The following is a 56589-nucleotide window of genomic DNA, read 5'->3' as shown; positions in this document are numbered from 1 at the left end:
AAAACATCTTCAGCACTCAAATGAGAGCTCTCATTTTCAAGCAGCACTCTCACAGTGACTTCCCGCTGTGGAGTTAGTTTATACCGAGCATCGTGCAATGCTTCTTTAATGCGCTCAATTCTTTTTTCCACAACTGCACCTTCTAACTTTCATAATCTTATTGATAACAATTATACATAACTTCTCAGTATTTTAAAAGTTATTTATAATAATTACAAATAACCTCTGGACAGGAGCACATGGTGGACAGCAACTAGTGTTTTACCGTCTCTGAACTCGCCGTTATGCATTTTCTCTTTTAATTCTGCCAGCGGAATTTTAACGATATCTAAAAATTCGTCATCTTCCAACTGAGAATCACCAAAGGAAACTTCGTTTGCTTCATATAAATGTATCAATTCATTTGAGAATCCGGGGGAAACATAAAATTCATACAGTTTTTTAATATCGCCGGACTCCCCGCCGATTTCTTCTTTCAGTTCTTTTTTCACTGTGTCATCGGGATGCTCATCAATTTCAATTTTTCCTGCCGGCACTTCCAGCAGTACTTCTTCAGTTGAAATTCTAAACTGTTTGACGAAATACATACATTCGCTGTCCGTCGCAATAACACCGACCGCCCCTTTGTGGTAAACGACTTCTCTGTATGCTTCCTTGCCGTTCGGCAATTCCACGGCCAGTTTTTTGACGTCGATTATTTTACCATCATATATATCTTCTTTAGAACGTGTCTTCTCTATTAAATGTTCGTTAGAAATATTAATCACCGCTTTTCAATAATTATATTAAATATATCACATTAAGTTGTAAAAATAACGATTTGAAATTTTTATACAGGTGATATAATAATGGTTGTTATAAGAATGGAGGATCACAATGAAAAGTTTTTCCAAATGGCTTGCCGCCCTCTTCATGTCGGCAGCTGTGATGTTTATATCGCTCGGCTACTTTGCTTCGAGCCAGATTATGTTTTTTAAACTGAGAGACGTTGAAATTATTAAACGCCGCGAAACGCGTGCAAAACGGATGAATATGGAAGAGTACGAGCAGCTTCCTAAAGACATCGTAAACGTACCGTCAAGATTCGGCTATGATATCAGCGCCTCCTTCATTTACCCGAATGAGACAAACAAATGGATAGTTATTTGCCACGGCGTATCCGAAAACAAGCTGAGTTCAACCAAATACGTCAATTTATTTAAAGATATGGGCTTTAACTGTGTTGTTTACGATGCGCGCCGTCACGGCGACTCAGGCGGTGTCGATTCAACTTACGGCTTTTACGAGAAGTTTGACCTTGAAACAGTTATTGAATACCTCCTCGACAATTACGGTGATGATATTGAATTCGGGGTGCATGGTGAATCCATGGGTGCCGCAACCACGCTGCTGTATGCGGGCGAACTGTCGAACAAAGCAAAATTTTATATATCAGACGCATCTTTTGCGAAGTTCAGAGATCAGCTCGCGCATATCTATACTTCGTATTCCCGGGTTGCATCACCGGTAGTACTGCTGTTCACCTATGTTTTCCTGAAATTAAGAAGCAAGTTCAGCTTGTACCACGTATCACCGGTTAAAGTTGTCGATAAAATAGAACAGCCCGTTCTGTTTATTCATTCGAAACGGGATTCATTTATTCCCTACGAAGCAAGCATCGAGCTCTATAACAAGAAAAAAGGACCGAAAGAACAGTGGTATCCGGAGCGCGGCAATCACGTAGAAAGCTACAACCGCAATCCGAAACAGTACCGTCAGACGGTCGCCGATTTTATTTCACGTTACGCGGGATGGGAAGTTCAAAATAGTCATAAGCAATAACTGCGCGGCCTTCAAGCAAGGCTGCGACTTCTTTAATATCCTCATCAGTATAGCGGCTGCTTATATGCACAATCAGCAGCTCTTTGTAATTAATATCTTTAAAAATATCCAGCACCTGATTAACTTCCGAGTGGAAATAATCATGTGCTTTTTCTCTTTCATTTTTTAAAAATGTAGCTTCGTGAACAACGAGGTCAGAGTTGCGGATTAGATTCAAATACTCCTCATCACTGTTTAATCGTGTATCTCCGTGCACCGTGATTTTACGACCTCTTATGGTTTCTCCGATAAAATCCGCCGACTTATACACTGTCTTATCGACAGTGAAAGTTTCAGCCGACTTAATCTCTCCGTAAACAGGGCCTGGTTTTAAGCCGATTTCGCGGAGTTTATCCGTCTGAAGCTCTCCTATTTTGTCATCTTCTTTAAAGATGTAACCAAAAGAATCAATGCCGTGTGATAAGGGCAGCACATGAACATCAAAATTGTTCAGCCGAATATTCATATGAGCCTCTACTTCGATGATTTCAAGCGGATAATTGAGTGTGCTCTCAGAAATACGGAAAGTCGTCTCCAACCATTCACAAAGACCCGCAGGTCCATAAATTTTAAGAGGAATTCCTTCCCCGCCCTGAAAAGCTCTCGACGATAAAAATCCGGGAAGACCGAAAATATGATCGCCGTGCAGATGCGTTATAAATATATTTTTTATCTTAGATGGTTTAATATGAGTATGAAGGATGCGGTGCTGCAGAGCCTCACCGGCATCGATTAAAATATATTCATTGTATTCAAGCACGCAGTCAATGACAAAACTCTGCGTATTCCTATCTTTAGACGGCAGCCCTGCTCCCGACCCCAAAACAGTAAATTTCATTTCGACACCTCGTTAATTAATTGTTTTATTATATCATATAATCAGTTGTGTTTTTTACCCGCGGGTGGAATAATAAATAAGAGTACATTAAGTATAGGTGATGACATGGAAACGATCAGATTTGTAGAAAGATTTATCGTATATATAGAAGACCACCTCAGAGAAAATATAGATTTTGGTGAGGTTTTGGAAAATATGGGCGTGGAACAGAAATCATTTATGACGATATTTACTTCGCTCGTTGGAATGACACCATCCCAGTATCAGGAAAAACGATGTATGACGGAAATTGCCTACGAAGTTTACCAGGGGCACAGACGCCTCGTTGATATTACTAAATATTACGGTTACCGCGATATTGATTCTTTCAAAAAAATATACAGGCGCACATTCGGTATCCCAGTACACGAAACAGAACGCCATATTAAAAAGATAGACCTGCTGGATTATATTTCGTTTGAAGTGGTGCCGACGAAAAAACCGAAATATCCATCTTACAGAAGTTTTGTTGAAAGCTTTCGGCTGATTGGCATTGCTCAGTATTTTGATATTAACTCATATCAGCCCGACTATAAATACAAGTTTCTAAAAATTCTTGAGCGCGATGGACTGATTGATGAAATCTTAAGATACAACGACGGTTTTGTAAAAGGAATCTTTGTCCAGGAGCGGTTTATCGACGGAGAAATGGAAATCTTCGTCGGGACGGCAAGCTATCAGCACACCCCCTTTGACGAAACTTTTACCGAATCGATGAACTATGAAATATTTGAAACATCCGGCGACCCGGGTGCTGCCATCGATAAAGTGTACGAATATATATTCAGAAGATGGCATTTTCGTGAAGATGTTAATATGACATGTGACTTTTCACTCGAATTAATTAAACCTACTTATTCCTTTGAAGACCCCGGAACAAAAATCCAGGTGTGGCAGGCTTTAGATGAATAATTGATGAAACCCGCTGAAAATCTTATGATTTTTAGCGGGTTTTGTTGTTGTACGACTCAAGCCGGCTCCTTTATGCGGTTGATTATTGTTTATCAGCCTGAAGTGAGTGGCAGCAAGCGGTTCTCATGTATACGTATTTCCGTTTCCGTAGGTATGACGGAATCTCATATATACGTAAACCCTTAATCGTAGTCATGAACAAGCCTCATGCCTATGTATTTATTTTTGCATATACATGAGGAAGTCTCATGCATACGTATAAAGAAATACATATACATGAGGACGAAAATCCCAGATAAAAAGCCGGGACTTCTGCCCCGGCTCAAAATTATTTACTCTCATTTTTATAGTGCACTTTAACAATTTCAACAATCAGTTCCGTCATTTTGTACAATTCTTCAAGCGGCATACGTTCGCTTGTCGTGTGAATATATTCGTATCCCACTCCTAAAATTGCCGTTGGTACACCCTGGCCGTGGAAGATATTGCCGTCACTGCCTCCGCCGAGACTGATAATGTCAGTTTCTCTGCCGATATTCTCAATTGCTTCTGCTGCTGTTGTGATAACAGGGTCTTCTTTTGGTGCGTGCAGTGACGGGTACATAAGATCAACCTCGACATCAGCGCTGCCGCCGTATTCCGCTGCTGTTTCTTCAAAGGCGGTTTTGATTTTCTCGGATTCTGTTTGAAGTTTTTCATCTGATAAACTGCGCACTTCCGCTAAAATCTCTACATTGTCGGCCACGATATTCGTCGCCTGGCCGCCCTGGATAGTTCCGATGTTTGATGTCGTTTCTTCATCGATACGTCCGAGGTTCATCTTGCTGATTGCTTTGGCAGCGAGGTTAATTGCACTGATGCCTTTTTCAGGTTCGATGCCGGCATGTGCTTTCTTACCGTATATCTGCGCCTTAATTTTTGTCTGAGACGGTGCACGGTTAACAATTGTACCGACTTCGCCTGTACCGTCGACAGCGTAGCCGAACTTGCTTTTAATATTTTTAATATCCAGTGCTTTCGCTCCGACTAAGCCTGTTTCCTCGCCCACTGTAATAATGACTTCAACGTCACCGTGAGGAATATTTTCTTCTTTCAGCACGCGTACCGCTTCGATGACTGCAGAAATACCCGCTTTGTCATCAGCGCCTAAAATTGTTGTGCCGTCCGAATATACATAACCGTCTTCGATGTGCGGTTTAACACCGATGCCCGGCGTAACTGTATCCATATGCACCATAAATGCTACCGGCGAAATTTTTTCTTCGCCTTTAAGAGTAAAAATTAAGTTGCCTGCTCCGTAGCCTGTTACATCCTGTGTGTTATCCTCGAAACCTGCAAGATCGAGTTCGGTCAGAAGATTAAGCAGGTAGTCCGCTACTTTTCTTTCCTGTCCTGAGACTGAGTCTATTTGTACGATTTCTAAAAATTGTTCTGTCAGACGTTCTTTATTCATAAAATTATGCCTCCAGCAGTTGATATATTGATTTATCTTCATGTATAGTTATTGTAACAATAAATTCTTAAAGGTGATGGGCGCATGCAAAATAAAAAAGTACAAAGATATATAATCTGGTTTATGATTATTCTTATAGTAGTTTCCGGCCTCTTAATGGGTGTCAGCTACTTAACTTCATTTTAAAATCAGTGTAAAAACACCCTCAATAAATAGTTGAGGGTGTTTTATTTTCTTATGCTTCTTTACCGTGTTCTTCAAACCACGCTTGCAGTCCGGTAATAACGCTCATGATTTCATGGCCTTCAATTTCGTGGCGTTCAATCATATCAACGATTTTACCGTCTTTAAAGAACGCAAATGATGGAGATGATGGTAAATAATCAGGTGCTTTATCACGCATCTGTTCAGTTGCTTCTTTATCCTGGCCTGCAAATACTGTCAGAACCTGATCCGGAAGCTTGTCGTAATTTAACGAATGAATGGCTGCAGGACGGGCGATTCCGCCGGCACAGCCGCACACAGAGTTAACCATAACAAGTGCGGTTCCCTCTTTGTTTAAGTGTGCTTCGACGTCATCCGGAGTAAGCATTTCTGTATACCCCACGTCTGTTAATTCTTTACGCGCATTCTGAACTAAATCCTGCATGTATAAATTAAAGTCTAAATCCATTTTGAAAATCTCCTTTATACGACTCATTAAAAGTCATGTCAGTACTGTTTATTTTAGCGAGCGTATGAGTGTTTGTAAAGTTAATAAACCGAATCTGCATCCGGATCGAGATTCTCAATTTTTTCTTTCACAGCTTTAAGGAACTGCCCTGCGACTAATCCGTCGAGCACACGGTGGTCGATTGACAGGCACAAATTAACCATATGGCGCGCTGCGAGCATATCTCCGATAAACACCGGTTTTTTCACAATGGATTCCACTTGCAGAATTGCCACCTGAGGCTGATTAATAATTCCCATCGACTGAATTGAACCGAAGGCGCCTGTGTTATTCACAGTAAACGTTCCGCCAGACATATCATCGCCTGTTAATTGGTTAGAACGGGCTTTATGTGCGAGCGTGCTGATAGATTTCGCGATGCCTGTTAAGGAGCGCTCATCGGCGTTTTTAATGACCGGTACGAACAGCTTATCTTCATTCGCAACTGCGATGGATAAGTTAATATCATCGTGGACGGTAATCGTGTCGCCATCCCACGAACTGTTCAGAATCGGATAATCTTTCAGCACCTCCGACACAGCTTTTACGAAAAAGCTGAAGAAAGTTAAATTGTAACCTTCCTGCTCTTTAAAACGTGCCTTGTGTTTATTGCGCAGATTAACGAGATTCGTTGCATCCACTTCCATCATCAGCCAGGCATGCGGTATTTCCGTTTTCGACTGAACCATGCGTTTGGCAATTTCCTTCCGCACGCCGGATACTTTAATCGATTCGCCGCTTTTAACCGATGATTCTCTCTCAGGGACCGCTGGTCTTTCTTTTTCAGCTGTCGGTGGGTTTACAGCTTGTTCCTGCTGTTTAACCGGTCCTTCAGCGAGATACTTCTCGACATCTTTTTTAGTAATGCGCCCGTTAAAGCCGGTTCCCTCGAGTTCTTCGATATCGATACCGTGCTCACCGATTAAACGCATGACGACCGGCGATAATCTCCGGCCGCCTGACTGCTCTTTAACATCAGGCTTATTTGGTCTAACGGCTTCTTCTTCAGGTTTATTTTCAGCGGTTTCAGATACTTCTTCTTCTGCTGCCGGTTTTCCGTCAGCTCCCCCGTCAATATCAATTTTATAAATTGGTGCGCCGACATCGACAGTCTCACCTTCGGCCACAAGTATTTCCGTAATGACACCGTCATGCACCGACGGCACTTCAGCTGTTACTTTCGCTGTATTGACTTCGCAGACCGGGTCGTATTCACTGACTCTGTCTCCTACTTTAACCAGCCAGTTTTCTATCGTTCCCTCGGTTACGCTTTCCCCGAGTTTAGGCATTGTAATTTCCGTCATGTCTGTCACCTCTTAATACTCGCTGAGTTCGAGCATTTTATTGTAAATTTTATCAGGATTCATCATAAAATAATCTTCCATCGGCGGTGCATAAGGCATCGACGGCACATCCGGCCCCGCAAGGCGCATAATCGGCGCATCGAGATCGTAAAGACAGTTTTCACCGATAATTGCCGATACTTCACTGATCAGGCTGCCCTCGAGATTATCTTCAGTTACCAGCAGCACTTTCCCTGTCTTCGAAGCTGCTTTAATAATTGCTTCTTTATCCAGAGGATAAAGGGTGCGTAAATCAAGGATTTCCGCTTCGTATCCTTCTTTTGACAGCTGTTCTGCCGCCTGCATAGCGTAATTGACGCACAGTCCGTAAGTAATGACAGTAATATCATCACCTTCGCGTTTAACGTCCGCTTTACCGAGAGGGATCGTATAATCACCCTCAGGCACTTCGCCTTTTAAAAGCCGGTAAGCTTTTTTGTGTTCAAAGAATAAGACCGGGTCGTTGTCTTTAATAGCCGCCATCAATAAACCTTTCGCATCTGCCGGTGTTGAAGGCACGACAACTTTAAGTCCCGGTGTAGAGACGAAGATCGATTCAATCGACTGCGAATGATACAGAGCCCCATGAATACCTCCGCCGAACGGCGCGCGGATAACCATAGGCGCGTTCCAGTCGTTATCCGAACGGTAACGGACTTTAGCCGCTTCATTTAATATCTGGTTGACTGCGGGCAGAATATATTCTGCAAACTGTATTTCAGCGACAGGCCTTTTACCCATCATTGCAGCGCCGACACTCGTACCGACAATATTGCTTTCAGCAAGCGGAGTATCGAGGACGCGCATTTCTCCAAATTTCTCCTGCAGTCCTTCTGTGACTTTAAAGACGCCGCCTTTTTTACCGACATCTTCACCGAGTACAAATACATTATCATCCTGTTCCATCGCAACAAACAAGGCATCGCGAATTGCATCGAGATAAGACAATTTAGCCATTGTTTACCTCCTCATAAACGTGTTTTAAAGTGTGTTCAGGTGCTGCATAAGGGGCAGCTTCGGCGGCTTTCGTCGCCTTGTTTACAGTATCTTTAATTTCAGCTTCCACTGTTTCAAGCCATGCTTCGTCGATAACTTTCTCCTCGAGCAGATAGAGCTTAAATGACTCCAGACAGTCATCTTTTTTATTTTTCTGAAGCTCATCAGCTTCACGGTATTTATCGTCATCGTCTGATGAGTGCGGTGTTAAACGAATGGACATTGCTTCGATTAAAGATGCGCCTTCACCGTTAACTGCCCGGTCTCTCGCTTCTTTCATCACTTTGTAGACAGCGATTGGATCGTTGCCGTCGACCTGTTCCCCGTGCATGCCGTAGCCGACTGCCCGGTCCGATAATTTGTCTGCGCCATACTGGAGGTGTGCCGGTACGCTGATTGCATATTTATTGTTTTCAATCAGGCAGATAAACGGCAGTTTGTGCACACCGGCAAAGTTTAATCCTTCGTGGAAATCACCCTGTGATGTTGAACCTTCCCCAAGCGTTGCAAGAGAGACACGTTTTTCACCGTCCATTTTAAAGACGTAGCTCGCGCCGACTGCATGCGGAATCTGAGTCGTTACAGCAGATCCCTGAGTCATAATATTGCTCGCTTTCTTGCTGAAATGCCCCGGCATCTGGCGTCCCCCGCTCTGCACATCTGCACCGCGGGCAAAGGCTGACAGCATCGTTTCTTCCGGCGTCATTCCAAAATGCGTCACGAGCGCAAGATCCCTGTAATAAGGGTTGATAATATCGACTTCTTTGTCGAGTGCGAAGGCCGCACCCACCTGAGTTGCTTCCTGTCCCTGGCATGAAATGACAAAGGGCAGCTTTCCTGCGCGGTTTAAGAGCCACATCCGCTCATCAAGACGACGTGATAGCAGCATTGTTCTGTACATATCCTGTAAATCTGTTTCTGTTAAATCTGTTTCTTTATGTGATAACAAGAATTTCACCTTCCTAAACGTGAATTGCGATACCTTCGGCATCAAGTCCAATTTCTTTAATAATTTCTCCGACAGATGGATGGGCAAATACCGCGCTCGACAATTCAAGCGCCGAAGCATCCATAAATTTCGCGAGCGACAGCTGATTAATCAGTTCGGTCGCATGCGCACCTACTATGGAGGCGCCGAGAATATCTCCTTCGGGTGAGACGTTCAATTTAATGAAGCCTTCCCCGCCATCTTCGATGACTGCTTTCGCTATTGCCGAGAGCGGCAATTTATGTGTTTTAAACTCTGTATTCTTTTCTTTTAACTGCTGAGTGGTCGGACCAATCGAAGCAACTTCCGGTGATGTATAGATACATCTCGGGACATTGTCATAATTAAGCTGAAGCGGATTATTGTCCATAATATGCTCTGCTGCAATCAGAGCTTCTTCAATAGCAACATGTGCAAGCTGCTGGGAAGAAGTAACATCTCCAATCGCATAGATGTGCGATTCACTGGTCTGCTGGAATTCATTAACTTCAATCACACCGTGATCCATTTTAACTTTGGTGTTCTGAAGTCCGAGTTCCTCTGTGTTTGCTTTTCGTCCGATTGCAACGACTGCTTTATCGAATACTTCAGTGTTCCCGTCGATTACGAGACCCACGCTGTCTTTTTTAATATCGATGCCTTCAGCTTCCAGTTTAACACCGGTCTCAATAATAACTCCACTTTCAGACAGAGATTTATGAACAGCTTGTGCAACATCTTTGTCTTCTGCCGGCAGAATATGCTCCGCCGCTTCAAGCACAGTTACTTCTGAACCGAATGCATTCAAGATTGTTGCGAATTCAACACCGATAACACCGCCGCCGACAATTGCGATTTTCTTTGGAATATCTTCCATATACATCAGATCATCACTCGATAAAACTATCTCACCGTCAAACGGCATAAAAGGAAGTTCTGCAGGTTTCGAGCCGGCAGCGATAACGACGAAATCGTTAACGAGTATTTCACTTTCTTTTTCTTCATCTTCATAGCTGACACTGACAGCGCCTGCCAAGGGTGAGAATAATGACGGACCGAGCACAGTTGCTGTCCCTTCATAAATATCCACCTTGTTTTTATCAAGCAGGTATTTTATTCCGGTCTGCATTTTATTAACGACTTTGTCTTTTTGGCTAATAATATTTGCCATTTCAAATGACGGCTTATGTGGTGTAATACCGTATAGCTCTGCATTTTTCATCGTGTTAATGACTTCTGCACTTTTTAAAAAACTTTTCGTCGGAATACATCCTTTGTTTAAACATGTACCGCCGAGTCTATTTTTCTCTACAACGGCGACCTGGTGGCCGAGCTGGCTGAGTTTAATAGCAGCCACATAACCGCCTGTGCCGCCGCCGACAATCACTGTATCGTAATTTTTAGTCATGAGTTTCCTCCGCTCTGTATGTCTTCAGCAATTTTCTGTCCTGTTCTACTGTATACGCACCGTAGGCCAGTGCTTCCATCTCAAGTTCGCCCGGGTAAACTGTTATTGGTGCGAGAAATGAAATATAAGGCCTAATTAAATCCATAACATAGCTGCTGTAGCTGATGCCGCCTGTAAAAATAATCTGGTCGATTTCACCGTGCAGTACAGCGGCTTTAGCGCCGATTTCCTTGCCGATTTGAAAAGCCATAGCGTTAAGCACTTCTTCGCTGTTCTTGTCACCGCGCTCAATATCAGCTACTATATCGCGGATATCTTCAGTGTTTAAATGAGACAATAGCCCGCCCTGTTTAGAGATCAGTTTATTTATATCTAAAGGTGACAGGCCGGAGTCTTCTATATATTTAAGCAGGCCGTCGGCCGGAATACTTCCGGCGCGTGTCGGACTCATCGGCCCGTCGCCGTTCAGGCCGTTGTTGACATCGATTACTTTTCCAAGGTGATGCGCACCGACTGTTATGCCGCCGCCCATATGAATGACGATTAAATTTAAATCTTCGTAATCTCTCTTTATACTTTCAGCATACTTTCTCGCCACTGCTTTTTGGTTCAGTGCGTGGAAAATGGAAGTTCTTCTGACATTTTTAAGGCCGGTATACTGAGCTTCTACACACAGTTCATCGACGACAACCGGATCGGTAATGACAGCTTCGATTTTGTAGTTTTTGGCAAAGTCAGCTGCGAGGATGCCGCTTAAGTTTGAGGCATGGTCACCGTAGCGGCCTTCCGTTAAATCTTTAAGCATATCTTCGTTGATTAAATACGTGCCGCCTTCAACAGGATGAAGCAGACCGCCGCGTGAAGCGACAATGCTGACTTCTTCCGGCCGAACACCACATTCAGAAAAAAACATCATCAGCGTATTGTAGCGTACAGCTTTCTGTTCGTTAATACTCTGACTGATTAGCTCCTTGTCATGGGAGTAGGTCTTAACTATATGGCAATTTAAATCCCGGAAGAGCGCAACTTTAGTCGTTGTACTCCCGAGATTTAATACAAGTATAAACTTTTTCATTACTATTTTCTTCCGGAAAGGATATTTTTATCAGATTGAGTGTATACACTCTTCACATTCTGGATCGCTTTGATACGCGCTTCTGCAAGATGATCTGCCGCGTGCTGCGGTGAAATATTTTGTTCTTTTGCAATCGTAAAGATTTTATCTATCTGGTTATATACATCTTTGACTTTCGCTGTTGCGCGTTCTTTGTTGTAGCCTTCCAGTTCATCAGCAACGTTAATCACACCGCCAGAGTTTACAACGTAATCCGGTGCGTAAACAATGCCCGCATCCTCGAGTGCCTGGCCGTGTTTTTCAATGTCCAGCAGCTGGTTGTTCGCACTGCCGCAAATCGCTTTAACTTTCAGCTGTGGAATTGTATCATCGTTTAAAATTCCGCCGAGTGCACACGGTGCAAAGATATCCGCTTCGACACCGTAGATCTCATCAAGACCGACAGCTTCTGCGCCGAAATCATCGACCGCACGCTGTACTGCAGCTTCGTTGATATCCGTTACAATTAATTTTGCGCCTGCTTCATGCAGATGCGTACACAAGCTGTACGCCACATTGCCGACACCCTGAACTGCCACAGTTTTACCTGCAAGATCGTCGCTGCCGAAGGCTTCTTTAGCTGTACGTTGAGTCGCAACGAATAGTCCGAGAGCAGTAAACGGACTCGGGTTGCCGCTCGAACCGTAGGCTTCGCTGACGCCGCATACATAGTCAGTTTCCTGGTAAATGTAATCCATATCTTCAACAGTTGTACCAACATCTTCTGCTGCGATGTAGCGTCCGCCGAGATTGTTAATGTAACGTCCGAGCGATCGGAAGAATGCTTCTGACTTGTCTTTTGAAGCATCGCCGATAACAACTGCTTTGCCGCCGCCGAGGTTGAGTCCTGCTGCTGCGTTTTTGTAAGTCATGCCTTTAGCGAGACGAAGGACGTCCGTAATTGCTTCATCTTCATGTTCGTAATTCCAGAACCTGATGCCGCCGAGAGCCGGCCCAAGTGTCGTATCGTGAATACAGATAATTGCTTTAAGTCCGCTTGCTTTATCCTGGCAGAATACTAATTGTTCATAGTCGCCCTGTTCCATTTCAGTAAAAATCATATTAAACATCCTCCTGATTGTGTTCCATCATTTTAATTGCCAATTTAATTGAATTATACTTCTCTTCTTTTGAATCTGCACGCGAAGTCAGTACGAAAGGGACTTTAAGTCCGGCGATCATACCCGCCACGTGAGCACCTGCAGTCGTCACGAGTGCTTTATACAGTATGTTTCCCGCATCGATGTGCGGCATAATCAGTATATCAGCATCTCCTGCGACAGCTGAGTTGTACCCTTTAATTTCTGCAGCGGATTTTGACAGTGCAAGATCATACTGCATAGGCCCGTCGATTATTGCTTGCTTAAAATTACAGGCCCTCACTATTGTATCATTTGTGACGGTAGAAGCTATTTTTTCATTCACTTTTTCGACTGCAGAAATGAGAGCAATTTTAGGTTCTTTAATACCGAGCTTGCCTGCTGCGGTAATAGTATTTTCTATTATTTTAATTTTGGTTTCTGTATCCGGATCGATATTCATCGCCGCATCGCTGATAATTACCGGCTTGTGGTAATTCGGCAGGCTGAACAGTGCAATGTGAGATAAAAGGTCCTGCTTCAGCAGCTTTAATTCTTTATTTAATACTGCTTTTAAAATAACACTTGTTGAAATAAGGCCCTTCATCAGGACTTCTGCCCCGCCATCAGCAATAAACTGCCCGGCCTTAGCCGCTGCATCCTGATCATTTGTACTGTGATGAATCGATATATTGTGTACCGTATAATCAAAATTTAATTTTTTGAACATTTCTTTTAACTTGTGTTCATCATCAAAAAGATGCCATTTTATACCGAGTTCCCGTTCTGTGTCAATGACCAGTTCAAGCAGGTCCTCTGAGGCCGCTCTGACGAGTGCTATTGATGCTTCGGTGCCTGGCTTAATCTGTAATATTTCATCAAAATTCATGAATTCGCCTCCTCAGAATTATTATACAATATTTCGGATAAATACATTTACCAGACCCCTTTTGAAAGCCCTTACAAAAAGCATACAATTATTTTTCAAAAAAGAAAAGTGTATTAAAAAATGTTTAATAATTAAGAATATTCAAGGTCTAATTTCATACATGTTTCATAAATCGTAAATTTTACTTTCCGGGTTTTGTTGTATAATATTATTTAGAAATGATTTTAGGAGAAGATTATGCTGAAAATAGTTGCTTTATTAATACTGGTTATTCCCGGCATCATTGCGGGAATCGGAATAAAACTGATGCGGGACAGCATATTTGGTATCGTAATTGATCCGTTTACCTACACCGCCCTGCAGTTTTTTGCAGGTCTGATTATGACTGCACTTGGAATATGGTTTATCGGCGGATATCTTTTGTACCGCGAACGCAAAAATAAACGTGCCCAGGAACGTTTCATGAAACAAGCAAAAAAATCCGGTGAAGATTAACCTTCACTGGATTTTAGTAATTCTGCCGCATTAAGCCGGGCGGCTTCAGTAATTTTAGAGCCGCTGATCATGCGTGCAATTTCTTCGATTTTATCTTCGTAATTCAAATAAGCTGCGGTTGAGTGCGTACGTTCACCTTCAGTGTCTTTTTCTACATGAAGAAGATGGTCTGCAGTTGCTGCTGCCTGCGGCAGATGTGAAATCGCCAGCACCTGGCGCTGTTTGGACAGAAGTTTCATTTTCTCGACCATGCGGGCAGCCACCTGTCCGCTGACTCCCGTATCTATTTCATCAAAAATAATCAAAGAATCGCTGTCGAACTCAGAGAAGATAGTCCGGAGGGCAAGACTGACACGGGACACTTCCCCGCCTGAAGCAATTTGCTTCATAGGCTTCAGCGGTTCGCCTTTATTTGTCGCAATTAAAAACTCAACATCGGTAAAACCGAGCGGATTAAAATGAGATTCTTTTAAGCTGATTTCAAACTGAACGTTCGGCATTTCGAGTTCACTGAGTTCGCGGCGCAGCTTGCTTTCTAAGAAGTGTTTGCGCTCGTTCCTGTATGTATGAAGCTTCATTGCGGACTGCTCCATTTTCTCATACAGTTCTTTCTGTTCTTCTTCCAGCCGTGTGAACGACTGCGAAATATTTTCGAGATCATCGATATCTTCCTGCAATTCCTGCTCGAACTGAAGCAGCCCGGAATAGGTTTTTGTGAATTTGCGCTTCAGCTGATTGAACTGATTCAATCTGGACTGAATCGCATTTAAACGTTCTGCATCGTAATCGATCGAGGACAAATCATTCGACACATGTGAATTCAGCTCGGTTAAAAGGTAATATGCATCCATCAGCGTATCTTTATACGATGTATATGATTCGTCGAACTTAGTAACCGTATCGAGCGACTGATTAATATCATACAGCATGCCCTGCGGCGGATATTCGCTCACAAGCAGCGACTTAATCTGGCTGAGCGCTTCGTGAATATTTTCGTAGTTGGATAAAAACTCTAACTCATGTTCAAGTTCTTCTTCCTCATCTTCTTTCAGCTCAAGAGCTGAAATTTCAGCATGCTGCATTTTTAAAAGTTCGAGCTGCGTCAGGCGGTTGCGGTCTTTGTATTCGAGCTCTTCAATGCGTTCTTTTACCGACTGATAAGCCTCGTAGTGCTGCTGGTATTCGGTAAAAATACTTTCTTTGCCAAGGCCGATATAACGGTCGAGGTATTCAATCTGTTCATTTTTCTGCAGTACTTCAGCTTGTGACGACTGCGAATGAATCGACAGCACAAGCGCCATAATCTGTTTTAAATTATTCAGCGTGACCATCTGATTATTAATTTTAATTAAACTTTTACTGCTGGCCATCACTTCGCGTCTCACGATATACAATTCATCTTCTTCAATACCGAGTGAATTAAGCATACTGCTGAGTTTATCATTGACAGGAAAATCAAAGACGCCTTCAATGACAGCGCCGCTGTTTCCGTAGCGTATGTCATCTGCGGATGCACGGCGTCCTTCCAAATAGCTGATGGCTTCAATAATTTTAGATTTACCGGCGCCTGATTCACCTGTAAATACAGTCATTCCTCTGGAAAAATCCAATTCAATATTTTCAAGCACGGCAAAATTCTGCACACTTAATCTGAGCAGCACATTAAACACCCCAGTTAAATAAGATTAAAAATACGATCTTTAATTAATTGCTGTGATTCTTCATCACGGCAGATTAACAGACATGTATCGTCTCCGCAAATTGTGCCGACAACTTCTTCCCATTCGAGCTGATCGATAATTGCTCCGATCGACTGGGCGTTGCCTGGCAGTGTTTTTAAAACGAGGAGATTGCCTGTAAAGTCCAGTTTAACAAAACTGTCCATCAGGTAGCGTCCGAGTTTTTCAAGCGGATGGTACTGCCTGTCTTTTGGCATGCTGTATACATATTCCCCGCCTGGTGAAGGAACTTTAATCAGCTGCAGTTCTTTAATATCACGGGACACTGTTGCCTGAGTGACATTAAATTTATGTTCGATAAGCTTATCTACGAGTTCTTCCTGGGTTTCAATCCGGTTATTCGTAATGATTTCTCTGATTTTAATTTGTCTGATTGATTTATTAGACATTAAAATCCCCCCTTTATAAATAGTTATTGAATATTTATTCATTATATTATCATAAGCCGCTCTCTTTGCATAGCAAAAACAAAGACATCAGCCGTACACGACGGCTTTGATGTCTTTGTCTGTTATTGCATATTCATTTGGCTCGGCTGTCAGATAAAATAGGTATTCTCTGTTGCCTTTAGTTCCCGTAATCGGAGAACGTTCAATTGCCGACAGATTAAAACCGAGTGTTTCGCATTCTTTTTGCACACGCTGGAGGACATGATAATGCGTATCGAGATTTGTAATAATACCGCTCTCTTCCCGCTCTTCCAGATAACTTTCAAACTGCGGCTTAATTAAAGCTGCAATTTCGATATTATGGGTAAACAATGCTTTTATATGACGGAGAATCGGTACAATTGATGTGAACGAGACATCGATTGAAATGAAATCCGGGAGCGGATCGAAATTTCCGATTACAGTCTCTTTAAAATTGGTCTGCTCCATCACGGATACCCGTTCGTCAATTCTCAGCTGGTAGGCGAGCTGGTTAGTACCGACATCGACAGCATAGACGTATTTTGCCCCGTGCTTGAGTGCGCAGTCAGTAAAGCCGCCCGTCGATGAGCCGATATCGAGCATGACTTTATCTTTTAAATCCAATTCGAAAGAATCGATGGCGTGTTTTAACTTTAAGCCGCCGCGCGAAACGAACTGCTTCACATTTTTAAATCTGACATGTGCTTTGTCGGGTGCAATTTTATCTGAAGCTTTATAAACAGGTTCATTATTGTTTAATACTTTCCCTGTCATAATTAATTTTTGTATATCATCTATTGAACCGACATTAAAATGTTCGAAAATATATTCATCGATTCGCATTTTCTTCATAAGATGCCCCTGTCAGCTGTTTAGTCCGGCGTGCAATATTTTCTGCTGTAATGCCGATATCACGGAGCAGCAGATCCACATCGCCGTGTTCGATATATTCATTATCAATCCCGAGACGCTGAATTTTATTCGTGTACAGTTCATCGTTCATATAGGTGGACACCATGCTGCCGAGACCGCCTGTAAGCATTGTCTCTTCTATAACAAAGACAGGAATTCCGCTCACTCCGAGAGAATTAAGGAGAGCAGTATCCATCGGCTTAATAAAGCGTGCGTTTATCACTTTAACTTCAATGCCCTCTTTACTTAGTGAATCAGCAGCTTCCAATACAGTCTGAAGCGTCGGTCCGTACGAAATTAGTGCGGCATCACGGCCTTCACGGAGCACTTCCCAGCGCCCGATTTCAAGCGGTTCTCGGTTTTCTTTCATATCGACACCTTGGACATTGCCGCGCGGATAGCGGATGGCCATCGGGCCTTCAGTTTCAAATGATAAATCAATCATCATCTCAGCTTCTTTTTCGTCTCTCGGCATCATTAATGTGATATTCGGGAGCGGTGCAATAAAGCTGATGTCAAAGACGCCCTGATGTGTTTCGCCATCCGCACCGACAAGACCGCTTCGGTCGATACCGAGAAGCACATTGAGATTTTGTCTGTCAACGTCGTGCAGAAGCTGGTCGTAACCGCGCTGCAGGAAGGTTGAATAGATTGCAAGATACGGTTTCATGCCTGCAGCCGCTAATCCTGCTGCCATTGTCACGGCATGCTGTTCAGCAATACCGGTATCAAAGAAACGTTCCGGCAGTTCATTCTGGAATTTTGTCAGTTTGCTGCCGACAGGCATAGCCGGTGTCATGGCAACAATTGTCTCATCTTGATGGGCGCGGTCGAGTACAGTGTTCGACATAAATGCGCTCCACGATTCTGTTTTCTTCGTGCCGAGCACTTCGCCGGTATCGATTTTATACGGTCCGAGTCCGTGCCAGATACCCAGCTTGTCGTGTTCTGCTGGATGATAGCCCTTACCTTTTTTCGTAATGACGTGAATCAGAACGGGACCATCATATTCTTTGGAAGTTTTAATCGCTGCACCGAGATCTTCAAAATTATGACCATCGACAGGACCGATATATTTAATGCCGAGTTCTTCAAAGAAAATACCGTCGACAAACATATATTTTGTACTATCTTTAAAACGGTCAGCGAGATCCCGGAGCGTCGTGCCGACCTGCGGCAGACGTTCGATAAACCCTTCCGCACCATGTTTAAATTTGTTGTACTGAGTATTGGTTCTCATGCGTCCGAGCATATTGTGAAGTGCGCCGACATTTGGCGCAATGCTCATTTCGTTATCGTTTAAAATAATCGTCATATTCGTCTTGTCACTGCCGATATGGTTCAGGGCTTCAAGCGCCATACCGCCGGTCAGTGCACCGTCGCCTATTATCGGAACAACGTGATTTTTTTCACCTTTAATATCGCGTGCTTTTGCAAAACCCATCGCAGCTGAGAGCGATGTCGATGAATGGCCCGCTTCCCATACATCATGCTCGCTTTCGCGCATTTTTGGAAATCCGCATAATCCTTTATATTGTCTGAGCGTGGCGAAATCCGCACTTCTACCTGTTAAAATTTTGTGTATATATGCTTGATGCCCTACATCGAAAATCAGTTTATCCGACGGTGAATCAAAGTACTTATGAAGTGCAATTGTCAATTCAACAACACCTAAGTTTGCTCCGATGTGGCCGCCTGTTACTGCACATGACTCGATGAGAAATTCTCTTATGTCACTTGCTAGCTGTACGAGCTCTTCTTCATTTAAATTTTTCACAAATGATGGCTCGTCAATACTATATATATTCATATAGCAACCACCTTTAAATTTACTAGTAATTATTATAACACTATACTGTTCGGACCAAAAAGAAAAATGATAATTCATACTGACATATGAATTATCATTGATCTCTTTCAGCAAACATCTGAACGATTTTACGTAATCCCGCTGTCGCTATTAATCCATCCAGACTGTCTAGGATGCCGTATGCCTCTTCTTCTTTATCATTCAAGGCAGCCTTAGCGCCTTTTAACCCAAGTTCACTCACATAGGTCACTTTGCCTTTTTTCGCGTCGCTGCCCGTATTCTTACCTGTAATTTCAGGATTGCCTTCAAGATCTAAAATATCATCCTTAATCTGAAACAGGACGCCGATAACTTCGCTGAATTTTTCAAGACGCGAGGTCACCTGAGGTTCCGCACCGGCAATAATGCACGCTGCTGTCACAGGTGCTTTAATCAGCGCACCGGTTTTGTAAGCATGAATTTTTTCGAGTTCGTCAAGCGATGTTTTTCGTTTCTCCGCTTCGATATCGAGCATTTGTCCGCTGATCATGCCTGACTGGCCGCTTGCAGAAGAAATTATCTCAACGAGTTTAATTCTTACTTCTGCTGATAATGCTTTGTCTTTCGCAAGCACATTAAAACTTTCATTGAGCAGGTTGTCGCCGGCGAGTATCGCCGCCGCTTCACCGAAGACGACATGGTTTGTCGGCTTGCCGCGTCTCAGTTCATCATTATCCATGGCAGGCAGATCATCATGAATCAGCGAGTAAGTATGAATCATCTCAATCGCGGATGCTGCACTGACACCTTTAGAGACGTCTGTGTTAAGTGCCTCCAGCGCAGTAAATAACAACAGCGGACGGAGTCCTTTGCCGCCGGCTTCAACAGAATATTTACTCGCCTCGTAAATTGTTTCAGAATGCTGATATTCTTTCAGATGCAGAAGTATATGGGATTTCACTTTATCGATATAAGCTTTGTTTTTATTCTCCATCGTTATCAGTATCCTTATTGAGTTCTTCAACTTTTAACTCGGCATTTTTCAATATATTATCGCATTCCTGTGAAAGTTTAATACCTTCTTGATAAAGTTCCAGCGACTTTTCCAGGGATACTTCCTCTTCATCGAGCGATTTAACGATTGTTTCCAGTCTCGTCATTTTCATTTCAAAAGTCTGATCATTTTTAGTCATCTGTATTCACCTCAGTTACTTTCGCGCTGACTGTGCCTCGATTAAATGATGTTTCAATAACATCGCCAACTTTTAAGTTTTTTGCTTCCGTTACTATTCTATTATTAAACGTTGTATAAGAATAGCCTCTTTTTAATATTTGAACCGGACTGACTGATTCCAGCACATTAATATTTCCTGAAAGGTGTTCCATCTTCCGGCCGAGCACCGCTTTTATCCGGCGTTTCAGCTCATCTTTTGTTCTCAGAAGTTCCGCTTGCCCGTTTCTTATAAGAGGTGACGGACTGCTGTAGGACAAGGAAGACATATGCCTATCCAGCATGTGCCGGTTTTCGATTAGCGAAGAAGACATATAATTATCAAGTGACGCCGTTAAATCTCGCAGCCTTTCAGTCTCTTCTGTATATAATAAATTCGGATTTTTAAACTTGTAGTAATTCGCCAGCCCTTCCAGTTGCTTTCTGGAACGGTCAATTTTTGTCATTATCAGATTATCCGCCTGTCTGCCGAGCTCGCCTAGACGGAGATTTAAATCTCTGATATTAGGCACAGCCTGTTCAGCTGCAGCAGTAGGTGTCGGAGCCCGGAGATCACTGACATAGTCAACGAGCGTAATATCTGTCTCGTGACCGACACCTGTAATCACCGGCGTATCCATATTAAATACTGCGAGTGCGACTTCCAATTCATTAAAGGTCCACAGATCTTCAATCGATCCGCCGCCCCGGGCAAGAATTACTGTGTCCGCACCGAGTGAGTCCGCTCTTTTAAGATTTGTAAGAACACTCTCCTGGCTGCGGCCGCCCTGGACATATGTATTTAATAAAGTAACCTTAACGAGCGGATATCTGCGGGTTAAGGTGGTGATCATATCCTTAATCGCTGCGCTCGTCGATGAGGAGACGATGGCGATATGCTCCGGGAAAGCAGGAATCGCCTTTTTGTGCTCCAGATTCAAATAGCCCTTTTTCTTCAGCAGTTCTTTGTTCTGTTCCAGCTTTAAAAACAGCTGGCCGATACCGTCAATCTGCATTTCTTTAACGTAAATCTGGTATTGCCCGCGGGCTTCGTACAGAGTAATATTTCCTGCCAGAAGGACATTCTGCCCCTCTTCGGGCTTGAAATTCAGTTTTTCAGCATCGTATCTGAACATAACCGCACTGATGACGGATCTGTCATCTTTTACAGAAAAATAAATGTGGCCGTTCGTATGATGTTTCACATTCGACAGCTCACCCTTAAGAAAGACCCGTTGCAGGTACGGGTCTTTTTCAAATTTATATTTAATATATTTTGTTAAGGACTGAACTGATAAATACTTTGTACTATCCATTTTACCTAACCTTCATTCTGTACGGCAAAGTTCTTCAATACCCCGTTAACGAAACGGTGGCTGTCTTTGTCACCGTAGTTTTTGGCGATTTTCACCGCTTCATCAATGACAACTTTTACAGGTGCACCATGACTCTGCAGTTCACTGACCGCGAGACGTAATATATTTCTTTCTACTTTTGATATACGATCAATCGTATATCCTGTTAAGTAACCGCTGATTTCATCATTTACCTGATCCTGATTCTGGATATAGTAATCAATCACCGATTTAACAAATGTTTCAGTCTGATAGACTTCATAAAAACGGGCATTTCTCAGCTCAACAACGTTTTTATCTATTTGAAATAACAGCTGAAATGCTTTCTTTCTTTGTTCATGTCTCTTCATGCTTACACCTAAACCTATTCTATTAACTTATTTAATAATATTAACGATGTGCACGTTAGTTTCGTTAACTGTGACTTCGAGCATATCATTTACAGCTTGTTTAACATTTTCCTGAATACGTTCAGCTACGCTGTGAACGTTTCTGTCAGTTGATAATACTACGTAAATCGCAATGTGAATCTGACCATCTTTAGTCTCGACTTTCACACCGCGGCCTCGGAATTTCTTCCCAATCTTTTCGATATTACCACTGGCAAAATTATTTTGCAATGAGTGAACGCCTTTAGTTTCTTCAACCGCAATGCTTGCGATTACTTCAATGACTTCACTGGAGATTTCGATGCTGCCCAAATTTGTATTATGATTTTGTAAAATCATACAATCACCTCACTCTTTTATTATATCACGTGACGCGGGTAATATTAAATGGTTTGCTGAATGGATCGATAAACCGCTGACTCCGTTCGGAAAAGTCTTTAAGCTGTATTTTGTTACTTTAAATATATGTCTATTTACGGTTCTAGTCAATAAGATGCGTAATACAGAAGGTTGTATTGAATTCAGCTGCTTTTGACCATGCTGAATGGACTTCATTTCAAGTTAAAGGGGCTGCTCCCAAATAAAAATGGCCCGCTTACAAAAGCTGGCCAATAAATTTGTTATTCTAGATTATCTATTGCATATTGCGCTTGTTCTGGTGTGAATTTTTCTCCGTATTCGGAAACGAGTTGATCATAAATTGCTGAATGTGACATATCCATTAAATCTTGATAATTCTCTGCAGACTTCAATGCATTTTCATTCCAATCAAATTCAATGTTATCAATCGCATATTTTGCAGCTTCCTCAGGAAAGTCTTCTCCATATTCAGAAACAAGCTGGTCGTAAATCCCAGCTTTAGACATACTCATTATTTCAGCATAATTGTATGCACTGTTTAAAGCGGATTTCCACTCTCTTGGAACATCGTCTGACTCAGGACCAGAAGATGCAGTTTCTTCTTCTACAGTTTCATCTTTCTCATCTATTTCTGCAAGTTCACTCTCTTCAACTTTCGATTCAGCCTCTTCCAGACCAGTTTCCAAGCTTGCTATCTCTTCATTTTTATCGGAAATTTGATTTTCCAAATCCTCTACCTGATCAGTAAGTTGTTTATTTTTCTCTTCTAACTCTGTTAGGTCACTATCGTTTTGTTCTTCAGAGTTTTGCTGTTCCAGTTCGCTTATCTGCTGTTCGAGATTTTCAATCTGCTGATTCAGCTGTTCATTTTCTTCTTCTACAGCTGAGACATCGATATCAGTAGCAGAAGTTTCTTCACTTCCATCTCCTGTTCCGCACGCACTAAGTAATAATATAGAAGACAGACTGCTAATTACTAGAATTTTCCTCAAAATACTTCTCTCCCTCAAATTCAATATATTTACATTAATTATAGTAAATTTAAGTGAAGAAAGCTATTTCATTTTAGATTTTTCAGTTAATTATATACTGGATATAACTTTTCCTATTAACGGAGATGGTCAGTTAAAGATTAGAAATCTCAACTTTTTCCGATATACCTCGCCAATCGCGCTATATGTTTTTCCAGCACCTTATCAAACTGATTTGTTTCAACGACGCCGTCTTTATCTTGATATGGTATGCCGACTAGATCATCTTTATCAGTATCTGCAGCAGATGTGTGTTTATCTTCAAAATAATAATAGTTGCCGTTGTCATTTGTTTGTACAAGCATATCCGGCAGCTGCAATTTACCGCCGATTCTAATTCTGTAGGCCGCAGGAACATTTGCAGATACTTTATTTTTCTGCAGCTGATAGGATATTGCAGTGCTGCCTTTGTAATTTATCGTTATCTCTTCCCCCGCTTTATAATCTTTCGGACTTTTTATCTCTGCAGTGTCATCAAATTTTTGTTTAATCACTTCAATTACCGGTTCGTAAATCTCAGAGATTTTACCCAAATCCCTTTCAATTTCTTCAAGATAATTATCATCGTGCTGTACTTGAGAACCATCATCTCGCTCTTCAGTCTGCACTTTTTTAAGCTCATCATTAAATACTTCAAGGAAATTATTCATTTGTAAATCCTCCTCCTGTGATTTACTGATATCTACCCTAAAAAGAAAAAGATAAAAACCGTCTCCCTATTCCAAAAGGAATAAAAAGACGGTTTAATCATCTACTTCATAATATCCTGTTCTACCAAAAAGTTAGTATTATAGTCATTGCTTAAAAATGCATTGTTCAATAAGATGTTCTTGTGGAACGGAATTGTCGTATCGATGCCTGAGATCTGGAATTCATCGAGGGCACGTTTCGCTGTTGCGACTGCTTCTTCACGGTTCTTACCGTGAACAATCAGTTTAGCAATCATTGAGTCGTAATACGGAGGAATAACATATCCCGCATATGATGCAGTATCCATTCTCACTCCAAATCCGCCCGGCTGAAGGAATTCTGTTATCTTCCCTGCCGACGGCATAAAGTTTTTATACGGGTTTTCCGCATTGACTCTGAATTCAAAGGCGTGACCCTCAAATTTAATGTCTTCCTGTTTATAAGGGATTGGTTCATGCATTGCCACACGTATTTGCGATTTCACAAGGTCTACGCCGGTAATCATTTCCGTTACCGGGTGTTCAACCTGAATACGTGTATTCATTTCCATGAAGTAATATTTATGGTCGTTTAAATCATAAATAAATTCAATCGTGCCGGCACCGATATAATCGATGCTTTTCGCTGCACGGACTGCAGTTTCTCCCATTTCGCGTCTCGTCTTGTCACTGATGACCGGACTCGGCGCTTCTTCTACAAGTTTCTGCATACGGCGCTGAACTGTACAGTCACGTTCACCTAAGTGAATGACATTGCCGTGATAGTCTCCGAGGACCTGAATTTCAACATGGCGGAAGTTTTCAATATATTTTTCAATATAAAGACTCTTATTGCCGAAGGCACTTTCAGCTTCCTGCTCTGTTAATTTATAATTCTGGGTCAGCTCATCTTTGTTCCGTGCGACTCTGATTCCTTTACCGCCGCCGCCGTGGCTTGCTTTAATAATAATCGGATAGCCGATGTCTTCAGCAATTTCATAAGCATCATCCAGTGATTTCACTACACCGTCGCTGCCCGGCACTGTAGGAACATCCGCTTCAATCATCGTTTTCTTCGCGACATCTTTTACACCCATTAGAGAAATCGTTTCAGACATCGGTCCGATAAAGATCAAACTCGATGATTCACACATCTCTGCAAAATCGCTGTTTTCAGCTAAGAAACCGTAACCCGGGTGAATGGCATCGCAGCCTGTTGACTGAGCAATGGTAATAATCCCGATCATATCCAGATAGCTGTCTTTTGAAAGTTTTGGTCCGATACAGTAAGATTCTGTCGCTAGTTTCCGGTGTAAACTATCCTGATCTGCTTCAGAGTATATACTGACAGTTTCGATTCCAAGTTCGTGGCAGGCACGGATGATTCTTACCGCGATTTCACCGCGGTTTGCGATTAATACTTTTTTAATCATCGTAATTTGAATAATGGCTGATTGTACTCAACCATATCTCCGTCATCTACTAGAATTTCTGTAACTTCACCGGATACTTCTGCCTGTATTTCATTGAATAATTTCATCGCTTCCAAAATACAAACGACTGATGTGCTGCTTACTGTGTCTCCTACTTTAACGTACGCTTCAGCTTCTGGTGAAGGTGCTTTGTAGAAAGTCCCGACCATCGGTGCTCTGACAACAAGGCCTTCATCTTCAGGCTGAGCTTCTTTAGCCGGAGCCTGCGCCGCTGGTGCGCTTTGTGTCTGTACAGTCTGAGGCGCTGGTGCAGCCGCCGGTGTTAATTCTCTTTTAAGTTTAATATCCACATCTTTGTCTTTATATGAAATTTCAGTAAGCGATGCGCGCTCCATTTTTTCAATTAAAGAATCAACTTGTTCTAAATTCATTAGTTTTACTCTCCCATAAAATAATATGTCTACATTTTACATAGGTGGTCATACCAATTCAAGTACTAATTAAGAGCAGTAAATCCGACTGCTCTTAAAATGACTACGCTCTTGAAACGTAAGATCCTTCTTCAGTGTTAACAACGAGCATATCGCCCTGGTTAACAAATAAAGGCACTTGCAGAGTAACCCCTGTTTCAAGTGTTGCTGATTTAGACGCACCGCTCGCAGTGTCGCCTTTGATTCCCGGTTCTGTTTCGATAACTTCAAGCTCAACAGTTTTCGGAAGTTCTACTCCGAGTGTCTCGCCTTCATACATCATAATTGCGACCGGCATATTTTCTTTCAGGAATTTTAATTCATATTCCAGCTGGCTGCCCGGAATTTCAAGCTGTTCGTAAGTGTTGTTATCCATGAACACGTAGCTGTCGCCATCCGCATACAGATATTGCATTTTATGGTTGTCGATCTGAGCTCTGCCGACTTTTTCTCCTGCTCTGAAAGTTTTTTCCTGTGTTGCGCCTGTACGCAGGTTTTTTAATTTACTGCGGACGAAAGCCGCGCCTTTCCCAGGCTTAACGTGCTGGAAGTCTAAAACTCTCCAGATACCGCCGTCTACTTCTACTGTAAGACCAGTTTTAAAATCGTTTACTGAAATCATGATTTTCCTCCTAATAATCTGTCCGTCTTATACGATAAACAGTTTTTTACTGCTGTGTGTTAATTTTTTAAGTCCGGTTTCAGTGACAATTGTATCATCCTCGATACGCACGCCGCCAAGACCGTCTACATAAATACCCGGTTCTACAGTCACGCACATTCCAGGTTCTAAGGTCATTGTACTTTTTTGTGCGAGGCCTGGCAATTCGTGAACTTCGAGACCGAAGCCGTGACCGAGTGAGTGGCCAAAGTTTTCGCCGTAGCCGTAGCTCTTGATAACGTCTCTTGCTACTGCATCTGCCTCGCTGCCGGTCATGCCCGCTTTAATTTCTTCGAGCGACTTCAGCTGAGCCTCAAGGACGACGTTATATATTTCTTCCATTTCCGGAGAAACAGAACCGACGCCGAAAGTACGTGTAATATCGGATGCATACCCTTTATAGTAGGCACCGAAGTCCAGTGTTACCATATCGCCGGATTCAATCACTTTATCAGAAGCAACACCGTGAGGCAGTGCTCCTCTGTGCCCGCTTGCAACTATCGTATCAAAACTTGGCCCGCTTGCTCCAAGTTTGATCATGTGCGCTTCAAGCTCATTTTTAACTTCCATTTCAGTCATGCCTTCTTTGACATAAGTTAAAATATATTCGTAAGCCTGGTCTGCAATTTCACATGCTTTCTGAATTAAGTCCACTTCTTCTTCTGTTTTAATTAAGCGGATTTTTTCTACTTCGCCTGTTAACGGCACCACTTCAAAATCGTCTTTAATCTTACTGTATGTATTGTAGTTTACGTGTTCTCCTTCGAAACCAATACGTTTAATGTTTTTCGATTCCATAAATGATGCAATGAAATCAAGCAGACCTCCCTGCTGCAGTACAAATTCGAAGTCCTCGGCCTGTTCAGCACCTTGTGCTTTATACCTGAAGTCGGATATTAAGTATCTTCTCTCCGGTGTAATAACAAGTGCCCCGCTCGTGCCGGTAAAATTACTTAAATACCGTCTGTTGTAACTGCTCATTACGAGTAATGCATCAAGGTTTTCTCTCTCCAGCAACTGCTGTACTTTATCAAATTTAATCATTTCTCCGCCACCTCTCCATTATCATTTTACATGAATTTAATATCTATTTCATTTTCTTTTTATATTTTAACGCTAACATGTTAAAATAGTCTAATGAAATATAGGAGAATGTGCGATGAAACTTAGATTATCTGCAACGATACTAATATTACTGGCTGCGGGATGTTCAAACAGTTCACCGGAAGAGACTCTTATTGAACAGGAGGAGTACAAGAGTGAACTGGAGGGGCTGCTGCAGACTGAACAGGTGCGCAATCAGCAGCTGGCTCTGCATTTGGAAAACCTCGATACGCAGATTGTAAATTTCGAACGCGACCGGGATAATCCCAATGTCGAAAAATATGTGGAGACCGTCACGGAATATGCTGGCGGGATTACTGAAAATCTGAATAAAATGAACGAATATATTACTGCCTACCGGAACGGCGAGCAGCTGAATACAGGAGATGTTGTAAAAACCAGAGGCGCTGTAGCGGATACTGTCGAGAAGTATGAGGCTGCTGTCGGTGAACTGGAACTTACCGATGTGCTTGAACGTGAACACTCCAATGTTGTACTCGCCAATGAAGAAATTACTGAAGCTGTAAACCAGATTGCGGATGCACTGGCCGCTGAAGATGATGAGCTGCTTAACGAAGCCATTGAAAGGCTTCAGTCGGCGACAGAATACTTGTAGAAAGAATGAAGCCTATGACTAAACCGATATACGGCGGCCAGGCAGTGCCTGAAGGCGTCATGTTCCAGTCAAAAACCCATATGTCGACAGCCATCCGGCGGACGAATGGAGAAATCGACTATTTTGATATGCCGCGGCCAGATAAGCCCCTTTTGGCCAAACTGAAAAAAATACCGCTTCTCCGCGGGAATGTTGCGATACTCGAAGCCAGTGTATTCGGCATGAAACATATGGATTTTGCTGCGGACCGCTACGACCGGAATCCGGCGGAAGACTATAAAATAGCTGAAGAAAAAAATTCGCAAAATACAGCGAAAGTGGTGCTTTCCACTGTAATTATCGGTATACTTACCTTTTTGATCGGTAAATTTGTGCTGACTCTGGTACCGGTGTTTGTCGCGGAAGTATTTTCCGGTGTGATTACAGGAAAATTCGGACAGGTAGCCCTTGAAACACTGATTAAGCTGATTATTCTGCTTGGCTATATATATCTACTCTCGCTGACACCGATGGTTAAAAGACTGTTCCAGTACCACGGTGCTGAGCATAAAGTCATTAACTGCTTTGAAGAAGATAAGCCGCTGACAGTTGAAAACGTTCAGGCGCAGTCGAGACTGCATTACCGGTGCGGAAGCTCCTTTATACTGTTTACCGTACTGGTCGGCTTCATCGTTTACATGTTTGTTCCCGTCGACCCGCTTTACGTGAGAGTAATCAACAGAATTCTGCTGATACCCGTCGTCCTCGGACTGTCTTTTGAAGTGCTGCAGCTGACGAACAAGCTGAGAGAGGTGCCCATGCTGAAGTATCTCGGGCTACCGGGCCTGTGGCTGCAGTATTTAACGACAAAACAGCCGGAGAACGACCAGGTTGAAGTTGCAATACATTCATTCAACCATCTTTTAGGGAGTGATAAAAAGTGAAAAGAGCTTTGGTGATTATCGTTTTGATTGTTGCAGCAATCGGGCTTCTGATGAATCTTGATCTCGTGCTCGGTATGATTGTCAATTCATTAATTTTTCTTTTAGTGATAGCTGCAATTTTATACGGCATTTATTATTTCTTTATCTTAACTGAAGATCAGAGAAAATATAAAAAAGCATTACGCAAAGCAAAGCGTAAACAGCGGAGAAAATAATACACATATACAAGGAGAGGTTTTTAAGTGGAAAGCTGGATTATTGCTTTAATTATTCTGGCAGTTGTCATCATCGCATTGGTGATAAATGCATTTTTAAGTATGAGAGGCGTGAACATGCTGTCTGAGACAGAATTCAATCAGGATTTGCGCAAAGTGCAGCTGATTGATTTACGCGAGAAGGAAAAATTTGAACACGGCCATATACTCGGAGCGAGAAATATGCCGATATCGTCCTTCCAGTTAAAAAAAGGCGGTATTAGAAAAGATAAGCCGGTTTACTTATATGATCAGAACGGGCGTACTGCCTTGCGCGCGGCTCGTATGCTGAAAAAAGACGGCCATAAGGACATCAACGTTCTAAAGCAGGGAATTGCTAAATGGACAGGTAAAATTAAATCTAAAAACCGTTAAAATAACAAAAAGACGCCTGACCGGCTGCGGTCAGGCGTCTTTTTTTGGTTTTTGGCGTATTTTGAGTTATTCGTCCAAACGAACAGATTACGTCGAGATAAAGAAAAAATATCAGACAAAAAGCCTGCAGCATCAAGCTGCAGGCTTTTAAAATAATTAATCATTTAGTTTTTGTGGAATGGTGTTTTAACGAATTTTGCAGGCACATCTTTATTGCGCACTTTGATTATGAATTCTTTATCCAGTTCATAAAAATCAGTATCAACTAAAGCGAAACCGATTGAACGTTTCGTTGTCGGTGACTGCGTTCCGCTTGTTACGTACCCTACTTTGTTTCCTTCGGTGTCATAAACCTCATAGTCTGTACGCGCGATTCCTTTGCCCGTAATTTCAAAGCCCGACAGACGGCGCGGTGCACCATTTTCTTTTTGTTCTTTTAAGGCCGGCTGACCGATAAAGTCGCCCTTATCCACTTTCACAGCAAATCCGATACGTGCTTCAAGCGGTGTAATTTCAGGTGACAGATCCTGGCCGTGAAGCGGAAGTCCTGCTTCAAGACGGAGTGTATCACGGGCGCCGAGTCCGCACTCAAGAGCGCCGTTGTCTACAAATAGTTTCCACAAGTCTACTGTATCTTCCGGTTTACAGTAAAGCTCAAATCCGTCTTCTCCTGTGTATCCGCTCTGTGAAATAATTACGTCTTTGCCGTCCACCTGAGCGCCAGTTACGAAGTTGAACATTTTAAGGCCGGATAAATCAGTTTCTGTGAATTTCTGTACCAGTGCTCTTGCATTTGGTCCCTGCACTGCAAGCTGACCGTAGTCCGCTGATACGTTTTCCACAACTGCATCGTATCCTTCGATAGCTTTAAGCCATGCGAAGTCGCTTTCAGTATTGCCTGCGTTTGGAATCAGCAGGTAATCATTTTCAGCGAGCTTGTATATAACAAGGTCGTCAATGACCCCGCCTTTTTCGTTAGCGATCGTAGTGTATTGAGCTTTTACATCTGTTAACTTCGTAACGTCGTTAGTCAATGCATAGTTTAAGAATTCTTCAGCCTCGCTGCCTGTAACACGGATTTCTCCCATGTGACTGACATCGAAAATACCGACATCTTCTCTGACTGCTGTGTGTTCTTCTTTGATGCTTGAGAATTGAACGGGCATTTCCCAGCCGCCAAAATCGACCAGTTTAGCACCGTTTTCGTGGTAATACTCATTTAAAGGTGTTCTTTTTAACTCACTCATTACAATTTCCTCCTCAAATAAATAAAACAGGACAGTGAATAATCGCTGTCCTGTTGAAATAATCTTCAGGATTACGTCGCAACACTGTCCTTTTGCCTGAGAGATTCACCCCGCAGGGGCTTGCTCCTTCGGCGACGCTGAACGCGTTCTCTCCAGTATTATTCATCCGTAACTGTCTTGTGAATCCGTATTCATTATACTCATAATTTATTTAAAATGGCAAGCTGAATACTTAGGCTTTAAAATTCCCATCATCCATATAGCTTATGATTTCAGCTGCTGTATCTGCAACAGTCTTTGAAGTGCTGATTTCCCTGTCGGCAAGCGCTGAATATTTATCCAGTCTCGAATTGTAAAGTGCCCGTACTTTTTCAATATCCTGATTGCCGAGCGGACGGTTATCATCTTCCTGAATCCGGCTGTACAGATCATCGAACGGTGCGTTTAAGAAAAACACCGGCATGTCTGTCAGTTCTTTCAGCAGCGCATATGATTTTTCATAAGTAACGACTCCACCGCCTGTCGCAATAATAGCATTTTCTTTCAATATCGACTGAAGCGCCTGAAATTCGTATTCTCTGAATGCCGCTTCTCCTTCAGCCGCAAAAATGTCCGGAATCGGCTGTCCCGCAATTTTTGGAATCACATCATCAAGGTCTATTGTTTTTTTATTTAACTGTATGCCGAGTTCATGTGCGATTGTCGTTTTGCCGCACCCCATAAAACCGATTAATATCATATTATCATTCACCTAATTTATTATTTGATCAATTCTTGAAATATAAATTTCAATTAAATTCATACGGATATCCAGTACCAGCTGAAACCTATTATAGTAATGATAGTATACTCCGATTAAATATATAAGTAAAAAGTATACTGACAGGCTGAAAAATCCGTCATTTTTTGAAGATAAATGTCTCATCGGCTGCTCCTTTCAACTCCAGACTTACCGCTTCTTTTGTTTCAGCAGTAATAAATTCCTCGATATTAAACATTAAAGTAACAAACCCCTCGTCTTCGATACTTTTAATAATTCTGCCGCTGGAATATCTGTAGGTAATCTTTCCTCTGTCTGTTGTAAAGTGAACAGCTGTGCCGGCAGCTTCAATTTTCCGGGATGCCTTATATGTCTCCATAATATCCAGTGTGAAGATATCAGTGTCGTAGTAATCCTCTTGCAGCTCGAGTGTTTGAAACAAAGCTATCACCGCCGGCATGACTGCCATAATCAGTGCTGCAGTCATAAGCGACAGCAGCATTTCCATATAGGTAAAACCGTCAGCTGCATATTTTTTTGAGCCGTTCATCACATGGCACCCCCGCCTTGTTAAATAGTTCTTCAGCCTTACTGATATAATCGGCGGAGGAATCATAGCGGCTGCTTAAAGTATACAGTTCGCGGTAAAATTTCAGCTGTGCCATGCTGTCTCCGTCGAGAACGGAAATGTAGATAAGCCCGGGCAGCATAAGAACGATGACAGTAAATATTAAAAGCGCCACCATGCTGTCGTAGAGCAGAAAGCCTTCATTGTTCAATACGGAACCTCCCCTTCAATATCTGAAAAATAAATTTAACGTTTTTCTCTCCGCAGGATAAATACACTGTGCCAAAAGCACTCGTGTCCCCGCTCGGCCTGTAGGAAAACTGCTTCATGCCGAAATCTTCGAGCCGGCATGCATGCAGCTCATAATGTGAAATAACAGTGCGTGTTTTATCGCGTACTGTAATAGACTGGTTATTATATTCCATAAATACTGTATATGACTCTTGTTTTGCCAGTGCATTCATCTGGGCACCCTGGAATACATAGCTGATATTTTCGATTTCATCCGCAAGATCGTGCTGCCGGTATACAGGTAGATGCGGCACGGAAATCGATAAAATGATGCTGACAATCGTCAGGATTAGCATCATTTCCATCATCGTAAAGCCGCTACTGTCTCGTGGCTTCGCCATTAGTTATCGTAATTGTATCGCCGTTTTGGCAGCTGACCTGTTCAGCTGTTAAATAGTCAGGTACAAGATCTTGAATTGTTGCAGGTGTTCCGCCTTCGTTCAGCGTATAAGCTTCAATCTGACTCTGGACCATGCGCACCTGCGCCTCACATCCCGTGTCCTGGACGTTTCTGCTCTGGGCGGCGATGTTCGGAATAATAAGTATAATCAGCACGGAAATAACGAGCAGCACCAGCAGCATTTCGATCAGTGTAAAGCCTTCTTCCTTGTTTTTAAATTTACGGTTGATTGTTTTTCTCATAATATTTTCCTCCTATTTTATCGAACTGAGCATATTGAATATCGGTAACACGATGACTAAATATAAACAGATAATCAGAAGCCCGAGAATTAAAAATATGACGGGCTGGATTTTCTTCGTTAAGCTTTCAACTTTAATAATGATATTTTCTAAAGAGTATTCGCTGTAAATAATCAGTTCCTGTCCAACATTGCTGTTGTACTCGCCGTGATTGACAAATACCGCGAGCCGTTTATCGAGCATGTCCAGCTCTTCTACCGCCTCCCCGAGCGATGTGCCGAAAAGAAGCTGTTCTTCTATCGTTTCTGCAGCGAGGCTTAAATAACGGTTGATGGTCTGCGTTTTAAACAGCAGTATAATTTCTTTCACTTCGAGACCGTTATTTAAAAAGTAGCCGAACTCGCGCGAGAAGCGGTAGGTGACATAATATTTAAAATAAGTTTTAACAATAGGTATACCGAGCAGAAGCTTTGCTGCGAGTTTTGTATTTTTCAAATTCAGTATCAGCAGTATTACGAGGAGTATAAGAACCGCCGTCCCTAAAATACTGAAAGCCGCATACGGCAGATAATTTAATATGAGCGTGAGCATGCTGACGAGTATCGTCTTATCTGCCTGCATTGCGCTGTACAGCTCATTAAACTGCGGTATTACTGTGTAATTCAGCAGCCCGAGCATAATGATGAATACTGCAACGAGCACGAGAGGATACTGCAGTGTTTTAACCAGCTGCTGCATTGTCTGCCGGCGCGTGTTTAAATATTCCCCCGACTGTTCAAGATTTGAAATGATCTCACCGTGTATTTCAGCGAATGATACTTGCATAATAATCGATTTAGAGAAGCCGAGATATTTCAAGACGGCGCTCAGCGATGCACCGCTGTTAATCAATTCTAAGAGCTTTCTTCTATCCGGCTCTTTAATGACCTCGTACTGTTCGGTTAAAAAGGTTAATGCCTGCTGCATCGTAAAACCGTTCCTTAAAAGACCGGCGAGCTTGATTAAAAAATGAGCATCGTATTTGCCGAGTTTATTGGAAGGACCGATTGTAATGTTTATATTCTTCATCCGTCAACGCTCCTTCCCCGTGCAGCTCGATGAGCTTATCCTGGATAGTCGGATACATTACTGTCCCGCCGTTTAAATGTTTTTGTATCATCTCTTTGTCAAGATGCTCATACACGATAAACGCCCCCGCTTCAGTATGAATCAGCCGCTGGTTGACAATGAGTGAAATACTTTCTGCCATCTCTTCTTTGTAGAGACCGTAATCTTTCAGCCGGGTCAGCGTGCTGAGAGCACTTTTGCTGTGAAAAGTGCTCAGTACCAAATGTCCTGAAAGACTTGTTTTCAGCAGCTCTTCTGCGATGATTTTGTCCCTGATTTCACCGAACATAATGATGTCCGGGTCGCACCGGAGCACTCCCCGGATAAGCGGCGCATAACTCAGATTCGCTTTGTCGTTAATTTCGACCTGCACCAGTCCGCTGATATCAAATTCCACCGGATCTTCAATACTGATAATCTGTCTGGTACCGTCTTTTGCGGCATCCGTCGCGAGTCTGTACATAACTGTACTTTTTCCCGACCCTGTAGGCCCTGTAAAGAGAATCAGCCCTTGTGACAGCTTCATATGCGAAGCGAGAAATTTGTAATCTTCGTCTCTATAAAAAAGACTTTCGGAAGATTTTCCTGCACTTGTGTTCAGCAGTCTGATGACTACAATTTCTTTCATAATTGTGAGCGGAAGTGTACTGACGCGGATATTGCACTGCAAATCACCGATATAAAAACTCGTCCGGCCGCTCTGGGGAACCTTGTGCTCGTTAATATCCAGTTCCGCAATGAACTTCAAATAGTTAATCAGCCGTTTCAGCATATCGAGTTCCAGGGTGCGGACGGCTACCATCTTTCCGCGGATACGTTTTTTAACCGACCCTTCGGTTTTTTCAAACGTAATGTGAATATCGCTTGCGCCGCTGTCATATGCATCCTTAATTAATGTTTCTGCCAAGCTTTTCAAAAAAACACCTCCTACCCTATATATAGGCCAAAAGTGCGATTTCCTTTTAAAAAAGTTACTTAAACACAAAAATAGCAAAACTGGTTTACTTTTTACACAAACTTACATAGTTTTGGAATTTATTTACATCAAAATAAATGCAATTACTATTTACATTAGCCGTTGTATTATCTATAATTGAATTTAATGATATGTAAAATTATTCAGGTGGGAGGATGTAACACATGGATAAAGTATTTAAAATGATTGGGTTCTGGACAGCGATGTTTGCCATTCTGTTCTATATCGGAGATATGGTAACAATGTCATTATTCTTCGTTGCACAGACAGGACTTTTTGTCTTACTAGGCTATATGAAATTAACTGAAAGAATGTATATGTACGTATTTGCTGCCTACTTGATTCTGTTCTTTATCGGCTTTACATATTACACAACATTCTTACTGGAACCATCTTTTGGAAACCAGCATTAATTAAAAAAAGAGCAGGAACACATCGGTGTTCCTGCTCTTTCTATTTGGCTGCTGCCTTTTAACGCACGTAAGGATTATTCTCTTTTTCATCTCCGATGGTTGTCGGTACATTATGTCCTGCATAAACAGTCGTTTCCGGAGCGAGCTTGTACAGTTTTTCCCTGATAGAATGCATCAGTTCAGGTGTGCTGCCACCATAAAGATCTGTGCGCCCCACTCCTTTGTTAAATAAGACATCGCCGGAAATAACAAAATCTTCAAATTTATAGCTCAGCGATCCGGGGGAATGTCCTGGTGTATGAATCACATCGAATTTAAAGGCCCCTACAGCTGCCGGGCCTTCTTTTAGGATATTCGGGCTCACTGATGAAGTAATCTCCTCAGTAAAGCGGATTGAGCCGTTTTTAGAGGTGTCTGTCAGCCAGTCTGTTTCGATATCCGACATATAGACTTCAGCATCTGTAAATTCCTGAACTTCATCCAGTGCTCCAAAATGATCGTAGTGCGTATGAGTTAAAAGGATGCCGTCCACAGGCAGTCCGATATCTTTCAATTTACCGGTAATTACATTTGCTTCCGCCGACGGATCTACTACCAGTACGCTTTCTCCATTGCTCACAATATAACAGTTTGTTGATAAAGCCCCTAAAGGCAATCTTGTAATTTTCATTAATAATCACTCTCCAAAATGTTCTCGACAAAACTATATATTAATTATACAATATTGTTAAGTGATTGTTTAAAGAGAAAGATTAGGGGGTCAATATAATGCCTTTCTTCGATACAGGAGAATTATTTAGTATTGGTGGACTGACTATTAGAATCGGAGTTAATGCTCTCGCAATTTTAATGGGCTTAGTTGCAGTATTTGGAATTATCGGGCTTTTAAACTCGATGAAAGCTAAAAACATCCTGGCTGCCGCATTCAGTGCAATAACAGTTCTGGTCTTTGGACTTTGGACGCTTGCAACTATATTTACATTCGGCTATCCGGATCTCGGTTAATTAATGAATAACGAAAAAGAAATACTCCTTCTGGATTTCCCAGAAGGAGTATTTTAATGTTACATATGGTTTTTAGCGACTTCCAGCTGCTGTTTAACAGACTCTGTACCTGTTGATCCGTAGCTGATTCTTCTATTGACGACAACTTTAGGCGACAAGATGCCGTAGATATCTTCTTCGATTACATTGCTGGCTGCTTTAAATTCCGGCAGCGGCATATCTTTAAGATAAATCCCTTTATTAATGCATGACAGTACCAGTTTTCCGACAATTTCATGAGATTCCCTAAAAGGAATGCCTTTAGCAACTAGATAATCCGCGAGTTCCGTTGCATTGGAAAAATCTTCGGTTACAGCTTCTTCCAGCACTGCTTCGTTAATCGTCAATGTTTCAAGCATGCCATTCATAATTTTAAGGGAGCCCTTTATGGTTGTCAGTGAATCAAACAGGCCTTCCTTGTCCTCCTGCATATCCTTGTTATACGTCAGCGGCAGACCTTTTAAGAGCATCAGCATAGACATCAGATGTCCTGCAGTCCGTCCACTTTTTCCGCGGATCAGTTCGGCCATATCCGGATTTTTCTTCTGCGGCATCATCGAAGAGCCCGTCGTAAACGCATCGCTCAGCGTGACGAAATTCGCTTCATCCGTCGTCCAGAAAATCAATTCTTCGGATAATCTCGATAAATGCACCATCGAAAGCGAAATATTCGACAGCGTTTCAACGATGTAGTCCCTGTCGCTCACCGCATCCATGCTGTTGTGGTATATGCCTGAAAAACCAAGCTCGTCTTTCGTCTGGAAACGATCGATATTAAACGTTGTGCCGCTGATTGCTCCTGCACCTAATGGAGAAACGTCAATGCGTTTTAAAGCATCGTTAAAACGCGATTTGTCGCGTTCCAGCATCCAAAAGTAGGTCAGTATATGATGAGAGAATAAAATCGGCTGGGCACGCTGCAGATGAGTGTAGCCGGGCATAATGACACCGATGTGATTTTCTGCAAGTTCGATAATTGTCTGCTGCAGCAATTCAATACTCTCAATGACTGTCTTAACTTCTTTTTTAACGTATAAATGCATATCTGTCGCAACCTGATCATTCCTGCTTCTGGCTGTATGCAGTTTGCCGCCTGCTGCGCCGATTTTCTCAATCAGTTTTGCTTCGACATTCATATGAATATCTTCCTGAGATACGCTGAAGACCAGTTTATTATTGTTGTAGTCATCTAAGATGCTCATCAATCCATCTTTAATCAGGCTGTTTTCTTCTTCGGTAATAATATTTTGGGCTGCAAGCATATTAGCATGTGCAATACTGCCGTTAATATCCTCTTCAATCAGGACTTTATCAAAATGGATGGAAGCATTAAACTCTTCCACCCATGAAATTGAATCCTCCTGGAATCTGCCGCCCCAGGCTTTTTTACTCATCCACAGCAACTCCCTGTTCAAGCATCGCTTTCACTTTAGTAGGCAGTCCGAAGATTTCTATGAAGCCGACAGATGCTTCCTGATTGAAGGCGTCTTCTTTCGTATAAGTTGCCAGTTTCTCATTGTAAAGACTGTTTTCAGATTTGCGTCCTGTAACAGTGACGTTTCCTTTATATAATTCAACACGCACATCACCGTTGACCGGCTGCTGCATATCTTTCAGAGTCGCTCTCAGCGTTTCGGATAATGGTGTAAACCATAAGCCGTTGTAAACCTGCTCTGTATATTTCTGTTCAATTACCGGTTTAAAATGAGCGATATCTTTTGTTAAAGTAATCGTTTCTAAATCGTGTTTAGCAGTTAAAATTACTTTTGCCGCCGGTGTTTCGTAAATCTCTCTTGATTTAATGCCGACCAGTCTGTTTTCTACATGGTCGATTCTGCCGATGCCGTGTTTGCCCGCGACTTCGTTTAAATGCAGGATTAATTCATGCAGTTCGAACTTCTCGTTATTGATAGCGACCGGCAGTCCTTTGTCATAAGTAATTAATAATTCTTCAGCTTCGTCCGGAGCATCTTTAATATTTACAGTAAGATCGTAGGCATCTTCCGGCGGTGCTGCCCAAGGATCTTCAAGGATACCGCATTCGTTGCTTCTGCCCCACAGATTCTGGTCGACAGAATATGGAGAATCAAGATCGATAGGAATTGGAATATTATGCTCTTTCGCATATTCGATTTCCTCTTCTCTTGACCATGTCCATTCACGGACAGGTGCGAGTACTTTGATTGACGGATCGAGTGATTTAATAGCCACTTCGAAACGCACCTGGTCATTCCCTTTACCGGTACAGCCGTGTGCAACGTAATCCGCATTTGTCTCGTGTGCAATTTCCACAAGTTTCTTAGAAATTAACGGACGGCTGAGTGCAGATACGAGAGGATATTTCTCTTCGTACATCGAGTTGCCGTAAATTGTATATGCAACGAATTCTTCTGCATATTCTTTTTGTGTATTTATGATGTGACATTCGCTGGCACCCATTTTTAGTGCTTTGTCATGAACCTGTTCAAGATCTTTGCCTTCACCGACATCAAGACATACCGCTACTACATCAAAACCTTTATCGATAAACCACTGAATCGTTACGCTTGTGTCCAATCCGCCTGAATATGCTAATACTACTTTTTTCTGTGCCATATATGTCACCTCATAAGTTTTTTTAATTAATTGATAATTTAAATACTAACATCATAAAATTACATAATCAAGTATAATTATACATATAGTTAATATACTTTTTGAAAACATAAAAAAAGAGGCCGTTATTAGCCTCTTTAATGCTTTTCTATATATTAATTCGCTTCATCAATTAAAATCTGCAGTTCCTCATCTTCGACTGGTGTTTCCAGTTTGTCTATGGCTGCATTCATATTGTCATAGTCCTGATTCTTGCGGAACTCGAGTATTTTTTCTTTTGCCGCAAGTTCATTGGACGGATCCATCTCATAGCTCTGATCGACGTACTGCTGGCCTTTTTTCTCATCTCCTGCTTCTATATACAGCTTTCCGAGTAAATAGTAAGTCATATCTGTTGCCGCATCTTTGTTAATCGAATTATTAACAACTGCAAGGGCCGCGTCGTAATCGCCTTTTTCATAATAGTACAGTGCTTCGTCGTCCATAGGATGAATCGATGTCTGCCGGTTCATGCCGTAATGGCTGAACATGGTGAATAAAATCAGCACTGCCGCAGCAATAATCGTATATTTTAATTTAACCCGGCGGAAATTAAATATTACCCCGAGGAGTACGCCTGTAATCAGACCGCCGATATGTGCATAATGATTAACATTTGCTACAAACATCGATAAGACTGAAACTGCTGCGAATACTGCGATAATCTGGATAAGCAGTTTTGCTTTGATTTTTCTCGTAATTAATAAATGTACAATGATTAAACCGAGCAGACCGTAAACCGCCCCGCTCGCTCCGAGGGAAATACCTTCTGTAATAAAAACGAGAGAAAAAAGACTCGAAATCGTACCTGCTGCAAGATAAGTTATCAGCAGATGCCACGGTGTATATATTCCTTCAACGAATTTGCCGAGTATGTACAGAGCAAAAATATTAAAAAGAAAATGACTGACTCCGACGTGCAAGAAGGTGCTCGTAACCAGCCGGTAATATTCACCGGATGCAACTTCGTAATGGCTGACTGCGAGAAGATTGGTCAATTCATAAGTATTAAACAGATGAACAAATATCAGATTAATTAACAGGACAATGGTATTTAATGTTACGAACAAGAGCGTCATCGGTGTAAATTTAATCATATACTTTTCAAAAGGATGGCGCGACATTAATCTTCGTTTATAAAATGCATCATCTTTCGGTTTTTTATATTTCATATCAATTTTATAAAATGGATTTGATATAATTTTCTCGAGATTACTGACTGTTCTGTGATTAACTCTCAATGTTTTCGACTTAAACTTGCGCGTGAATTTTTTTTCAGTTAAATGGTACAGATTGATTGTCTTAACAGCAAAACCTGCGATTGCTGAAAGATTATCCGCGGAGTTGAAGATGTTATCAGTAATCGACTCCAGTTCACGATCGGACAAATCCATATCCAAAAGGCAGAGCAGTGTTTTCTTTTTGCGGTCTTTCAGCCAGATCATGTCTGTATCCTGATCATAGTGAAGAAAATCATAATTCGTATATTTCGCAACTTCAAATGCTGCCTGCCATTTATTCTTCATGTTCTCTCACTGCTTTTACACTCAATATCTCTTTGTCGGTAATCAGCGTATCGACAGGCAGGTCATGTTCCATGACGATAGTCTCTCCCAGCTGTTCGCTGAAGATTAAAGAAGCCGTACTGCCTTTAAAACTCGTCAGGAAACGGTCGTAAAAGCCGCCGCCGTAACCGATCCGATACCCATCCGTGCTGAATATCAGTCCCGGCACAATCAGCAGGTCCACATCGTTGTTGACCGGTGCTTCGGGATTTGGAATCGGAATATTTTTCTCATCAAGCGTGACTTCTTCTTTTGACGTCAGGCGGTGGAAAGTCATCGATTTGTCATCGTAATGACATTGCGGGGAGTATACCTCAATACCTGAGTTAAGCAGTTCATCAATTAATTTCCAGGTGTCGTATTCTATTTTCATCGGCAGGACTATCCCCACACTTTTAAAAGCATGCTTTTGAATAAAATCTGTAGCGTGCGCTGTAATGCTATCTTCAGCTTTTGATTTGGCGTCTTTGTCCATAGATTTTAAAGTGCTGATCATATTTTGGCGCAACTCTTTTTTAGACATATTAATAACCCCTCACTATTTATTTCTTGCTTACAGTTATTCTATATGAATATAGAAAAAACCTCCAGAATTACTGGAGACTGTTCTTATTCGCTCTTGTATTTTTCATATGGGTCGCCGGTGTGAATATAGTAAATGTGTTCCGCAATACTTTTAATGTGATCGCCGATACGTTCAAGATATTTTGCGGTCAGCTGTATCTGACCTGTTAAAAAAGCATCGGATTCTTCGAAAATATCCGAAGTGGTAATCTGAACGAATACCGCATCGATATCCTGGTCTCTTAAAATAATTTCATCGAGCAGATCAAGATCCGATTTTTTAAAGGCGGTGTAAACGTCTTCCAGCATTAATGACGCCAGACGCTCCATTGTTTTAAAACGGAGCAGCGTCCGTTCATTTGTAATTTTAATGCGCTTCCGGACTTCTGCCACATTACTTATATTATCCCCTATCCGTTCGAGATTATCAGCAATTTTAATGCAGGAAATAATCGTTCTTAAGTCCGTGGCAACAGGCTGCTGGGTAGTAATTAAATTAATCGCATGAGCATTTACGTCAGCTTCCATTTTATTAATCTCAGCATCATTGTGGACGACTTTCCGCGCATCTTCGATATCATCTGCAAGAAGTACTTCCACAGTTCCCGCAAGTCTTTTGTGACATTCTTCCCCAAGTTTTATACATTCGCCAATCAGTGCGTCCAGTTCTTCCTGGAATTTTTCACGATAGACAGTCATTTTTAGCCGAATCTGCCTGAAACGTAATCTTCTGTACGTTTATCAGAAGGATTCTCAAAAATCACATTCGTATCATCTGATTCAACGACGTAGCCCTGGTAGAAGAAAGAAGTTCTGTCGGATACCCGTGCAGCCTGCTGCATGTTATGCGTCACGATAATGATACTGTAATCTTTTTTAAGTTCCTGCATTAAATCCTCAATTTTAGTTGTTGAAATCGGATCGAGGGCACTTGTCGGCTCATCCATTAAAATAACCTCAGGCTCCACTGCAAGTGCACGTGCGATACAGATACGCTGCTGCTGTCCGCCTGATAAGCCGTATGCATTGTCATTAAGACGGTCTTTGACTTCGTCCCAGATCGATGCGCTGCGCAATGATTTCTCTACTACTTCATCGAGAACGGATTTCTTTTTAATGCCGTGAACACGCGGACCGTAAGCCACATTATCATAAATTGATTTAGGGAAAGGGTTCGGTTTTTGGAAAACCATGCCGACCCGTGTTCTTAATTCTTCCACGGACATGCCGCTCGTGAAAATATCATCCCCCCGGAACTGGATATCACCTTCTGTACGGACAATCGGCACCAGTTCCGTCATACGGTTTAAAGATTTAACAAAAGTCGATTTACCGCAGCCTGACGGTCCGATGATAGCATTGATGTCGTTTTCGTGGAAAGTTAAATTAATATCCTGAAGTGCATGGTTGTCACCGTACCAGAGATTAAAGTTGTTAGACTGAAAAACAATTTCTTTATCTTCCTGAATGATTGTTTGTCTTTTTGCGTCCGCTGCCTGAGTACCGATGTTTACTTTAGTTTTAACACTGTTTAATTCTGCCATTTATAAAACTCCTCTTAAAAATTAATATCTTTTCGAAAACTTATTGCGGATAAAGATTGCGACTGAGTTCATCAGCAGGAGGATGACCAGAAGAACGATAATTCCTGCTGCTGCGATGTACTGGAATTCTTCATTCGGCATTTTAACCCAGCTGTAAATCTGCATCGGCATTGCCTGGAATGAATCGAATATGCTGTTAGGCGTTACGAGCAGCGTCGTCGGAACCCCAATAACTACGAGGGGTGCTGTTTCCCCGATAGCACGTGAAATAGCTAAAATAATACCCGTGATAATACCGGGGATTGCCGCCGGCAAGATGATTCTTGAGACTGTCTGCCATTTAGTGGCACCCATGCCGATTGAAGCTTCCCGGACTGAGGCAGGCACTGCGCGTATTGCTTCCTGTGATGCAACAACAATCACGGGCAGTATCATTAAAGCGAGCGTCAGACCTGCCGCAAGGACAGAGTTGCCTAAGGCAAGTGCTCTCACGAACATTGCAAGACCGAGGAGACCGAAGACGACTGAAGGTACTCCTGCGAGATTTGATATATTTATTTTTATGAAATCTGTAAATTTATTTTTTGGTGCATATTCTTCTAAATATAAAGCTGTACCGACTGATAAAATGATAGCAACCGGTGTGGTCACGAGCATCAGCCAGAGTGAACCGACTATAGCACCGAAGAAACCTGCATTCTCAGCTCTGCTGGAGTTAAAGCTCGTTAAGAAATCCATATTCAGCCGGTCCCAGCCATCCATCAGCGTGTCTGTAATCAGCATAATCAGAACTGCGAGTCCGAACATCGTACACAGGAAGAATAGCCATTTAAAAATTTGGTTTTTAGATTGTCTGCCGGAACGTTTTCCTGCAATAATATCTTTATCTATCAACGTCATTATTAGTACTCCTCCTTAAATTTCTTCGTAAACCACGATGCAATAACGTTCATTAAGAGAGTCATAACGAACAGCGTCATACCGACCGCAAACAGGCTGTAATATAAGTTAGTGCCGAAAGCGGAATCTCCGGAAGTGATCTGAACGATAAACCCTGTCATCGTCTGCAGGGGCTCTGTGACATCAAAACTTGCATTCGGTGTTGAACCGGCCGCAATGGAAACGATCATTGTTTCACCAATCGCGCGTGAAATTGCCAGTACAAATGAAGCGACAATTCCGGAAAAGGCTGCCGGAATAACTACCCGGACTGCTGTTTCGAAGCGCGTTGCTCCCATGCCGAGCGAACCTTCTCTCATCGCTCTTGGCACTGAACTCATAGCATCTTCACTTAAACTTGCGATCATCGGGATAATCATAATACCGACTACGATCCCGGCAGAAACTGCATTGTATAAACCAAAACCGCTATATATACCCTGGAGGATAGGGTTGACAAAATTAATTGCAAAGAAACCGTAAACTACTGTCGGAATACCTGCAAGCACTTCTAAAATAGGTTTAATAATACGTCTGACTCTTTCAGTTGCGTATTCACTCAAGTAGACAGCAGCGCCAAGGCCGATCGGCACAGCGAAAATAACTGCAATGACTACAATTTTAAGCGTACCCATAATGAGTGCCCATATTCCCCACTCCCCGTCACCGACGTAAGGCTGCCATGTAGCTGAAGTCAGGAATTCAGTAATAGGCACCCGGGAGAAAAACTCAAATGACTCTGAAAGTAACGTGTACAGAATACCAATAGTAGCGAGAATGGAGATTGAAGTTATTAATAGTAAAATGACTGGAATCATTCTCTCAAACACACTGGATTTATTTCTTGTATTTTTAATGATTTGTTCTCTAATATTTTTACTGCTCATCATAAGCCTCTCTTTACTTTAAAAATGGACGGGATAAAAGCCTCCCCGTCCATCTGTTATAAGATTTTATCTTCTTATTGTTCCAGGTTTGGAAGTTTAGAAAGTTCCTCTTCAAGCGCTTCGTCTTCAAGTGGTACATATCCAACTTCTTCTGCAGCAGACTGTGAGTTCTTAAGTGTGTATTCCAGGAATGTGTGGAATGTCTCGTTGTCTTCCATTGCAGCATTGTCAGCATAAACGTAAAGCGGACGGGATAATGGGTAAGAGAAATCCATTACGTTTTCGAATGAAGGCTCAACAGCTTCTTCGCTGTCAGGACCTGTAATCGAAACCGGTTTTAATGAATCCTGGTTTTCCTGGTAGAAGCTGTAACCGAAGAATCCGATTGCATTCTGATCTCCTACGACAGATGAAACAACCTGGTTGGTATCCTGGATCAGCTGACCCTGAACACCTTCTTCATCCATTACTTCTTCGTTAAAGAAGTCGTGTGTACCGTGTGACTGGTCCGGTCCATATGCAGTAATCGGCTCTTCAGGGAAGTCTTCGCGAACGTCAGACCAATTCTCAGCTTCTCCTGAGTAAATCATTTTGAGTTCGTCGAATGTTAAATCTTCTACAAAGTCGTTAGCCGGGTTAACTGCAACAGTCAAACCGTCAGTAGCTACTAGGAATTCTGTCCATTCAATGCCGCCGTCTTCAAGAGCATCGATTTCTTCTTGCTGGATACCACGTGATGCGTTAGCAAATTGTGCAGTGCCTTCGATCAGTGCACTGAAACCTGAACCGGTACCGTTACCGCCGAGTTCAACAGCAACACCGTGGTCAGCGTTAAAGTCTTCAACTAAAAGATTAAGTATAGGGAATACCGTAGATGAACCTTCACCGGCAATCTGGTCGTCATCTTCGTTTACATTACCTGTAACGTCTGCAGATGACCCCGATTCTGAACTTGCATCTTCAGTATTTTCTTCGTCTGTGCTTTCTTCAGTACCTTCTTCGGTTGAAGCATCTTCGCTGCCAGTATCTTCTTCTGATCCTGAATCAGAACAAGCCGCCAGAATGAACATTAAGCTCATTAACAGCGCAGCAAGAAATAAATTCTTCTTCATAGCTAAAATTCCTCCAGTTAATTGTCTAGTAATTTATCTTACATACTTATTCTAGCGGACCATTGTAAATGTAAAATTAATGAATTGTTAAGTTTATGTAAATATGAAAAAAAGACCTTAATCCGGGGATTAAGGTCTTAAAAATAATCAATATTGTCCATATTCCAGCTGCGAATAAAAGTCAGAAGCATCATAATTATACAGCGATTCTTCCGCTTGTCCGTAATAAATTTCATAATATTTCTGTATAACATCCTGGCCCATGAACTGAGCCGGGAAAAACGGCACTGTACTCGGCATAGTCGGGAAGATGATGGAGAATGCCATATCCGGATTATCATAAGGCGCATATCCAAGATAAGTCTGATTTAAAACAGGATCTCCGTCTCTGAAACTCTCGGCTGTACCTGTTTTCCCAGCAGCTTTCGGTTCAAGTTCATGGTAGGCGTCCCACCCCGTTCCGTACATATCTCTCGCCTGATCGTGCGTGTTAAACACATCGTAGAAGCCCGCCTGGATTTGAGACAGTTCACTATCTGAAATCGGAATGGTATTCAGAACGTTAGTGCCGTATGAATTTAATACGGGTCCTTTGTCATTGGCATCACTTCCGCGGATCTCTTTTGCGAGATGCTGCTGCACGCGTTTGCCGTCTGCTGCAAATGTCGACATATACTGTGACAGCTGCAGAGCTGAATACGTGTCATACTGGCCGATACTTAAGTACAGATAGTTCATCGGGTTCGTCAGCTGCGGTGCCAGACCCCGAGCTTCGTTCGGCAGGTCAATGCCTGTCGACACACCGAGACCGAACTGGTTCAGTCCGTTCCTGAGCGCGTAACCGGCTGCGGTTACATCGGTCGGCAGCGGCATGTTCGCACTGTACTCCTCGCCCATAATCGCGAGAGCGATTTTAAACATGTAAGTGTTCGATGAAACCATAAGCGCCCGCTGGTCATCGACCGGCACCTGATCATTCCGGTTAAAGAAGGAACTTACAGTATCTGTGCCGGAAAATGTCATCGGCTCGTCAATCAGTGTTTCTCCGACTTCGAGAACATCCTCCTGGTAGCCTGTAGCAACAGTGGCCCCCTTGACGGATGAACCGGGCACGTATGTTGCAGTCAGCGTACCGTAATCGTAATCAACGATATCGCCGTCTTCATTAATATGTTTTCCGACCATGGCGAGAATATCTCCATTATTCGGATCCTGGACGACCAGCTGTACGGTATCGATATATTCTGGAATAATAGTATAGTCGATATCACCGCTGTTTTCGTCCCTCGCAACAATTTCTTCAGCCAGTTCCCTGATTCCTGTTAAATGATGTTCTGCGATTTTTTCAAGTTCGAGCTGCAGCTCAATATCTATAGTCAGATACAAGTCGTCTCCGGCTTTCCCTTCTTTAATCGTTTCCTCACCGGTCACTCTGCCGGACTTATCCGTCGTATATTTCACCTGCGGTTTTTTACCGCGGAGAACGTCTTCGTACTGGAACTCAAGATAGGATTTTCCTACTCTGTCGTTGCGCGAGTAACCGAGCGCCTGGTAATATTCAACGAGTTCTCTCGGCAGTCCTTCATCGTTCGTCGATACTTCACCGAGCACTGTACGAAGTGCCGAATCGTAAGGATAGTCGCGCTGCCAGTCGAGGCCGGTCGAAATCCCTGTCAGCTGATCCAAGTCTTCATTAACTTTGGCGAACTCTTCTTCAGTAACATCTTCACTCTTAATAATTACAGGATTAAGTTCACTTGCTGATACCATTTCTACATATACAGCAATAATATTTAAATCTTCGTCACTTAACACCGAATCTGCAAATTCTTCATCGATAATGTTATAAGCATCTTCATTAAAATCATTCTGGGAAATCCCGCCGTTTTCAAGCAGTGTAACCTGCTCAGGCATTATTGCCGACAGCTCTTTCGGATAATTGTTAATAATGTAATCCTGTTTATCGCGCAGCGATAAACTTTCAGTATCCATATCTATATATGTACTGAGTGTTTCTGCAACGTCCATTATTTCGAAATTTGACATATTTCTGTGTCTGGTAAAATAAACAGCCTTCTCGGCAGTATTGCCGACAAGAAGATTGCCGTTCCGATCGTAAATCTCCCCGCGCGGCACACTCTGATTAATTTCTACATACTGCGCATTTTCAACCTGTTCCTGATATGTATCACCGAGAACAATCTGCAGGTAGCCAAGACGTATAATAAGAATTAAAAATAATATAAAAATTATCAGCATAATAATATTTATACGCGACTTCAGCACCTGTTTATTTATAGCATCCAAGCTTTTAATTTTTGCCCGTTTCAACCTGCATCAAACCCTTTTATAAAGTCCACATCATTTTAACATATTTTAGTGCCGGTATACTAAAATAAAAAAAGACGGGGATACATCCCCGTCTTTCAATGCTGTATTATTTAGCAGCCTGATATAATTCGTTAACTTTGTCCCAGTTTACTACATTCCAAATCGCACTTAAATATTCAGGGCGTTTGTTTTGGTATTTAAGGTAGTAAGCATGCTCCCAAACGTCGACACCGAATACTGGAGTTTTACCTTCAGACACAGGGTTGTCCTGGTTTGGAGTACTTGTAATTTCTAATTTACCATTGTTAACTACAAGCCATGCCCAGCCTGAACCGAAACGGCCAGCTGCTGCTGCTTCAAATTCTTCTTTAAATTTGTCAACTGAACCGAAAGCAGATTCAATTGCTTCTTTTAATTCACCTGATAATTCTTTTTTCTCTGGAGAAAGCAGTTCCCAGAAGATTGAGTGGTTAAGGTGTCCCCCACCGTTGTTACGTACCGCAGTCTTGATGTTTTCTGGTACAGCGTCTAGGTTTTTAACAATTTCTTCGATCGATTTAGACTCGAGATCAGTACCTTTAACTGCGTCGTTTAATTTTGTTACATAAGTGTTATGGTGCTTAGTGTGGTGAATCTCCATCGTTTCTTTGTCGATATGAGGTTCTAAAGCATCATAAGCATATGGTAATTTTGGTAATTCAAAAGCCATAATTAAAAATCTCCCTTCAAAATTGTTTACATCCTAAATATAGCAATTTGATGTTAAAATAACAATTAGATTGCTTAAGGTTTTTTTAAATAAGACTAAGGTCTTATTATTACACGAATTAAGGATGAGAGAATGAAATATTTTAACTTTATTAAACGCCTGGTTACATTTAAAAAGTATCCTCTATTTCGTACTGTACCCTTCAGGTACCTGCTGTTAAACATACTGCTCGTGTCGATTTTTATCTCTCTGTCGTTTATTACGTCGCTGCTTGCTACGGTAAATACTTTCGGGCATCTGTCGGAAATAGGCGATGAAATTCCCGAATTTCAAATTGAAGGCAGTAAATATCAGGGAGAAGAAAAGCAGCTCAGCTTAAATGAACATCAAATTCTGTTTACACCGGATATTACTCGTGATGAAAGTGATACACTCGATCAAGCTGTACTGTTTGCCTTTCTCCGGGATGGTATATACATAAGCGAAATTCAAAACGGCACTTTCAGCTACAGTTTTATAGGTGATATTACAGATAATGAATCGCTGGAACAGTTTGTATCCAGTCAGATGTCGAGTTTATACTTCTATATATTTATCTACATTACTCTATATATTGTGGTCATTTATTTCTTTATCTTTACGCTGATGCTGTTTCTGTCGCTGCTGTTAAGCTTTATCGCAAATTTCGCCGGCAGAAAAACAGATTATATGAACTGGTTTAAAATCGGTTCCTATATAATGATGATTCTTGCTTTGCCAATCGGTCTTTTTGCTGTCTTTACGGAAAACTTCTACTGGATTATACTGATAATCGCTCTGATACCGTATATTTATTACTTTAAAAAGCTGCCAAAGCAAAAGAAAACGCATTCGTAATGCAAGATGGTTACATTTATCTCGGTTTTTTATTATAATAAGATTATAAAATAGAAAGAATTTTAGATTAGGGGCTTGTATATGTCTGGAATTACACATCGTACACAAACTAGAAAAGTTAAAGTTGGCGATCTTACTATCGGCGGAGCCGATGAAATTATCATTCAAAGTATGACAACAACGAAAACACATGATGTTGAAGCTACTGTTGCTCAAATTAATGAGCTTGAAGAAGCAGGTTGTCAGATCGTTCGCGTTGCATGTCCAAAAGAAGAAGATGCGCTCGCTATCGCAGAGATTAAAAAGCGTATTAATATACCGCTTGTTGTCGATATTCATTTCGACTATAAACTGGCATTAATTGCTGTAGAAGGCGGCGCGGATAAAATCCGTATCAACCCGGGTAACATCGGACGCCGAGAAAAAGTGGAAGAAGTCGTAAAAGCCTGTAAGGCTAAAGGTATTCCAATCCGTATCGGTGTTAACGCAGGAAGTCTTGAACGCCATATTATTAAAAAATACGGCTACCCTACTGCGGACGGCATGGTTGAAAGTGCCTTGCACCACATTAAAATATTAGAAGACCTCGATTTTCATGATATTATCGTTTCCATGAAAGCATCAGACGTTAATCTTGCTGTAGAAGCATACGAAAAAGCAGCTGAAGCATTCGATTATCCGCTCCACATCGGTATTACCGAAAGCGGAACGCTGTTTGCAGGAACTGTTAAGAGTGCTGCAGGTCTCGGTACTATTATTTCTAAAGGTATCGGAAATACAATGCGTATTTCCTTATCTGCAGATCCAGTTGAAGAGATTAAAGTATGTAAAGAGCTGCTGAAAACTTTCGGTCTCGCAAGTAACGCAGCAACATTGATTGCCTGCCCGACTTGCGGTCGTATTGAAATTGATTTAATTTCAATCGCAAATGAAATGGAAGAATATATTTCACATGTAAAAGCACCGCTTAAAGTTGCTGTACTCGGCTGTGCGGTAAACGGTCCGGGTGAAGCGCGCGAAGCTGATATCGGTATAGCCGGTGCCCGCGGTGAAGGATTGCTCTTCATGCACGGTAAAACGGTACGTAAAGTGCCGGAGGAAACTATGGTCGACGAACTGAAGAAAGAAATCGACATTATGGCTGAAGCTTACCACGAGAAAAAACGTCTTGAAAAAGAAGAAGCCGAAGCTGAAGTTAAATAATATTTTAAACCCGCTGCGATATGCAGCGGGATTTTTTGTCTTTGCTATTTTTGAGATATGAATATATAGTAAATACCGAATTTAATTTATTACAATAAAAGTCAGGTGCAGTTTTATGAAAAAAGTTTTGAACATAATATTTTTGACCGTTATCGGTCTGATACTAATGACGGTTCTCGGTTTCTGGTTTACAGATACAAGCATACGTCCATCGATTATCGTACTTTTGGTTGTTATACTTGCGGTTTCAGTACTTGTTAAGAATAGACTGAACCGGGAAACTGAAAAATGAGTGGGTCCAGTTTATGGGGTCCAGTTTAGCGTGCTCATCGGGCCACTGTGAAAGTGACAATGGCACAGTAGAAGGTCCAGCGCGCCACTGTGACAATCACAATGGCACGATAGTCACTTAAAAAACAATAAACCAGTCCGCAACTCCTCAAAAAGAGCCGCGGACTGGTTTATTTTTATCTATCTTACCGGCATGCTTCACACAGGCCGTATAGTTCTACTTTGTGGCTGTTGATTTTCACGCCGTTCAATTCTTTTTCCCAAGTTTCTACCGGACAGTAGTGAACGACTTTTGTTTCACCGCAGCGTTCGCATATAAAATGATGATGGTGGTGATCGGTACAGGAAATCTTATACTGCATTTCTCCGCCAAAGGTCGTCTGCTCAAGTACGTTGATATCTTTCAGCGTATGAAGATTCCGGTAAATCGTATCGTAGCTGATTCCGGGATATTCCTTATTCATCATTTCCTGAATTTCCTTGGCAGATAAGTACCGTTCGTCTTCCATGAACAGTTCTATCATGCGCAGACGTTTTTTAGTTACTTTAAACTTAGCTTCTTTAAGCATTTCTTTGTAATCAACTAGTTCTTTGTGCATTCCTAACAACTCCTACACGATTTAATATCAGCGTACATAATAAGATAGCGATAGAGACAAGTACTATCGTCCCGCCGGGCGAGATATTCAAATGAAATCCAAGGAACAGCCCGGCTATTACCGAGATTTCCCCAAAAATTATGCTGACTATCATAAGCTGTTTGAAACTCGATGTGATTCTCATCGCACTTGCCACCGGCAGCGTCATCATGGCACTGACCAGCAGTATACCGACGATCCGCATCGAAGCGCTGATTACGAGGGCAACAAGTACGATAAATATAATGTGAATGTATTTGCTCAGCTTCATAACACCAGCGTATTCTTCATCAAACGAAATGAAGAACATTTCCTTGTAAAGAAAGAATACAAACAACACAACGATAGCACCGATAATTATAATTAAAATAAGATCATTAAAGCTGACGGCGCTTATACTTCCGAACAAATAACCGAATAAATCCTGGTTAAAGCCGTTGGCTAAAGACAGGAACAAAACGCTTAGTGCAATACCGAGACTCATTATTATCGGAATTGCAATTTCCGAATAGTGTTTATACAGTCCGCGCAGCTTCTCGATTCCGAGTGCACCTATAACGGAAAACACGATACCGGAAATTACCGGATTAATGATAACATTAAATACCGATGTTAAATAAACGCCAAAAGCAATTCCTCCGAGTGCCACATGACTGAGTGCATCTGCAATCAGCGACAGCCTTCTCACAACGATAAAAGTTCCGAGGAGCGGTGCAATCAGTCCGACAATCAGACCGCTTATAAATGAATATTTCATAAAATCATAATTTAATATTGCCTCTATCATTTACAGCACTCCCTCTGGTGATTGTGCGACACGAGCTGCAGCGGGAAACCGTAAATTTTGGACAGTTCTGCTTCACCAAGATTTTGAAATTCCTTATTCGTACCGTGAAAGTGCAGATGTTCGTTCAAGCATGCGACTTTGTCGGCATTGTCGACGACAACACCAATGTCATGAGTCACGAGCAGGATTGTTACCTTTTGTTCTTTTAATTTCAGAAGAACATTATAAAAATCTTTAACATGCTTGCTGTCGATTCCTTCCGTCGGTTCATCGAGCACTAAAATTGAAGGTTCATTAATTAAAGCTCGTGCGATAAACACCCGCTGAGCCTGCCCCCCGGACAGGTTTGATACGTTCTGATGTTTAATATGTTCAATATCAAGCAGCTTTAAAGTTTTATCCAGCTGTTTATTATCTTTTTTATTGAATCTTTTAAACAATCCCTTTTCCTTTGTCAGTCCGCTCAGCACCACTTCTTCTACAGTAGCGGGAAATCCCTTAGCATGAGCTGCCGCTTTTTGGGAAACGTAGCCGATTTCCTGCCAGGCATTAAAAGATTTGCGGCTCTTGCCGTTAATCAGTATATTGCCCTGCTGAAGCTTATATACACCGAGGATTAATTTCAGCAGCGTGGATTTTCCAGAACCGTTCGGGCCAACAATAGCCAAAAATTCTCCCTGGTTAATCGAAAAGGATATATGCTGGAGAGCCGGTGTCGCCTCCAATTTATCTTTATATTCATATGTTACGTCTTTAATTTCAAATACAGGCACAGTCATTAACAAGACTCCTTTTATTTATCTCCTGATTTATTTTACAGTAATCGTTACGATTTGTAAATAGGAATGGTTACGAAAAAGGAGCACCTGCAAGAGGTGCTCCTTGAATTATATTATTCTAATTCCGATACTGCCGGATTAATTTTTACTAATAAACCCGGATCGAATTCTCCTGATTTGATCATATCTATTTCGTGTTTATACGGTGCGACACGATTTTTCTTATCCGGACCGACAAATGGAGTTTCTAATATTTTTGGTACGTCAGTGAACTCCGGATGATTAATAATATAAGTCAGTGCATCAAATCCGATATGACCGAAACCGAAGTTTTCATGTCTGTCTTTATGAGCACCGGCAGGATTTTTAGAGTCGTTCATATGAAGAATTTTAATGCGGTCAATACCGACAATTTTATCAAACTCATTTAAAACGCCGTCAAAATCGTTTTTAATATCATAGCCTGCATCGTGAACGTGACAAGTATCAAATGTTACACTTAAGCGTTCATTATTTGTCACACCGTCCATAATATGTGCGATTTCTTCAAATGTACTGCCGATTTCGGAACCTTTGCCAGCCATTGTTTCAAGGGCAATCTGCACATCGTTGTCATTCGACAGAACTTCATTAAGTCCTTTAACAATTTGCCTGATCCCCGCTTCACTCCCGGCACCGACATGGGCACCTGGATGAAGTACAATCTGTTTTGCACCGAGTGCTTCAGTACGGACGATTTCTTCCTGTAAAAATTCAACGCCTAAATTAAAGACATGATCTTTTTCAGTATTTGCGATATTAATAATGTAAGGAGCGTGCACGACGAAATTTTCAATGCCGAGTTCCGCCATGGCTTTCTGCCCGTTTTCGATATTCAGATCTTCAATTTTTTTACGGCGTGTATTTTGCGGTGCACCGGTATAAATCATAAATGTAGATGCACCATAACCTGCTGCAGTAGTTACCGACTCTTCCAGCATTTTCTTACCGCTCATCGAAACATGTGATCCCAATAGCATTTACATCAACCTACTTATTATCTTTTTTATTTCTCTTCTTCTCGTTGCGTGATTTTGCTTTTGCATAGCGTCTTCTTTCCTGGCGCTCAAGTTCTTCTTTTTGGAACTTAATTTTCTTTTTATAGCCCGGTTTTACTTTTTTAGGGCTGCGTACTTTGTAATTTTGTGTTTTATTCGTCTTACTGCGTGTATTTCTCGCTGCGCGCTGCGTGCGGTCTTTAATTTCTTTCAATTCACCACCGCGGATATCTTCATGATTGAAAACATATCCTTTACCTTCAAGTGCATCAATTTCGTTTTGTTCACTCGGTTCGTAAAGTGTAATTGCAACACCGCTGTACTGTCCTCTGCCGACACGGCCTACTCTGTGTGTAAAGAATTCTATCTGCTTTGGAATATCGTAATTAATGACATGGGACGCACCGTCAAAATCAAGTCCTCTTGCTGCAAGGTCGCTTGCAACAACCCAGTGATAATCAAGGTTCTCGATTTTTTTAATTTCCTGCGTCCGTTCACGCGGTTTTAAACCGCCATGGAATAATCCCACATTAATGCCGGCTTCTTTTAAGTAAGCAAATAATTCATCGGCACGTTCCCTTGAATTGGCAAAAATTAAACCGATATACGGCGTAATATTTTTAGTCAGTTCAAGTGTTTTCTCTAATCTGCTCGATCCTTTGACAGGCACGAGACTGTAATGGATAGATGCTTTATTAAGCGGCGTATCAATTACGATAATTTCCGTTTCGCCAATATATTTTTCCATAAAATGTTTTAACGGGTCAGGGATAGTGGCAGAAAATACCAGGAACTGGCTTGAAGTCGAAATACGGTTGGAAATATAGTCGACATCTCCCATAAAACCGAGATCGACCATTAAATCGGCTTCATCGATAACGACAGATTTCGCTGCATGAATATCAAGCGCCTGATTATCGATTAAATCCTTGATTCTTGTCGGCGTACCGATTACAAGCTGCGGATTTTGACGTGCACGCTCTTCATCGCGTTTCATTTCCGTGCCACCGATAAATGCCCGCGCACTTATATCTTCATATGATTCGAGAACTTTTTTAGCCATATTCTCAAGCTGCTTGGCAAGTTCTCTCGTCGGCGCCAGGATTATAACCTGCGGTGTTTTCTCTTCCGCGTCGATATTGTAAATAAGCGGCAGTAAAAAAGCATGGCTTTTCCCGCTGCCTGTTGCTGACTGTGCAACGACATTGCTGCCTTTTAATATACGGGGGATTACGCGTTCCTGCACCATCGTCGGATGTGTAAATCCTACTCGCTCTATTGCACTGAGCATTTGTTTGTTAAATTCAAATCTTTTAAATGCATTTGACATATATGTCACCTGTCCCTTTCAAACTCCTTATCAATTATAACTAAAAATGCATATTTACGCTATAATAATCGTTCAGTCATTTGGATGATTTGAATATCAGCAAAAAGTAAGTATAATCAGATGTAAGGAGGAGTTCAACTTATGGATATTATTAAAATCTCACCGCGCGGTTACTGTTACGGCGTTGTTGACGCAATGGTGATTGCGCGCAATGCTTCGCTTGACCAGTCGCTGCCGCGTCCTATATATATTTTAGGTATGATTGTACACAATAAGCATGTGACGGATGCATTTGAAGAAGAAGGCATTATCACACTAGACGGACCGAACCGTCTTGAAATCCTCGAACAGATCGAAAGCGGTACTGTTATCTTTACAGCACACGGTGTTTCGCCGCAGGTAAAAGCACGTGCTAAAGAGAAAGGACTCGTATGCATCGATGCTACATGTCCTGATGTAGAGTTTACACACGATCTGATTCGAGAGAAAACTGCGGATGATTACGATGTTA

General features: G+C 41.9%; 66 protein-coding genes and 1 riboswitch (2 of these 67 cut by a window edge). Of the genes, 14 read left to right on the top strand and 52 right to left on the bottom strand.

Going from position 1 to position 56589, the window contains the following annotated elements; translation table 11 throughout:
• Window positions 1–131 carry the 5' end (the start) of a ferric iron uptake transcriptional regulator gene (gene fur, locus MHH58_RS06310; RefSeq protein ID WP_135096791.1) on the bottom strand. It extends 328 nt beyond the left edge of the window, so 131 of the gene's 459 nt are visible here — the first part of the coding sequence; its start codon is at window positions 129–131; the stop codon falls past the left edge of the window.
• 81 nt (window positions 132–212) lie between these two features.
• Window positions 213–767, bottom strand: a complete 555-nt coding sequence (locus tag MHH58_RS06305; RefSeq protein ID WP_341345369.1) for an NUDIX hydrolase — start codon at window positions 765–767, stop codon at window positions 213–215.
• 109 nt (window positions 768–876) lie between these two features.
• On the opposite strand from MHH58_RS06305, the gene MHH58_RS06300 reads away from it, so the two are divergent.
• Entirely contained in the window at window positions 877–1821 is a 945-nt protein-coding gene (locus tag MHH58_RS06300) for an alpha/beta hydrolase (protein WP_135096789.1), read from the top strand.
• On the opposite strand, the gene rnz is transcribed toward MHH58_RS06300, so the two are convergent.
• Window positions 1772–2698, bottom strand: a complete 927-nt coding sequence (rnz, locus tag MHH58_RS06295) for a ribonuclease Z (protein ID WP_341345368.1) — start codon at window positions 2696–2698, stop codon at window positions 1772–1774. The two genes, MHH58_RS06300 and rnz, sit on opposite strands and share 50 nt — an antisense overlap.
• 105 nt (window positions 2699–2803) lie before the next feature.
• Between rnz and MHH58_RS06290 the strand changes: the two genes are divergently transcribed.
• Entirely contained in the window at window positions 2804–3649 is an 846-nt protein-coding gene (locus MHH58_RS06290; RefSeq protein WP_341345367.1) for a helix-turn-helix domain-containing protein, read from the top strand.
• Window positions 3650–3977: 328 nt separating this feature from the next.
• Here the strand turns inward: MHH58_RS06290 and MHH58_RS06285 are convergent, their stop codons facing one another.
• Window positions 3978–5102 (bottom strand): M20/M25/M40 family metallo-hydrolase, encoded by a 1125-nt coding sequence (locus MHH58_RS06285; RefSeq protein WP_341345366.1) that lies wholly within the window; start codon window positions 5100–5102, stop codon window positions 3978–3980.
• 84 nt (window positions 5103–5186) lie between these two features.
• On the opposite strand from MHH58_RS06285, the gene prli42 reads away from it, so the two are divergent.
• Entirely contained in the window at window positions 5187–5288 is a 102-nt protein-coding gene (gene prli42, locus MHH58_RS06280) for a stressosome-associated protein Prli42 (RefSeq protein ID WP_162842266.1), read from the top strand.
• A 49-nt stretch (window positions 5289–5337) separates the two neighbouring features.
• Here the strand turns inward: prli42 and MHH58_RS06275 are convergent, their stop codons facing one another.
• The 8 genes from MHH58_RS06275 to MHH58_RS06240 all read right to left on the bottom strand — a co-directional run bounded on the left by MHH58_RS06275 (window position 5338) and on the right by MHH58_RS06240 (window position 13610).
• Entirely contained in the window at window positions 5338–5775 is a 438-nt protein-coding gene (locus tag MHH58_RS06275) for a BrxA/BrxB family bacilliredoxin (RefSeq protein WP_135096781.1), read from the bottom strand.
• Between the two features lie 80 nt (window positions 5776–5855).
• The gene (locus tag MHH58_RS06270) at window positions 5856–7118 is read right to left on the bottom strand and encodes a dihydrolipoamide acetyltransferase family protein (RefSeq protein ID WP_341345365.1); all 1263 of its coding nucleotides are present in this window, start codon (window positions 7116–7118) and stop codon (window positions 5856–5858) included.
• Between the two features lie 12 nt (window positions 7119–7130).
• The gene (locus tag MHH58_RS06265; RefSeq protein ID WP_115884340.1) at window positions 7131–8114 is read right to left on the bottom strand and encodes an alpha-ketoacid dehydrogenase subunit beta; all 984 of its coding nucleotides are present in this window, start codon (window positions 8112–8114) and stop codon (window positions 7131–7133) included.
• Window positions 8107–9102, bottom strand: coding sequence for a thiamine pyrophosphate-dependent dehydrogenase E1 component subunit alpha (locus MHH58_RS06260; RefSeq protein WP_341345364.1), 996 nt, complete (start codon window positions 9100–9102; stop codon window positions 8107–8109). Before MHH58_RS06260 ends, MHH58_RS06265 begins: the two co-directional genes overlap by 8 nt.
• Before the next feature lie 13 nt (window positions 9103–9115).
• The gene (lpdA, locus tag MHH58_RS06255; protein WP_341345363.1) at window positions 9116–10528 is read right to left on the bottom strand and encodes a dihydrolipoyl dehydrogenase; all 1413 of its coding nucleotides are present in this window, start codon (window positions 10526–10528) and stop codon (window positions 9116–9118) included.
• Entirely contained in the window at window positions 10521–11603 is a 1083-nt protein-coding gene (gene buk / locus MHH58_RS06250; protein ID WP_135096775.1) for a butyrate kinase, read from the bottom strand. Before buk ends, lpdA begins: the two co-directional genes overlap by 8 nt.
• Window positions 11604–11605: 2 nt before the next feature.
• Window positions 11606–12703, bottom strand: coding sequence for a Glu/Leu/Phe/Val family dehydrogenase (locus tag MHH58_RS06245; protein ID WP_341345362.1), 1098 nt, complete (start codon window positions 12701–12703; stop codon window positions 11606–11608).
• Window position 12704: 1 nt separating this feature from the next.
• Entirely contained in the window at window positions 12705–13610 is a 906-nt protein-coding gene (locus MHH58_RS06240) for a phosphate acyltransferase (protein ID WP_341345361.1), read from the bottom strand.
• Between the two features lie 237 nt (window positions 13611–13847).
• Here MHH58_RS06240 and MHH58_RS06235 point away from each other — a divergent pair, with 237 nt between their 5' ends.
• On the top strand, window positions 13848–14105 hold the full coding sequence (locus tag MHH58_RS06235) for a DUF2627 domain-containing protein (protein ID WP_341345360.1): 258 nt from the start codon (window positions 13848–13850) through the stop codon (window positions 14103–14105).
• Here MHH58_RS06235 and recN read toward each other — a convergent pair.
• The 15 genes from recN to MHH58_RS06160 form a co-directional block, all read right to left on the bottom strand.
• A complete protein-coding gene (gene recN / locus MHH58_RS06230) occupies window positions 14102–15766 on the bottom strand; it encodes a DNA repair protein RecN (protein WP_341345359.1) in 1665 nt (554 codons plus the stop codon). The two genes, MHH58_RS06235 and recN, sit on opposite strands and share 4 nt — an antisense overlap.
• A gap of 14 nt (window positions 15767–15780) precedes the next feature.
• Complete coding sequence (gene ahrC, locus MHH58_RS06225) at window positions 15781–16233, bottom strand: transcriptional regulator AhrC/ArgR (RefSeq protein WP_115884348.1); 453 nt, start codon at window positions 16231–16233, stop codon at window positions 15781–15783.
• An 87-nt stretch (window positions 16234–16320) separates the two neighbouring features.
• On the bottom strand, window positions 16321–17106 hold the full coding sequence (locus MHH58_RS06220) for a TlyA family RNA methyltransferase (RefSeq protein WP_341345358.1): 786 nt from the start codon (window positions 17104–17106) through the stop codon (window positions 16321–16323).
• Window positions 17084–18976, bottom strand: a complete 1893-nt coding sequence (gene dxs / locus MHH58_RS06215; protein WP_341345357.1) for a 1-deoxy-D-xylulose-5-phosphate synthase — start codon at window positions 18974–18976, stop codon at window positions 17084–17086. Before dxs ends, MHH58_RS06220 begins: the two co-directional genes overlap by 23 nt.
• A 94-nt stretch (window positions 18977–19070) precedes the next feature.
• Window positions 19071–19949, bottom strand: coding sequence for a polyprenyl synthetase family protein (locus MHH58_RS06210; protein WP_341345356.1), 879 nt, complete (start codon window positions 19947–19949; stop codon window positions 19071–19073).
• Window positions 19939–20148 carry an exodeoxyribonuclease VII small subunit gene (gene xseB, locus MHH58_RS06205; RefSeq protein ID WP_115884352.1) on the bottom strand — a complete coding sequence of 70 codons (210 nt, stop codon included), beginning with the start codon at window positions 20146–20148 and terminating at the stop codon, window positions 19939–19941. Before xseB ends, MHH58_RS06210 begins: the two co-directional genes overlap by 11 nt.
• The gene (gene xseA / locus MHH58_RS06200) at window positions 20141–21481 is read right to left on the bottom strand and encodes an exodeoxyribonuclease VII large subunit (protein WP_341345355.1); all 1341 of its coding nucleotides are present in this window, start codon (window positions 21479–21481) and stop codon (window positions 20141–20143) included. Before xseA ends, xseB begins: the two co-directional genes overlap by 8 nt.
• Window positions 21482–21486: 5 nt before the next feature.
• Complete coding sequence (gene nusB, locus MHH58_RS06195) at window positions 21487–21870, bottom strand: transcription antitermination factor NusB (RefSeq protein WP_341345354.1); 384 nt, start codon at window positions 21868–21870, stop codon at window positions 21487–21489.
• A 27-nt stretch (window positions 21871–21897) separates the two neighbouring features.
• Entirely contained in the window at window positions 21898–22248 is a 351-nt protein-coding gene (locus MHH58_RS06190; RefSeq protein WP_115884355.1) for an Asp23/Gls24 family envelope stress response protein, read from the bottom strand.
• 281 nt (window positions 22249–22529) lie between these two features.
• Window positions 22530–23261, bottom strand: coding sequence for an Ltp family lipoprotein (locus tag MHH58_RS06185; RefSeq protein WP_341345353.1), 732 nt, complete (start codon window positions 23259–23261; stop codon window positions 22530–22532).
• A 149-nt stretch (window positions 23262–23410) separates the two neighbouring features.
• A complete protein-coding gene (locus MHH58_RS06180) occupies window positions 23411–23950 on the bottom strand; it encodes a hypothetical protein (RefSeq protein ID WP_341345352.1) in 540 nt (179 codons plus the stop codon).
• 101 nt (window positions 23951–24051) lie between these two features.
• Window positions 24052–25398, bottom strand: a complete 1347-nt coding sequence (accC, locus tag MHH58_RS06175; protein WP_341346093.1) for an acetyl-CoA carboxylase biotin carboxylase subunit — start codon at window positions 25396–25398, stop codon at window positions 24052–24054.
• Window positions 25398–25832: an acetyl-CoA carboxylase biotin carboxyl carrier protein gene (gene accB / locus MHH58_RS06170; RefSeq protein WP_135096753.1), complete on the bottom strand. Its 435-nt coding sequence runs from the start codon at window positions 25830–25832 to the stop codon at window positions 25398–25400. Before accB ends, accC begins: the two co-directional genes overlap by 1 nt.
• 103 nt (window positions 25833–25935) lie before the next feature.
• Window positions 25936–26493, bottom strand: coding sequence for an elongation factor P (gene efp / locus MHH58_RS06165; RefSeq protein ID WP_115884359.1), 558 nt, complete (start codon window positions 26491–26493; stop codon window positions 25936–25938).
• A 27-nt stretch (window positions 26494–26520) separates the two neighbouring features.
• A complete protein-coding gene (locus MHH58_RS06160; RefSeq protein WP_341345351.1) occupies window positions 26521–27576 on the bottom strand; it encodes a M24 family metallopeptidase in 1056 nt (351 codons plus the stop codon).
• A gap of 115 nt (window positions 27577–27691) precedes the next feature.
• Between MHH58_RS06160 and MHH58_RS06155 the strand changes: the two genes are divergently transcribed.
• From MHH58_RS06155 to MHH58_RS06140, 4 genes are read left to right on the top strand one after another with little or no spacing between them, the layout of a single operon-like run.
• Window positions 27692–28252, top strand: a complete 561-nt coding sequence (locus MHH58_RS06155) for a hypothetical protein (RefSeq protein WP_341345350.1) — start codon at window positions 27692–27694, stop codon at window positions 28250–28252.
• A 5-nt stretch (window positions 28253–28257) separates the two neighbouring features.
• Window positions 28258–29175: a DUF1385 domain-containing protein gene (locus tag MHH58_RS06150; protein WP_341345349.1), complete on the top strand. Its 918-nt coding sequence runs from the start codon at window positions 28258–28260 to the stop codon at window positions 29173–29175.
• Window positions 29172–29390, top strand: coding sequence for an SA1362 family protein (locus MHH58_RS06145; protein ID WP_135096746.1), 219 nt, complete (start codon window positions 29172–29174; stop codon window positions 29388–29390). The genes MHH58_RS06150 and MHH58_RS06145 overlap by 4 nt, the downstream gene beginning before the upstream one ends.
• Before the next feature lie 27 nt (window positions 29391–29417).
• Window positions 29418–29804: a rhodanese-like domain-containing protein gene (locus MHH58_RS06140; protein ID WP_245954122.1), complete on the top strand. Its 387-nt coding sequence runs from the start codon at window positions 29418–29420 to the stop codon at window positions 29802–29804.
• Between the two features lie 164 nt (window positions 29805–29968).
• Here MHH58_RS06140 and gcvT read toward each other — a convergent pair whose 3' ends face one another.
• The 8 genes from gcvT to MHH58_RS06100 all read right to left on the bottom strand — a co-directional run bounded on the left by gcvT (window position 29969) and on the right by MHH58_RS06100 (window position 35335).
• Window positions 29969–31051 carry a glycine cleavage system aminomethyltransferase GcvT gene (gene gcvT, locus MHH58_RS06135; protein ID WP_135096744.1) on the bottom strand — a complete coding sequence of 361 codons (1083 nt, stop codon included), beginning with the start codon at window positions 31049–31051 and terminating at the stop codon, window positions 29969–29971.
• 74 nt (window positions 31052–31125) lie between these two features.
• Window positions 31126–31217: riboswitch (glycine riboswitch) on the bottom strand.
• 66 nt (window positions 31218–31283) lie between these two features.
• Complete coding sequence (locus MHH58_RS06130) at window positions 31284–31790, bottom strand: shikimate kinase (protein ID WP_135096742.1); 507 nt, start codon at window positions 31788–31790, stop codon at window positions 31284–31286.
• A gap of 160 nt (window positions 31791–31950) precedes the next feature.
• The gene (locus MHH58_RS06125) at window positions 31951–32361 is read right to left on the bottom strand and encodes a hypothetical protein (RefSeq protein ID WP_135096740.1); all 411 of its coding nucleotides are present in this window, start codon (window positions 32359–32361) and stop codon (window positions 31951–31953) included.
• Window positions 32333–32590 carry a hypothetical protein gene (locus MHH58_RS06120; protein WP_135096738.1) on the bottom strand — a complete coding sequence of 86 codons (258 nt, stop codon included), beginning with the start codon at window positions 32588–32590 and terminating at the stop codon, window positions 32333–32335. Before MHH58_RS06120 ends, MHH58_RS06125 begins: the two co-directional genes overlap by 29 nt.
• Entirely contained in the window at window positions 32580–33011 is a 432-nt protein-coding gene (locus MHH58_RS06115) for a prepilin-type N-terminal cleavage/methylation domain-containing protein (protein ID WP_135096736.1), read from the bottom strand. Before MHH58_RS06115 ends, MHH58_RS06120 begins: the two co-directional genes overlap by 11 nt.
• Entirely contained in the window at window positions 32989–33312 is a 324-nt protein-coding gene (gene comGC / locus MHH58_RS06110; RefSeq protein WP_135096734.1) for a competence type IV pilus major pilin ComGC, read from the bottom strand. Before comGC ends, MHH58_RS06115 begins: the two co-directional genes overlap by 23 nt.
• A gap of 12 nt (window positions 33313–33324) precedes the next feature.
• Entirely contained in the window at window positions 33325–34380 is a 1056-nt protein-coding gene (gene comGB / locus MHH58_RS06105; RefSeq protein WP_135096732.1) for a competence type IV pilus assembly protein ComGB, read from the bottom strand.
• Complete coding sequence (locus tag MHH58_RS06100; protein ID WP_135096730.1) at window positions 34343–35335, bottom strand: ATPase, T2SS/T4P/T4SS family; 993 nt, start codon at window positions 35333–35335, stop codon at window positions 34343–34345. Before MHH58_RS06100 ends, comGB begins: the two co-directional genes overlap by 38 nt.
• Window positions 35336–35559: 224 nt before the next feature.
• Here MHH58_RS06100 and MHH58_RS06095 point away from each other — a divergent pair, with 224 nt between their 5' ends.
• A complete protein-coding gene (locus MHH58_RS06095) occupies window positions 35560–35808 on the top strand; it encodes a DUF2626 family protein (protein ID WP_341345348.1) in 249 nt (82 codons plus the stop codon).
• Between the two features lie 58 nt (window positions 35809–35866).
• Here the strand turns inward: MHH58_RS06095 and MHH58_RS06090 are convergent, their stop codons facing one another.
• On the bottom strand, window positions 35867–36478 hold the full coding sequence (locus tag MHH58_RS06090; protein ID WP_341345347.1) for an MBL fold metallo-hydrolase: 612 nt from the start codon (window positions 36476–36478) through the stop codon (window positions 35867–35869).
• Between the two features lie 98 nt (window positions 36479–36576).
• On the opposite strand from MHH58_RS06090, the gene MHH58_RS06085 reads away from it, so the two are divergent.
• A complete protein-coding gene (locus tag MHH58_RS06085) occupies window positions 36577–36813 on the top strand; it encodes a DUF2759 domain-containing protein (RefSeq protein WP_135096725.1) in 237 nt (78 codons plus the stop codon).
• Window positions 36814–36872: 59 nt separating this feature from the next.
• Here MHH58_RS06085 and argH read toward each other — a convergent pair whose 3' ends face one another.
• The 11 genes from argH to MHH58_RS06030 all read right to left on the bottom strand — a co-directional run bounded on the left by argH (window position 36873) and on the right by MHH58_RS06030 (window position 49137).
• The gene (gene argH / locus MHH58_RS06080; RefSeq protein WP_341345346.1) at window positions 36873–38246 is read right to left on the bottom strand and encodes an argininosuccinate lyase; all 1374 of its coding nucleotides are present in this window, start codon (window positions 38244–38246) and stop codon (window positions 36873–36875) included.
• Complete coding sequence (locus MHH58_RS06075; protein ID WP_341345345.1) at window positions 38239–39447, bottom strand: argininosuccinate synthase; 1209 nt, start codon at window positions 39445–39447, stop codon at window positions 38239–38241. The genes argH and MHH58_RS06075 overlap by 8 nt, the downstream gene beginning before the upstream one ends.
• A 155-nt stretch (window positions 39448–39602) precedes the next feature.
• A complete protein-coding gene (locus tag MHH58_RS06070; protein ID WP_341345344.1) occupies window positions 39603–41012 on the bottom strand; it encodes a rhomboid family intramembrane serine protease in 1410 nt (469 codons plus the stop codon).
• Entirely contained in the window at window positions 41002–41574 is a 573-nt protein-coding gene (locus MHH58_RS06065) for a 5-formyltetrahydrofolate cyclo-ligase (protein WP_341345343.1), read from the bottom strand. The genes MHH58_RS06070 and MHH58_RS06065 overlap by 11 nt, the downstream gene beginning before the upstream one ends.
• An 86-nt stretch (window positions 41575–41660) precedes the next feature.
• On the bottom strand, window positions 41661–42314 hold the full coding sequence (gene phoU, locus MHH58_RS06060) for a phosphate signaling complex protein PhoU (protein WP_341345342.1): 654 nt from the start codon (window positions 42312–42314) through the stop codon (window positions 41661–41663).
• Window positions 42315–42316: 2 nt separating this feature from the next.
• Window positions 42317–43159, bottom strand: coding sequence for a phosphate ABC transporter ATP-binding protein PstB (pstB, locus tag MHH58_RS06055; protein ID WP_341345341.1), 843 nt, complete (start codon window positions 43157–43159; stop codon window positions 42317–42319).
• A 21-nt stretch (window positions 43160–43180) separates the two neighbouring features.
• Window positions 43181–44059, bottom strand: coding sequence for a phosphate ABC transporter permease PstA (gene pstA / locus MHH58_RS06050; protein ID WP_341345340.1), 879 nt, complete (start codon window positions 44057–44059; stop codon window positions 43181–43183).
• A gap of 2 nt (window positions 44060–44061) precedes the next feature.
• Window positions 44062–44988 carry a phosphate ABC transporter permease subunit PstC gene (gene pstC / locus MHH58_RS06045; RefSeq protein ID WP_341345339.1) on the bottom strand — a complete coding sequence of 309 codons (927 nt, stop codon included), beginning with the start codon at window positions 44986–44988 and terminating at the stop codon, window positions 44062–44064.
• A 71-nt stretch (window positions 44989–45059) separates the two neighbouring features.
• Window positions 45060–46097: a phosphate ABC transporter substrate-binding protein PstS family protein gene (locus MHH58_RS06040; protein ID WP_341345338.1), complete on the bottom strand. Its 1038-nt coding sequence runs from the start codon at window positions 46095–46097 to the stop codon at window positions 45060–45062.
• Window positions 46098–46244: 147 nt separating this feature from the next.
• Window positions 46245–48404, bottom strand: a complete 2160-nt coding sequence (locus MHH58_RS06035; protein WP_341345337.1) for a peptidoglycan D,D-transpeptidase FtsI family protein — start codon at window positions 48402–48404, stop codon at window positions 46245–46247.
• Window positions 48405–48534: 130 nt separating this feature from the next.
• The gene (locus tag MHH58_RS06030; protein WP_115884382.1) at window positions 48535–49137 is read right to left on the bottom strand and encodes a superoxide dismutase; all 603 of its coding nucleotides are present in this window, start codon (window positions 49135–49137) and stop codon (window positions 48535–48537) included.
• 132 nt (window positions 49138–49269) lie between these two features.
• Here MHH58_RS06030 and MHH58_RS06025 point away from each other — a divergent pair, with 132 nt between their 5' ends.
• The 3 genes from MHH58_RS06025 (at window position 49270) to MHH58_RS06015 (ending at window position 51508) form a co-directional block, all read left to right on the top strand.
• Window positions 49270–50013 carry a DUF1189 family protein gene (locus MHH58_RS06025; protein WP_341345336.1) on the top strand — a complete coding sequence of 248 codons (744 nt, stop codon included), beginning with the start codon at window positions 49270–49272 and terminating at the stop codon, window positions 50011–50013.
• Window positions 50014–50088: 75 nt separating this feature from the next.
• Window positions 50089–51216 (top strand): flavodoxin-dependent (E)-4-hydroxy-3-methylbut-2-enyl-diphosphate synthase, encoded by a 1128-nt coding sequence (gene ispG / locus MHH58_RS06020; RefSeq protein WP_115884384.1) that lies wholly within the window; start codon window positions 50089–50091, stop codon window positions 51214–51216.
• Window positions 51217–51331: 115 nt separating this feature from the next.
• Window positions 51332–51508 (top strand): hypothetical protein, encoded by a 177-nt coding sequence (locus MHH58_RS06015; protein WP_167753351.1) that lies wholly within the window; start codon window positions 51332–51334, stop codon window positions 51506–51508.
• Window positions 51509–51692: 184 nt separating this feature from the next.
• Here the strand turns inward: MHH58_RS06015 and MHH58_RS06010 are convergent, their stop codons facing one another.
• From MHH58_RS06010 to MHH58_RS05990, 5 genes are all read right to left on the bottom strand, one after another.
• Window positions 51693–52106, bottom strand: a complete 414-nt coding sequence (locus MHH58_RS06010) for a Fur family transcriptional regulator (protein ID WP_115884385.1) — start codon at window positions 52104–52106, stop codon at window positions 51693–51695.
• Window positions 52087–52932 carry a metal ABC transporter permease gene (locus MHH58_RS06005; protein WP_341345335.1) on the bottom strand — a complete coding sequence of 282 codons (846 nt, stop codon included), beginning with the start codon at window positions 52930–52932 and terminating at the stop codon, window positions 52087–52089. The genes MHH58_RS06010 and MHH58_RS06005 overlap by 20 nt, the downstream gene beginning before the upstream one ends.
• Window positions 52929–53711 carry a metal ABC transporter ATP-binding protein gene (locus tag MHH58_RS06000; protein ID WP_341345334.1) on the bottom strand — a complete coding sequence of 261 codons (783 nt, stop codon included), beginning with the start codon at window positions 53709–53711 and terminating at the stop codon, window positions 52929–52931. Before MHH58_RS06000 ends, MHH58_RS06005 begins: the two co-directional genes overlap by 4 nt.
• Window positions 53712–53824: 113 nt before the next feature.
• A complete protein-coding gene (locus MHH58_RS05995) occupies window positions 53825–54730 on the bottom strand; it encodes a deoxyribonuclease IV (RefSeq protein ID WP_341345333.1) in 906 nt (301 codons plus the stop codon).
• A 10-nt stretch (window positions 54731–54740) separates the two neighbouring features.
• Window positions 54741–56078: a DEAD/DEAH box helicase gene (locus tag MHH58_RS05990; RefSeq protein ID WP_135096696.1), complete on the bottom strand. Its 1338-nt coding sequence runs from the start codon at window positions 56076–56078 to the stop codon at window positions 54741–54743.
• Between the two features lie 141 nt (window positions 56079–56219).
• On the opposite strand from MHH58_RS05990, the gene MHH58_RS05985 reads away from it, so the two are divergent.
• Window positions 56220–56589 carry the beginning of a 4-hydroxy-3-methylbut-2-enyl diphosphate reductase gene (locus tag MHH58_RS05985; RefSeq protein ID WP_115884390.1) on the top strand. 593 nt of this gene lie beyond the right edge of the window, so the window shows 370 of its 963 coding nt (coding positions 1–370); the start codon lies at window positions 56220–56222; its stop codon lies beyond the right edge, outside the window.

The sequence above is a fragment of the Jeotgalicoccus sp. FSL K6-3177 genome, assembly GCF_038050175.1.
In the GTDB taxonomy this organism is placed as follows: Bacteria; Bacillota; Bacilli; order Staphylococcales; family Salinicoccaceae; genus Jeotgalicoccus; species Jeotgalicoccus nanhaiensis.
Note: the sequence above shows the minus strand (reverse complement) of the source record. Positions and strands in the feature narration are given on the sequence as shown.

What these genes read in the sequence shown, in the direction of transcription:
- MHH58_RS06300 (WP_135096789.1), top strand. Translation starts at nt 877, where the DNA reads ATGAAAAGTTTTTCCAAATGGCTTGCCGCCCTCTTCATGTCGGCAGCT.
- rnz (WP_341345368.1), bottom strand. Translation starts at nt 2,698, where the DNA reads ATGAAATTTACTGTTTTGGGGTCGGGAGCAGGGCTGCCGTCTAAAGAT.
- MHH58_RS06290 (WP_341345367.1), top strand. Translation starts at nt 2,804, where the DNA reads ATGGAAACGATCAGATTTGTAGAAAGATTTATCGTATATATAGAAGAC.
- MHH58_RS06285 (WP_341345366.1), bottom strand. Translation starts at nt 5,102, where the DNA reads ATGAATAAAGAACGTCTGACAGAACAATTTTTAGAAATCGTACAAATA.
- prli42 (WP_162842266.1), top strand. Translation starts at nt 5,187, where the DNA reads ATGCAAAATAAAAAAGTACAAAGATATATAATCTGGTTTATGATTATT.
- MHH58_RS06275 (WP_135096781.1), bottom strand. Translation starts at nt 5,775, where the DNA reads ATGGATTTAGACTTTAATTTATACATGCAGGATTTAGTTCAGAATGCG.
- MHH58_RS06270 (WP_341345365.1), bottom strand. Translation starts at nt 7,118, where the DNA reads ATGACGGAAATTACAATGCCTAAACTCGGGGAAAGCGTAACCGAGGGA.
- MHH58_RS06265 (WP_115884340.1), bottom strand. Translation starts at nt 8,114, where the DNA reads ATGGCTAAATTGTCTTATCTCGATGCAATTCGCGATGCCTTGTTTGTT.
- lpdA (WP_341345363.1), bottom strand. Translation starts at nt 10,528, where the DNA reads ATGACTAAAAATTACGATACAGTGATTGTCGGCGGCGGCACAGGCGGT.
- buk (WP_135096775.1), bottom strand. Translation starts at nt 11,603, where the DNA reads ATGAAAAAGTTTATACTTGTATTAAATCTCGGGAGTACAACGACTAAA.
- MHH58_RS06245 (WP_341345362.1), bottom strand. Translation starts at nt 12,703, where the DNA reads ATGATTTTTACTGAAATGGAACAGGGCGACTATGAACAATTAGTATTC.
- MHH58_RS06240 (WP_341345361.1), bottom strand. Translation starts at nt 13,610, where the DNA reads ATGAATTTTGATGAAATATTACAGATTAAGCCAGGCACCGAAGCATCA.
- MHH58_RS06235 (WP_341345360.1), top strand. Translation starts at nt 13,848, where the DNA reads ATGCTGAAAATAGTTGCTTTATTAATACTGGTTATTCCCGGCATCATT.
- ahrC (WP_115884348.1), bottom strand. Translation starts at nt 16,233, where the DNA reads ATGTCTAATAAATCAATCAGACAAATTAAAATCAGAGAAATCATTACG.
- MHH58_RS06220 (WP_341345358.1), bottom strand. Translation starts at nt 17,106, where the DNA reads ATGAAGAAAATGCGAATCGATGAATATATTTTCGAACATTTTAATGTC.
- dxs (WP_341345357.1), bottom strand. Translation starts at nt 18,976, where the DNA reads ATGAATATATATAGTATTGACGAGCCATCATTTGTGAAAAATTTAAAT.
- MHH58_RS06210 (WP_341345356.1), bottom strand. Translation starts at nt 19,949, where the DNA reads ATGGAGAATAAAAACAAAGCTTATATCGATAAAGTGAAATCCCATATA.
- xseB (WP_115884352.1), bottom strand. Translation starts at nt 20,148, where the DNA reads ATGACTAAAAATGATCAGACTTTTGAAATGAAAATGACGAGACTGGAA.
- xseA (WP_341345355.1), bottom strand. Translation starts at nt 21,481, where the DNA reads ATGGATAGTACAAAGTATTTATCAGTTCAGTCCTTAACAAAATATATT.
- nusB (WP_341345354.1), bottom strand. Translation starts at nt 21,870, where the DNA reads ATGAAGAGACATGAACAAAGAAAGAAAGCATTTCAGCTGTTATTTCAA.
- MHH58_RS06190 (WP_115884355.1), bottom strand. Translation starts at nt 22,248, where the DNA reads ATGATTTTACAAAATCATAATACAAATTTGGGCAGCATCGAAATCTCC.
- MHH58_RS06180 (WP_341345352.1), bottom strand. Translation starts at nt 23,950, where the DNA reads ATGAATAATTTCCTTGAAGTATTTAATGATGAGCTTAAAAAAGTGCAG.
- accB (WP_135096753.1), bottom strand. Translation starts at nt 25,832, where the DNA reads ATGAATTTAGAACAAGTTGATTCTTTAATTGAAAAAATGGAGCGCGCA.
- efp (WP_115884359.1), bottom strand. Translation starts at nt 26,493, where the DNA reads ATGATTTCAGTAAACGATTTTAAAACTGGTCTTACAGTAGAAGTAGAC.
- MHH58_RS06160 (WP_341345351.1), bottom strand. Translation starts at nt 27,576, where the DNA reads ATGATTAAATTTGATAAAGTACAGCAGTTGCTGGAGAGAGAAAACCTT.
- MHH58_RS06155 (WP_341345350.1), top strand. Translation starts at nt 27,692, where the DNA reads ATGAAACTTAGATTATCTGCAACGATACTAATATTACTGGCTGCGGGA.
- MHH58_RS06150 (WP_341345349.1), top strand. Translation starts at nt 28,258, where the DNA reads ATGAAGCCTATGACTAAACCGATATACGGCGGCCAGGCAGTGCCTGAA.
- gcvT (WP_135096744.1), bottom strand. Translation starts at nt 31,051, where the DNA reads ATGAGTGAGTTAAAAAGAACACCTTTAAATGAGTATTACCACGAAAAC.
- MHH58_RS06130 (WP_135096742.1), bottom strand. Translation starts at nt 31,790, where the DNA reads ATGATATTAATCGGTTTTATGGGGTGCGGCAAAACGACAATCGCACAT.
- MHH58_RS06125 (WP_135096740.1), bottom strand. Translation starts at nt 32,361, where the DNA reads ATGAACGGCTCAAAAAAATATGCAGCTGACGGTTTTACCTATATGGAA.
- MHH58_RS06115 (WP_135096736.1), bottom strand. Translation starts at nt 33,011, where the DNA reads ATGGCGAAGCCACGAGACAGTAGCGGCTTTACGATGATGGAAATGATG.
- comGC (WP_135096734.1), bottom strand. Translation starts at nt 33,312, where the DNA reads ATGAGAAAAACAATCAACCGTAAATTTAAAAACAAGGAAGAAGGCTTT.
- comGB (WP_135096732.1), bottom strand. Translation starts at nt 34,380, where the DNA reads ATGAAGAATATAAACATTACAATCGGTCCTTCCAATAAACTCGGCAAA.
- MHH58_RS06095 (WP_341345348.1), top strand. Translation starts at nt 35,560, where the DNA reads ATGGATAAAGTATTTAAAATGATTGGGTTCTGGACAGCGATGTTTGCC.
- MHH58_RS06090 (WP_341345347.1), bottom strand. Translation starts at nt 36,478, where the DNA reads ATGAAAATTACAAGATTGCCTTTAGGGGCTTTATCAACAAACTGTTAT.
- MHH58_RS06085 (WP_135096725.1), top strand. Translation starts at nt 36,577, where the DNA reads ATGCCTTTCTTCGATACAGGAGAATTATTTAGTATTGGTGGACTGACT.
- argH (WP_341345346.1), bottom strand. Translation starts at nt 38,246, where the DNA reads ATGAGTAAAAAAGCCTGGGGCGGCAGATTCCAGGAGGATTCAATTTCA.
- MHH58_RS06075 (WP_341345345.1), bottom strand. Translation starts at nt 39,447, where the DNA reads ATGGCACAGAAAAAAGTAGTATTAGCATATTCAGGCGGATTGGACACA.
- MHH58_RS06070 (WP_341345344.1), bottom strand. Translation starts at nt 41,012, where the DNA reads ATGAAGAATAAATGGCAGGCAGCATTTGAAGTTGCGAAATATACGAAT.
- MHH58_RS06065 (WP_341345343.1), bottom strand. Translation starts at nt 41,574, where the DNA reads ATGTCTAAAAAAGAGTTGCGCCAAAATATGATCAGCACTTTAAAATCT.
- phoU (WP_341345342.1), bottom strand. Translation starts at nt 42,314, where the DNA reads ATGACTGTCTATCGTGAAAAATTCCAGGAAGAACTGGACGCACTGATT.
- pstB (WP_341345341.1), bottom strand. Translation starts at nt 43,159, where the DNA reads ATGGCAGAATTAAACAGTGTTAAAACTAAAGTAAACATCGGTACTCAG.
- pstA (WP_341345340.1), bottom strand. Translation starts at nt 44,059, where the DNA reads ATGACGTTGATAGATAAAGATATTATTGCAGGAAAACGTTCCGGCAGA.
- pstC (WP_341345339.1), bottom strand. Translation starts at nt 44,988, where the DNA reads ATGATGAGCAGTAAAAATATTAGAGAACAAATCATTAAAAATACAAGA.
- MHH58_RS06040 (WP_341345338.1), bottom strand. Translation starts at nt 46,097, where the DNA reads ATGAAGAAGAATTTATTTCTTGCTGCGCTGTTAATGAGCTTAATGTTC.
- MHH58_RS06030 (WP_115884382.1), bottom strand. Translation starts at nt 49,137, where the DNA reads ATGGCTTTTGAATTACCAAAATTACCATATGCTTATGATGCTTTAGAA.
- MHH58_RS06025 (WP_341345336.1), top strand. Translation starts at nt 49,270, where the DNA reads ATGAAATATTTTAACTTTATTAAACGCCTGGTTACATTTAAAAAGTAT.
- MHH58_RS06015 (WP_167753351.1), top strand. Translation starts at nt 51,332, where the DNA reads ATGAAAAAAGTTTTGAACATAATATTTTTGACCGTTATCGGTCTGATA.
- MHH58_RS06010 (WP_115884385.1), bottom strand. Translation starts at nt 52,106, where the DNA reads ATGCACAAAGAACTAGTTGATTACAAAGAAATGCTTAAAGAAGCTAAG.
- MHH58_RS06005 (WP_341345335.1), bottom strand. Translation starts at nt 52,932, where the DNA reads ATGATAGAGGCAATATTAAATTATGATTTTATGAAATATTCATTTATA.
- MHH58_RS06000 (WP_341345334.1), bottom strand. Translation starts at nt 53,711, where the DNA reads ATGACTGTGCCTGTATTTGAAATTAAAGACGTAACATATGAATATAAA.
- MHH58_RS05995 (WP_341345333.1), bottom strand. Translation starts at nt 54,730, where the DNA reads ATGCTATTGGGATCACATGTTTCGATGAGCGGTAAGAAAATGCTGGAA.
- MHH58_RS05990 (WP_135096696.1), bottom strand. Translation starts at nt 56,078, where the DNA reads ATGTCAAATGCATTTAAAAGATTTGAATTTAACAAACAAATGCTCAGT.